Below are 56,311 nucleotides of genomic sequence, written 5' to 3'. Positions count from 1 at the left end.
TGGAACTGTGCGGGCGCGGGCGCAAGATGGATATAGAAGACATGGCCCGCAAGGTGCATTTTGACCATTTTCTCAAGCGCGATGTGAACGCGGGCTTTTCCGGCGGCGAAATCAAGCGCTCCGAACTGCTGCAACTCATGGCCCAGAAGCCAGACCTGCTGCTCTTTGACGAGCCAGAATCCGGCGTTGACCTTGAGAATATGGCGCTTGTGGGTAAAACAGTGCGCTACCTGCTTGACGGCACGCCCGACCGATGTTGCGCCACGCTGCGGCAGCGGGAGAAGGTGCGCTCCACCAGCGGTCTTATCATCACCCACACCGGTCATATCCTTGAATACGTCAATGCCCACCGGGGGCAGGTCATGTATCGGGGCAAGCTGTGCTGCGAAGCGCGGCCCCGCGAAATTCTGGATCACATCGCTACCCACGGTTATCAGGAATGTCTGCGCTGCCTCACCGGCGACATGCTTGGCAAAATTGCGGAGGCGCCCCTTAAATGAGTTCTGTCAATCTTTCCCGCTTTCAGTTCAGCGGCGGCGAAAACGCCGCACCCATTGAAAACCTCGCCGCCCTGCCCCGCGAGGATCAGGAACGTCTGGTGCTGGCTGGCATCGATGTGAACGACAGCTCCGCAAGCGGCGCGTTCATGCAGCTCAACCACGCTGGAGTGCACTGCGAAACGCGCCATGAAGGCCTCGACCTCATGGACATCCGCACGGCGCTGAAAAAGTTCGACGGCCTGCCCCAGTATTTCTGGAAGCTGCTGAATCCTGAAAAGGACGAATTCACGCGCATGGCGCAGGAGCACTGCAACGGCGGCTACTTTGTGCGGGCGCGCAAGGGCGTCAAAATCGCCCAGCCCGTGCAGTCCTGCATGTTCATCAAGGGGCACGGCGCGGGCCAGAGCATCCACAACATCGTGATTGTTGAAGAAGGCGCGGAGCTGCACATTCTTGGCGGCTGCGCCACTGCGCACGATGCCAACGATGCCGCCCACCTGGGCGTGACCGAATATTATGTGGAAAAAGGCGGCAAGCTGACCTTTACCATGATTCACAACTGGGGCAGCAGCACGACTGTACGCCCCCGTTCCGCCGGGATTGTGGAAGCCGGGGGCGAGTTTCAGAACAACTACATTCTGCTCAAGCCCGTGGGCGACCTGCAAATGTACCCCACCATGACCCTGGCTGGAGCCGGAGCCGTGGCCCGCTTCAACTCCGTTGTAGTGGCCCCCACCGGCTCCCATGTGGACTGCGGCAACCGCATTGACCTTGCGGCCCCCGATACGCGCGGCGAAATCATCTCGCGCGTTGTCACCACGGGCGGCACGGTCATCAACCGGGGCTTTATCGGCGCTTCCGCCGCACCCGCCAAGGGGCACCTCGAATGCAAGGGGCTGATTCTTGGCGGTGGGCGCATGCACGCCATCCCCGAGCTGGACAGCAACCAGGACGGCGTGGAGCTTTCGCACGAGGCAGCGGTGGGCAAGATCGCGCAGGAGGAAATTGAATACCTCATGGCGCGCGGTCTGGACGAAGACGAAGCCGCCGCCACCATTGTGCGGGGTTTTTTGAACGTGGACATCATGGGACTGCCCGCCCCGCTAAAAAAGGCCATGGACGAGCAGATTTCCTTGCTGGAAGCGGGCAACGCCATGTAGCAAGGGGCAGCTTTTGCGGCCCGCCCAACGCTGCCCGATACGCGCACTTGACCGAAGCCAGCCTTGCAGCTATATTTCCCCTCCTTGGGGCCTATAGCTCAGTTGGTAGAGCCTCCGGCTCATAACCGGCCCGTCCCAGGTTCAAGTCCTGGTGGGCCCACCAAGAACTGTTCAGACAAAGACCGCCGAAGTTGCACAACTTCGGCGGTCTTTGCGTTTATAAATAGTTGGTTCCGCAAAACTCGCTGACCACTACTTTGCCATAATTTTATTCCTCAAATTCCAGTGTGCAGTCGTGCCCAGAATTATTACTCGCTAGCGTAATTTCTATAATTCTATCCATAAGCGTCGGGCCCGTTTCATTCAGCGCAGCATGCATTTTTTTTCTTACAATATCTCGGTTTACAGGATGGCAAATATTTATGTTTTCTTCATAATATTTTGCAGTAGCTGGATAGCCAAAATCTAATCGACTTTTGGCAGCATTTTTCCAAAGAATCGCTATAGGCTCTCCCCGTTCGTGCCGACCAAATCCGCCGCGCAAGATATCGTTGTAAGCATCAAGATTATGACCTGTTTTGAACGTAAGATCCTTGGTGAATACGGCATCCACTTCACAAAAAAAGTCATCAAGCGTATCAAACCGTGCTCCATCAATTATAAATTTTTGCCGCATGGCCTCTCCCGTTCTTGGGTCGTTTTTCTATTCATTTTTATTTAAACTTTAATGCCTGAAAACATAGATCAAATCTCTTGTCAAACATAGAAGCAATAATGAAAAAAACCGCATAACTAGGGAACAACGCTTCTTATCCCATACCTAGGTTGAGGCGATATCTCAAAACTGATAAACAAGTATAAAATTTGGAGGTGTTATGAACAAGCTGCTTTCGTTCTGTATCGTAGCGTTACTATTCCTCTTTTCTGTAGGTTGCGCAAAAATGCCGCTTCGTGGTGATTATGTGGAGGAGAAGTCGCCTCCACAAATACAAGCCGATGAACAAAGCGCCGCTATTGTCTTCTTTCGCGAGTGGGCATTTACTGGTGGCGGAATGAGCTATTTCATAACTGAAGATACTAACAACATTGGACTTCTGAAAGCTGGCTCCTATTTCGCATACCGCGCAACCCCGGGTAAACATACATATTCGGCTGAAACAGAAGCAAGATCTTCTGTCACCTTGGATGTTCAACCGGGTCAGACTTATTACATCGAAGGTGGAATAGGCATCGGTTTTTGGGCAGGTCGCCCTCAGCTTTCAGAAGTTACCAAGCCGATATTTGATAAAGTAAAACCAGACTTGAAGTATATACGACTCGCAACACCAGAAGAAGCCGCCCAGTTCAAAGAAAAAGAACAGAAGCGCGATTCAGGAACGACCCTGTAGCCATCAGTTTTCACAATCTCCACCAGAATCAAACGGAATGCGTGTGAAACTGCTTTTTGAATAAAAATTGACTTCAGAATTTAGCTGGCACCGATCACCAAGAACTCTTCAAGCAAAAGCCCGCCGAAGTTGCAGAACTTCGGCGGGCTTTTGCTTTATAAACGGGCAGTTCCGGGGAACCCGTCAGATAACCTCTCGGTTATTTGGACGCGCTCTGGCCCGTGTACTTTCCTGCTACTTTTATCAGTTCGGCAAGCAGGCCAAGGGTCTGTTTGCCTTCCGCGCTGCCAAGCGCCCCAATAAGGCCAAAAACGCCCGTGGGCTTCACATTGGCCGTGTCTATCTCGCCCAGCATGCCGATCAGGTTCGTGATCTTGGCTTGCAGGCCGGGGTCGGCAAGGCGCTGCAACTGGCTGATCAAAAAGGCCAGGCCTTCGCCCGTTTTGGCAATGTCTTCCGGGCTCATGGAGCCAAGCAGGCTGCCGCCGGCGTTTTTAAGCGCAGACATCTTTTCAAACACGCCATCCTTTTCCCACTCGCCCATCTTTTCGATGATATGCGGAAAGGTCGGCGCAAACGCAGGGTGCATAATCTTCCACAGGTCGGTGGCGTTCTCGAGCTGGTCGAGCAGCCACGTAAGCCGGGGAACAGTCAGCAAGCCCTTGCGGCCCAGATCCAGAATATCGTCAAGCGTAACCCTGCCATTGAGGGTTTCCATCTCTTCAACAATAAGGCGGAAGGCATGGTTTCCAATGGGCGTCAGCTCGCTCAGCAGCATGTTGCTGCTTTCCTTGCTCGCTTGAAGGTCGCTGAGCCTGCCTTCGATGGCTTCCAGCCGCTCAAGAATTTTATCTTCAGGTGTCATATGATCCCTCCGGTCTACTTGCTTCTCAGCAAGGAGGTATCTTTCCCTGCAAGATACATATTGGGTTCAAACGGGAGTTCATGGCCTTTCAGCATGAGGTTGTAATACACCCACTTGAACATGAGCTTACCCCAATAGTTGATGTGGCTTTCGCCCAGCAGCTCAAAGGGGCCAACACCAGGCAGCGGGAACATGCCCGGCAGGGGTTCCACAGCGTAGCTGAAGTCGATGAGCGAGGCCTTTTCAAAACCAGTGACGATAAAGCAGTTGGTGTGGCCGTCAAACCTGTAATAGTTGTCGGTTCCTTCAATGTCGGCCATCAGGTTCTGGGCGATCACGTCCGCTTCAAAGTGGGCCACAGAGCCGGCTTTGGACGCGGGGACGTTTGTTGCGTCGCCGATGATATACATGTTCCCGAACTTCTTGGACTTCAGCAGCTCCTTATCCGTATCGATGAAGCCGGTCACGTCGGAGACTTCTGATTCGATGAGGAATTCCTGCCCAAGGTTCGGGGGAATGCTCACCAGCAGGTCGTAGGGGATTTCATCGCCCGTGACGGAAGCGATCACGGCGCGGTCGGCTTCCACGCTGTCCACAGTCCAGTTGGTGGTAACCTTGATGCCCTTCTGCTCGCACAGCGCACCAAGAATGTTGTTGGCAACCGGCTTGGTAAAAGCCCCCGTAAGCGGCGTGACAAGCTCAATTTCCACATCTTTGCGCACGCCCATCTTTTGCAGGTACCAGTCGGCCATGTACACAAATTCCAGAGGCGCAACCGGGCACTTGATGGGGGTTTCGCAAATGTGGAGAACAAGACGTCCCTTCTTGAAGTGCTTCAGCTTGTCGCCAAGTGCCGCAGCGCCGTCATGGGTGTAGAAGTTGTGGATCTTACCGCCCCAGTCGTCCAGAAGGCCGGGCACCTCATCGGGAGCGATTCTCGCGCCAGAGGCAACAACAATCCAGTCATAGGTGTGGGTGCTGTTTTTGCATTCGACCTTGCGCTGGATAGGATCCACAGCGGTGATCGTATCGATCACGAAATTAACTCCGCGAGCGATAAAATCCTTTTTGGGACGAACGCAACCCTGCGGCGTATCAACCCCGAACGGAATCAGAAGCCAGCCGGGCTGGTAGTGATGGACGGGATCCCGGTCAATCAGCGTTATTTCCCATTCTCTTTCACTCAAGAGCTTTCTCATTTTCGTGGCGATCATGGTTCCGCCAGCGCCAGCACCAAGAATAAGCAACTTTTTCATGCAGTTAACCCCAACGTAAAGTATATAGCAGTGCGCCATAAAAAGGTTTCCCTACTACGTGCAGCCACTGCCATCGCGGGCTGATATCATAGTAAGATGGTATCATTTGCTTAGTACCACAGCTAATTTTTAACTGCACTAATTATGTCAATAAAAATGGACATATATCATTTAATACCTACTAACTAAGTATTTTATTGCGCGCATGTGCGTACTTGCCTACGACCTGTGGCTGTGACTATTTTTCTGGAAAACTAGGAGGATGTATAAAACTCCCAACATGCGTGGGCGCCGCTGAGGGCTATTAAAAAACAAGCGTAAGGTGTAGGCTGATAAAGAACGATGTGTGTGTTTTATGTAAATAATGTCTTCGTAACCCTGGTTTATGGAAAAATCTCAATGCATACACACAATGACAACAGACTATTATTCATTACTGCGTTAACTATACTGCTCATATGGTCCTGTGCAAGGAATTCAACTCCACCTTCCGCACAGATGCAAAAAGATATAACTTCTATTGTAGCTACCAAAAAAATGTCACCAATGGAAAATTACATGCACAGTTTTATGGAGACTGTGCGTCAGTATTGGGCATTTTCATCACCAAAGGATGAACACATGTCTTGCACAATAGATGTGAATGTCTCGCCAGACGGAGAAATTGTAGCATACAAGCTCATAAAAAGCTTTGGAAACAAGTATTTTGACAACTCCGCCCAGAACGCCATCGTGCGAACCCAGAGAAGCGGCGTGCGGCTCCCGCCCCCTGAACCTCTCCCCAAGGGGCTGACCATTATTTTCAATCTGCCTGAACGCATCATGCGATGACTAGCAATACTTACTGAACACGAAGAAGGCCGCCTTTTGGGCGGCCTTCTTCAATTACGGGCATGTTTCAGCCAGATCAGCAAAAATTCCCGGGCAAGGCCGATCAGGCCGTTTCCCGCCCGACAAAATACTTGCGGCGAATATACAGAGCCACATTCACAAGGGCGATGAGCACCGGAACTTCCACCAAGGGGCCAATAACCGCCACAAAGGCCTCGCCGGAATTGAGGCCGAAAACGGCGATGGCCACGGCAATGGCAAGCTCAAAGTTGTTGGATGCGGCGGTAAACGACAACGTAGCCGACTGCTCGTAGTTGGCCCCTGCCCTCCATGAAAGATAGAATGAAAGCAGGAACATAATGAGAAAGTAAATCAGCAGGGGGACGGCAACCTTCACCACATCCATGGGCAGCTGCACAATGTACTCGCCCTTGAGAGAGAACATCACAACAATGGTGAACAGCAGCGCCCGCAACGTCCAGGGGCTGATGCGGGGAATAAAAACATTCTCGTACCAGTCCAGCCCCTTGACCTTGAGTCCGTAGAAGCGGGAAACAAGGCCCCCGATAAAGGGGATGCCGAGGTAAATAAACACGCTTTCGGCAATCTGCCCCATGCTCACGTCTACCACCGCGCCCGAAAGGCCAAGCCAGCCGGGCAGCACGGTGATGAACACATAGGCATAGACGGAAAAAAACAGCACCTGAAATATGGCGTTAAAGGCCACAAGCCCCGCGCAATATTCCCTGTCGCCCCCGGCAAGGTCATTCCACACGATGACCATGGCAATGCACCGGGCCAGGCCGATCAGTATGAGTCCCACCATGTAGCTGTTGTTGCCGGAAAGAAAGGCTATCGCCAGCAAGAACATAAGAATCGGGCCGATCACCCAGTTTTGCACCAGCGAAAGCAGCAAAACCTTTTTATCGCGAAACACCCGACCAAGCTGCTCGTATTTCACTTTCGCCAGCGGCGGATACATCATCAGGATAAGACCGATGGCAATGGGAATGTTGGTGGTGCCTACCTGAAAAAAGTTGATGACGTTCTTTACACCCGGCGCAGCCCAACCAAGCCCCACGCCAGCAAACATGGCGAGAAAAATCCACAGTGTCAGGAACCTGTCGAGAAATGAAAGTCGCTGCAAAGTTGACTGACTCATAATTTCTGTCCCTTAGTGCGCGGCTATGCCGTCAAGAGTGCTCTGCAAGGTGTCTGCGTCCATTGCTGGGTTGGCCTCCAGCTTCTGCGCCAGGGCTGTTACGCGCCTGCGCAGAACCTCCAGCGTTTCGGCAAAGGCGGCCTTGATTGTGGCTTCATCGCCCTGCACCTTGGCTGGATCGGGCATGCCCCAGTGGCTGCGCACTACAGATCCAAAATACACCGGGCAGGCTTCACCCGCCGCATCGGCGCACAGGGTTATGACCACCGAGGGCTTTTCCGGCAAATCATCCCATGACTTGCTTGCAAGGCCTTGGGCAGAAATTCCGGCCTCGGTCAGAGCCTCAAGAGCGCGGGGGTGCACATAGCCCGCAGGTTTGCTGCCCGCGCTCTGCGCTGTAACCCCAACCGGAGCCATAGACCGGAAAAGAGCCTCGGCAATAATCGAACGGCAGGAATTGCCCGTGCATAAAAAGAGGATGTTCATGGTTACCTCGGAGTGGGATTCAAAGAAGAGGTTCAAAACGTCGCCCGCAGCACTGGGGTTGCATTCATCCCGCCAGCGCATTCAAGGAACACATTTTTTCCACTGTCATTCATGGCTGATCTTCGGGTCAGAGGTTTTGTCCCCGCAACAGTCGGGCAGAAACACCGCATCCACACAACTCTCGCGGCGATACGTCCTGCACTGCTCGGGATGACCAGAGCAGCACTCGGCGGTCAGATAGGATATTGTTTCAAGCATCAAGGGAATGTTTGCCCGGTAGCGCGTGTTGCGCCCCTCGCGCTCCACGCTGGCAAGCCCGCAGTGAACAAGGGTTTTCAGATGAAAAGAAAGGTTGGTCTTGGGGATATCCGCCAGGCGTGAAAGCTCCCCCGCCACCAGACCGTCAGGGGCATGCTTGACCAGCAGACGAAAAATGCAGAGGCGCGCCTCGGACGTAAGGGCTTCAAACACCTGGGTAGCTTTTTTTGTTTCCATTGGACAATCATTCAACACCAATTGAACAATGTCAAGCATGCTGACAACGAAAACAACCATCGGCCTTAATACAAATTTTATACTCCCGCCCCAAGTTTAACACCCATTTTATGCGCTTTTTCATACCGTGTTCCCGTGGGCAAGGTTCAATCCCCACAGGAGAACGTTATGGAAAACATGGTTGGGCAATGCCTGCTGTACATCATATTGCTCGCATTGCTGGCGTGGCCGCTGGGCATTTACATGGGCAAGGTCATGGACGGCGAACCGTTCTGGCTGCAAAAAGTTCTGGCCCCTTGCGAGCGCGGCCTGTACCGCGTCATGGGCATCAACCCGGCGGAGCAGATGGGCTGGAAGCGCTACCTTGGCTGCGTGCTGGCTTTCAGCAGTGTGAGTATTGCGGTTCTTATGCTGCTGCTCATGGCGCAGGGCAGCCTGCCCCTGAATCCGCAGGGCATATCTGATACAAGTTGGGATCTGGCCCTGAACACAGCGGTGAGTTTTGTCACCAATACCAACTGGCAGGCATACTCGGGTGAAAACGCCATGAGCTATCTGGCCCAGATGGCAGGCCTTACAGTGCAGAACTTTGTTTCCGCCGCCGTGGGCATTGCGATTTTGTTCGCCTTGATTCGGGGGCTACGCGCGCGAAAAACAGAAGTATCCGGCGGGCCTGATACTTCCGCCACGCCAGCCGTTTCAGGTCTCGGCAACTTCTGGGCAGACGCCACCCGCGCCACCCTGTATATCCTTGTGCCGCTCTCGCTGGCGCTTTCGCTGCTGCTCATCTGGCAGGGCGTGCCGCAGAATTTTTCACCCTACAAAACCGTGGCACTGCTTGAGCCGCTTACAACTGAAGACGGGGCGACCGTTACGGAACAAATGGTTCCCATGGGGCCGCAAGCCTCGCAGGTTGCGCCCAAGCAGCTTGGCACCAATGGCGGCGGCTACAACGGCGTCAATTCCGCCCACCCGCACGAAAACCCCACCCCCCTCGCAAATATGCTGGAAATGCTGGCCCTGCTGCTCATTCCCGCTGGTCTGTGCTTCACCTTTGGCAGGCAGATCACCGACATGCGGCAGGGCGTAGCCATATTCATCACCATGACCCTGCTGCTGGCCGCCGCCATCGGCTTCACTGCCTGGGCAGAGCAGAGCGCCACCCCGCAACTGGCCCAGACTGGGCAGACAGACCTTGCGGCCCGCAGCGGCCTGCTGGCTCAGGCCGGAGGCAACATGGAAGGCAAGGAGGCGCGCTTTGGCATAACAGGCAGCGCCATCTGGGCCGCCGCTACAACTGCCGCTTCCAACGGCTCGGTCAATGCCATGCACGACAGCTTCTCGCCGTTGGGCGGGCTGGTTCCCATGGTGCTCATGCAGTTGGGCGAGGTGGTCTTTGGCGGTGTGGGCAGCGGCCTCTACGGCATGCTGGCCTTTGTTCTGCTGACCGTTTTCATGGCCGGCCTGATGGTGGGCCGCACCCCAGAATATCTGGGCAAAAAGGTGGAACCTTTTGAAATGAAAATGGCCGTTGTGGTCTGCCTGACCACGCCGGTCGTCATCCTGATCGGAGCTGGTCTGATGAGCATTGTTCCTCAGGTTGTGGACAGCCTGAACAACGCCCTGCCCCACGGCTTCAGCGAACTGCTCTATGCCGCCACCTCCGCCGGGGCCAACAACGGCTCGGCCTTTGCCGGGCTGAACGCCAACACGCCTTTTCTGAACGTGCTGCTGAGCGCACTTATGCTTGCCGGGCGCTTTGTGCCCGTGGCCGCCATCCTTGCCGCCGCATCCAGCATGGCTGGCAAAAAGACTGTGGCCGCAAGCTCCGGCACGCTCTCGACCAGCAACGGCATGTTTGTTTTTCTGCTCATATTTGTGGTGCTGCTGGTGGGCGCGCTGAGCTTCTTCCCCGCTCTGGCTCTTGGCCCCGTTGCCGAACATTTGCAAATGGCGCGTTAATCAGCGCGCTCAACAATAAAGGATACAGCCATGTCAGCCAAAACTGCACATGCCCCGCGCAACAGCCGGATGCTCCAGCGGGCCCTTGGCGATTCGTTCATCAAGCTGGCTCCGCACATTCAGGCGCGCAATTTTGTCATGTTCACCGTATATCTTTCCGCCATCATGACCACGGCCCTTGCGCTGGCAGGGACGTGGGGATTCATTCCCGCCGCCGCAGGCCAGAGCGCCTTTGCCTGCGCAATCGCCGCCATACTCTGGTTTACGGTGCTCTTTGCCAACTTTGCGGAAGCCCTCGCCGAAGGCCGGGGCAAGGCCCAGGCCGACAGCCTGCGCAAATCGCGCAAGAGTGTTGACGCCCGCAAGCTGCCGGACCCTGCGCAGCACGAAGCCTTTGTGATGACTTCGTCCACCGAGCTGAAACCCGGCGACTACGTGCTTGTGCTGGCAGGTGAGATGATCCCCGCTGACGGCGATGTGACCGAAGGGGCAGCCTCTGTGGACGAAAGCGCCATCACGGGCGAATCCGCCCCGGTCATACGGGAGAGCGGCGGCGACCGTAGCGCCGTTACCGGCGGCACAACCGTACTTTCCGACTGGCTGGTGCTGCGCGTTACCAGCGAGGTTGGCCGCAGCTTTCTGGACAAAATGATCGCCATGGTCGAAGGCGCAGCCCGCCAGAAAACACCCAACGAGATCGCCCTGAACATTCTGCTGGTGGCGCTTACGGTCATCTTTCTGCTGGTCACGGGTACGTTGTGGTGTTTTGCCCGATTTGCGGCAGATCAGAATCATGCGGCAAACCCGGCAGATGTCACCTCGCTGGTGGCGCTCTTTGTCTGCCTGGCCCCCACCACCATTGGCGCGCTGCTTTCATCCATAGGTATTGCGGGCATGAGCCGCCTCAATCAGGCCAACGTGCTTGCCATGAGTGGGCGCGCCATTGAGGCGGCTGGCGATGTGGACGTGCTTCTGCTCGACAAGACAGGCACCATAACTCTTGGCAATCGGCTGGCCGTCAGTTTTATACCTGTGGACGGGCGCACCGAGCTGGAGCTGGCGGAAGCCGCCTGCCTTGCCTCGCTTGCGGACGAAACTCCCGAGGGCCGCAGCATCGTACAACTGGCAAACAGCCTGTTTCCGCAGGAGGGCGCAACGCATCCTGAGGCAGACACGACGTTTGTTCCATTTTCCGCCCACACCCGCATGAGCGGCGTTGATGCGCGGGGTTCCTCCATACGTAAAGGCGCGGCGGATGCCGTGCGCGCTTTTGCGGAGCAGCTTGGCGGGCGTTTGAGCCCGCAGTGCGATGAAGCGGTGCAAAGCATTGCCCGTCAGGGCGGCACACCCCTTGTTGTTGCCCGCGATGCCGCAGTGCTTGGCGTGATCCACCTCAAGGATGTCATCAAGGACGGCGTGCGCGAAAAATTCGGAGAGCTGCGGCGCATGGGCATCAAGACCGTCATGATCACGGGCGACAATCCGCTCACTGCCGCCGCCATTGCCGCCGAGGCCGGGGTGGATGACTTTCTGGCCGAGGCCACGCCGGAGACCAAGCTGAACCTGATCAGGGACTATCAGGCCAAGGGACATCTGGTCGCCATGACGGGCGACGGCACCAACGACGCCCCGGCTCTGGCGCAGGCGGATGTGGCGGTTGCCATGAATACGGGCACGCAGGCCGCCAAGGAAGCGGGCAACATGGTTGATCTGGATTCCTCGCCTACCAAGTTGCTGGATATCGTGCGCATCGGCAAGCAGCTGCTCATGACGCGCGGCAGCCTCACCACCTTTTCCCTTGCCAACGACGCGGCAAAATACTTTGCCATCATTCCGGCCCTGTTCATGGGCCTGTACCCCGGCCTTGCCGCTCTCAACATCATGGGCCTGCACAGCCCGCAAAGCGCCATACTGGCGGCCACCATATACAATGCCCTCATCATTGTGGCCCTCATTCCGCTGGCCCTGCGCGGCGTGCCCTACAGGGAGGAAAGTTCGGAGCTGCTGTTGCGCCGCAACCTCTTTATTTACGGCCTCGGCGGCCTTGCGGCCCCCTTTGCCGCCATCAAACTTATTGACCTCTGCCTGGTCGGCCTTGGGCTGGCCTGAGGAGAAGCATCATGTCCATCACAGCATTGCTGCGCCGCTCTCTGATTTTTCTGTGCATCATGACGGCCCTCACCTGCGCCTATACAGGCGCGCTCACCCTTGCGGGCAAGGCGCTGTTTCCCTTTCAGGCCGAAGGCAGTATCATTACCGTCAAGGGCAGGCACTACAGCACGTTGCTGGGCCAGCCCTTCACAGCCGCCAACCATTTGTGGGGCCGCCCCGTGAGTGCAGACACCGCCACTTATACCGACAACGGCAAGCCCCTGCTCTACGCCGGTCCAAGCAACAAAAGCCCTGCCACTGCCGCATACGCTACAACGTTGCAGGAGCGCGCGGCACGCATCCGGCTGGCGCATCCAGAAAAATCCGGCCAGCCCATTCCTGTGGATATGCTTACGGAATCAGGCAGCGGGCTTGATCCGCATATTTCGCCAGCCGCCGCAGAATTTCAGGTGGAGCGGCTGGCCCGCGCCACAGGTTTTACGGCTGCGGAAGTGCGCCGCACCATCGCCATGTATACGCAAGGCCGCACTTTAGGTCTGCTGGGCGAGGCGCGGGTCAACGTGCTTGAAGTCAATCTGGCGCTGGAAGGCCTGCTGCCCAACGGGCGCGGTGTTTCAGGGACATCAACCGCCGCTCCCCGCTGAATGCCGCACGGCATACGAACCTGAGAACAACCATGACAGACAGCTATAAACGTCCATCCCCCGATGCCCTGCTTGCCCAGTTGCAACAGACAGCTCCGGGCGGCAAACCCCTCGCTGGCGCGGCGGGCGCGCCGTCACGCCCATCGCCCATAGGCTTGCTCAAGATATTTTTCGGCTATGCGGCGGGCGTGGGCAAAACATATTCCATGCTGCGGGCGGCCCACGCCGCTCAGGAGCAGGGGCACAGCATTGTTGTGGGCTATGTGGAACCGCACCCAAGGCCGGAAACAGCGGCCCTGCTGCCGGGTCTGGAGGCCTTGCCGCCCCTGCGGATAGAACACAGGGGCATCACGCTCAACGAACTGGATGTGGATGCCGTGCTGGCCCGCAAGCCGGAAATCGCCCTTGTGGACGAGCTGGCCCACTCCAATGCGCAGGGCTGCCGTAACCGCAAGCGCTTTCAGGATGTGGAGGAGCTGCTCCAGGCGGGCATATCCGTATGGACCACGGTTAACGTGCAACATCTGGAAAGCCTCAACGATGTGGTAGCCGCCATGACCGGCGTGGTGGTACGCGAGCGCATACCCGACAGCGTTTTTGACGGTGCAGATCAGGTGGAACTGGTCGATCTGGAGCCAGACGAGCTTGTATCCCGCCTTCACGAAGGCAAAATATACGCCGAGGCCCAGGCGCAACGGGCGCTGGGACACTTTTTTCTGCCCGCCAATCTCATCGCCCTGCGGGAAATTGCCCTGCGCCGCATGGCCGACCGCGTCAACCGGCGGGCATCCTCCGCTGGCGGAGGGCAGGAAACAGGGCGTCAGATCAAGGAGCACATTCTCATCTGCCTTTCAGGCGCGCCAAGCAATGCGCGGGTTATCCGCACCGCCGCCCGTATGGTGGAGGCCTTTCGCGCTGATTTCACCGCCCTTTTTGTGCAAAACACTGTGCCGCGCCGCAGTGACGCCAAAAGCCGCGATACCCTGCACGACAACCTGAAACTGGCGGAAGACCTGGGCGCGGTTATCGTGACCCTGCACGGCGAGGACGTTCCCGCCCAGATAGCGGAATACGCGCGCATGAGCGGGGTAAGCAAGATTGTGGTGGGGCGCTCCCCGGCTGGCGGATGGCTGTTCCGCAAAAGCAAAACGCTGGTGGAGCGCCTTGCCGAACTTGCGCCGGAGATGGAAACCTACATCATCCCCGATGCCGTGCCCGTGGGCAGAGCACCCGAACATGCCGGGCCTTTGTTTACGGCGCTCAAGGCCTTGCGGGGCACAGCACCCCGCTCGTGGCGGCAATGGTGCGCCACTGCTGCGATCATGGCCGTGTGCAGCGTCGCAGGCCTGCTCACGTTCTCGCTGGGCATGCCCAATGGCGGGATTGCGGGCTTGTATATGATGGGTGTGCTGGGCGTTTCCATCCTCAGCACCGGGCCGTGGTACGGTGTGGCGGCCTCCGTGGCCGGGGTGGCCCTTTTCGACTTTCTCTTTGTTGAGCCGCGTTTCAGCTTTACGGTTTATGATACCGACTATGTGGGCCTTTTTTGCGCAATGCTCCTGGTTTCCGCCGCCACCAGCGCCATCACAGGCCGCGCACGCATGCAGGCGCGGCAAAGCGCGGTGCGAGCGCTGCATACGGAGCTGCTGCTTGGCAACAGCCGCCGCCTGCAAAAGGCCAAGGACGAACCTGCCATCCTGCTGGAAACTGCCCGCCAGCTTGGCACCCTGCTGGGCTGCGAAACAACGCTCTATTCAGTGCGGCAAGGGCTGCTTGAAGCCCGGCCCGTTTTTCCATACCGGGCTGACAAAATGCAGGGTTATGGCAGCCCACGCGCTGCATCAGGGCACAGCAAGGACACGCCAAAGGACGAACTGGGCGTTGCCCAGTGGGTTGCCAAGAATAACCGCCCTGCCGGCGCGGGAACAGATTCCCTGCCTGGATCACGGCACAGCTTTATTCCCATCAGCAGCCAGTCTGCCGTTCTGGCCGTGGCCGAGCTGCATGTTCTGCCGGGCCGCACGACTCCGCTTGCCGATGCCAACAGCAAAAACCTTGTTCTGGCGCTGGCTGGGGAATGCGCGCTGGCGTTGGAAAAGGAACGACTCACGAAGGCCAACGCCAGTATTGCCGTGCGCGCGCAGCAGGAAAAACTGCGCGCCGATGTGCTGCGCTCCATATCGCACGATCTGCGCACGCCGCTCACAGGCATCTGCGGCAATGCCGCCATCCTCGCCGGGCAGGGCGGATCCGGCTCGCCAGAACGCAATGCGGCGATTGCCTCTTCCATTGAAGAGGAAGCCCGCTACCTTGTGGGCATGGTGGAAAACCTGCTGGCCCTCACCCGGCTTGAGCAACAGGATTTTACCCTTCGCCTTGAGCCGGAGCTGCTTGAAGATGTCATTGCCGAGGCTGTGCAGATCACCAGCCGCCGTGCAGCGCACCACGATCTGCGCGCGGAAATGCCTGAAGGCATGCTCATGGCCCGCATTGACGCCCAGCTCATGGTGCAGGTACTGGTCAATCTGCTGGACAATGCCGTCAAACACACGCCAGAGGGAACAGCCATCCGCATACGGGCAAGGGCTGACGGGCCGTGGGTCAGGCTGGAAGTTGCCGACAATGGCCCGGGAATTTCAGAAGCGGAACAGAACCGCATTTTTGACATGTTCCACTCCGCAGCCATAAAAAATGGTGATGGCCGCCGAGGCATGGGGCTTGGGCTGGCCCTGTGCCGCAGTATTGTTCAGGCCCACGGCGGGAGCATTGAGGTATTTTCCAACACCCCGCATGGCGCGGTTTTTTCCATGGCCTTGCCGCGCGAGATGGAAGATTTCACCCTACCGGCCTGACAGAAGGAATATCCATGCCGCAAAATCCGCCCTTAGCGACCACTCCGGCAGACCAGAACGCCAACGGAATTCCCGAGCGTATTCTTGTGGTGGAAGATGACAAGGTCATCCGCGCGCTTGTGACAACCACGCTTGAGAGCCACGGCATATCCTTTTTGACCGCCGCCACCGGGCGCGAGGCCCTTGCAGAGGCCTCGCGGGCCAATCCCGATGTCATACTGCTTGATCTGGGCCTGCCGGACATGGACGGCGTGGATATCATCCGGGCGGTGCGCCAATGGTCCATGCTGCCCATTATTGTGCTGAGCGCCCGCAGCGAAGATGACGACAAGGTAGCCGCGCTGGACGCAGGCGCGGATGACTACCTTACCAAACCTTTCAGCGTTGATGAATTGCTGGCCCGGCTGCGTGCCGCCCTGCGGCGCGTTCGGTATGAACGCGGGCACATGGGCCGCAGCGAAAGCAGCTTTGAGAATGGCGATCTGCGTATTGATTTTGCCGCAGGGTGCGTCAGCGTTGCCGGGCAACAGGTGCATCTTGCGCCCATGGAATACAAACTGCTGTGCCTGCTCGCAAACAATGTGGGCAAGGTGCTTACGCACAAAACAATCTTGCAGGCCGTGTGGGGCAGTGCCCTGCCGCAGTCGCTTCCTTCATTGCGCGTGTTTATGGCAACCTTGCGCAAAAAACTGGAGGCCGCCTCGCCGCAATGTGATTGCATCCGCACCCACGTGGGCATCGGCTACCGCATGAGCCGTTCTGATGGCTGACTCAGGCAGGCCGTCGTTCCTTAACCATTGACTCCAAGCCGCCCTTTTGTTTCGGGCACCAGCCCGGCAAACAAACCATCATCCTTCGGCTGCTTTTAAGACAAAAAGAAGGCCGCGATTTCTCGCGGCCTTCCATATCAAACGAATTTGGTCGACTACCAGCGACGGGGGGCGGGCTTTTTGGGCTCAGCCTTGTTGATGCGAAGGGCGCGGCCGTCAAATTCCTTGCCGTCAAGAGCGGCAATGGCGTTGATGGCGTCGGCGTCTTCCATTTCCACAAAGCCAAAGCCACGGGCGCGGCCGGTTTCGCGGTCGGAAACGAGCTTCACGGAAAGAACTTCGCCGTAGGGGCTGAACAGGGATTCAACGCCTTCCTGAGTGGCGGACCAGGGCAGATTGCCGACGTAGATAGAAGTAGCCATTAAGGACTCCAGAGATTACGGGAGGTAGACTTTCCGCTTGGAGCCTTACCCATGTAAAGCCTCTGCAAAAAAATTTACTATACCCAATCAGTGATTGCCCGAACATAGTTTGGGGCATTTTCAATGTCAACAGATATTATTTTTTTCAAGCAAAAAACTGGGCCTGCCCGCTGGCGACACCGCATTTCCCTACCTGTTCGCAGTGTTTTTTGCCAAACTTCAGCTTTCTCAATTTTGTTTGGCACGAAATGCGGGTATACTGTATTTTTTGGATAAGGAATACCCGCTAAAATTCGGTACCGCTATACCCATACAGCAATCCGATTTTTTCAGTGGAGCTTGGCAGGGAGTTTTTGCAGTGCATTGCCTGCCCGTCAGCCGACATGCGTCTGCAACAGCAGGCTGCCGATAATCCTTAACGCAAAGCTAACGCCCCCTCCGATATGTTTCAACATACATAATGGTAGCGGACAGGCCGCAACTACGCCGCAACCATTGCCTCCGCAGCCACAGCTGCGTATACGCCGATGCTGCCACATGGGCGTATCCCCTTCCCTCCTCCTGCGCGAAGCGCCCTGATAAACCGGGGCGCTTCCTGCGCATGGCAGTACAAAAGCTTTTTTATGAGCTTTTGTACTGCCAACCTCAGCCCTGCTCCACAAAAAAAGCCGACGCTCCAAAGAGAGTCGGCTTTTGCCATATGTACAATGGTTAAATACACTGCAAGCTGCAAGTGAACGGTTCACGCGCAGGAGGTATGCATTTTTCAGGTCAAACGCGGAGCGTATTGGCAAAAGCTGTAGCTGCCCGCTCCGCCGAGGCTTTGTCTAATTGATCCAGGAGCTCAGGGCATCAACGATCTTGCGGGCCTGATCCGCGCTGGAAATATTGAATTTGGACTGCTGGCGGTATTCGCCCCCCGCCTTTTTGTAGCGACGGATAACATACATGTCCGGGCCAAAACAGTCTTTTTCCGGCTGCCACTGCTGATAGCGAAAAAGGATGGTGGTCCATGCGCCCTTGCTCAGCACAACTTTGTCCAGTTCGTTAACGATAACCTGACCGTTTTCCTCAAACTGCACTGTGAGATCATCAATTGTTTCGTTCAAAAAAAGCCCCCCAAGTAGGCATTAGTAACGTAGTAACAGCAAGCAAGGGCCAAGCCTTACCTTCCGGGCCTTGCGGCCATCCAGCATCGGCGGGCAGTAACGCTTTTGGCAAAAAAATTACCCTGCGTGTTCGACCAGAATCCCCTTGACGCTTTCCGGCAGTTCCGGCTTCTTCAACACCATTTCAGCGGGGCCTGGGCCATAATTTTTGGCCATCTCGCCAGCAGAGGCAGAAAGAGCCATCAGTTCTTCCGCCGTGGTCAGAGAACTGCCGCTCACATATTTTCTTCCAACGATATCCAGCACAAGGTCATTGGGATTGACGGGTTTGACAACACTATTGTCCATATGCGCCTCCCTCACGTTAGAGCTTCAGCTTAGCTTTTTCCTCTGCCATCTGCAAGCACTGTCGCCTGTGCGCCTACTGACGCAACAAAACCAGCGTGTAACGTTCCACCGGGGCAAAATCATCCGTAAGCGCGGGGGTGTCAAAGAGGGCTGTACCCGTGTACCTGCTTGCCAGCATGTCGGCAAGGCGCAAGCCGCCTGAATGGGCATTTTCTGTGTCTGCTGCCGCCAGGGATGGCAGCGCGCCCGTCGGGGTGCCTGGCCGCTGCTCGGGAAAAGCGGCAACCATAAGGTTTTGCAGCTTGTCGGGTGCTTCGCCGCCAGCGCAGTACACCTGCACCTCGGCAAAAGACTGGCGCAATGCGTTGAAAATCCCCTGAAACAGGCGGGCATCCGGCCCTTCCACAGCGGAAATCACGTTCATGAGCACAACTCCGCCAGGAGCCACAGCTCGCCGCAAGCCAGCGGCTGCCTCGCGTGTTCCCATCTGGAAAGGCACGGCATAGTGCGAGTTGAAAACATCCACAAACACCAAGTCGTACTGATCACGCTGACGGTTCAGAAAAGCCCTGGCGTCCTCGTGCCGCACACTCAGACGGGGATCATCACGCAGAGAAAACCAGCGCCGGGCTGTTTCCGTCATGGCCGGATCAAGTTCCACCACGGTCACGCGCGCGGCCTCGGGCTTTGCCAGAGGGGAATTATCTGCAAGCAGCCATTTGGGAACAGAATACCCGCCGCCGCCCAGCATGAGCACCCGGTTCGCATGGGGCGTAAAATGCGGCCCCAACGCGTAAAACTGGGTGTACCGAAAATACAGTTCATTAGGGGCGTCCAGATACATGCCCGACTGGCTGTAACCGGGATCAGTAGCCATAAGGCGCACGGGCCTGCCGTTCTGCGCCCAGTCTACCCCTTCAAAAATGCGGATGCTGTTATAGGGGCTTTCCACAAGATGGCTCATGGCCCTGCCATCCTGCCAGCGGCCATAACTTGCCGCCACCACAGCCATAAGCCCGCAAACAGCCAGCAGCACAAGGCGCAAACGCATGTGCCCCCCGCCGTTGCACAGCGAAAGGCCCAGCATGGCCGCAGCCACACCCCATAAAATACTTGTGCTGCCCAAAAAGGAGATGAGGATAAAGCCGCCCAGAAAGGTTCCCACAATACTGCCCGCAGTGGAAAGGGCGTACAGCCTGCCCACGGTGGCCCCTGAGGAATCCACACTCTCGATGCGCAGGCGTATGGCATAGGGCGTCACCATGCCGAAAAAAAATGCGGGCAGAGCAAAAATGCACACCGCCGCCAGAACCGCCGCCGCATACAGGTTGCCCACGGCTGCCGTTACCCATTGGCCTATGACCTCATGGCACAAGGCCGTCAGACCGCTCCCAATGCCAGCCCCTGCCAGGGCCAGGCCCAACCCTCGCCGGGAAAGGGTTTTGTCGGCCAGCCGCCCCCCCGCCCATGCGCCCAGGGCAAGGCAGGCCAGTACCACGCCAATAAGGCTTGTCCACACGACGGCGGAGGTCCCCACATGCGGGGCCAACACCCTCGCGCCGACCATTTCAAGCACCATTACCAGCGCGCCGCTCATAAATACTGTCAGTTCGAGCATACTGCTCCTGTGGCAGGTTGTGCGGCGGATCAAAATTCAGAACCCGCCGCTGCTTTATTTCGACATGCCAGCCTAGTCCCGCCGCTGGCCAAAAAAATCGTGGAGCAAGGAGGCGCATTCCTCAGAAAGCACGCCGCCCATGTGCCATACCCGGTGATTGGCGCACTGGGCGTCAAAATATTCAGCGCGGGAAACAACGGCTCCGGCCAGAGGGTCGGCTGCGCCGTACACAAGCCCTGCAATGCGCGCATGGATTATGGCTGCTGCGCACATGGCGCAGGGTTCAAGCGTCACCACCAGCACACACTGGTTGAGCCTGTAGTTGCCAAGCGCAGCTCCGGCGGCACGCAGCGCCAGCACCTCGGCATGGGCGGTGGGATCATTGCCGCTGATGGGCGCATTGCCGCAACAGGCAAGGATGCGCCCATCCGGAGCCACCACCAGCGCCCCCACGGGCACCTCGCCTGCAGCGCCGCTGGCGCGGGCCTTTTCCAGAGCCAGCCGCATCAGCCCCTGCCAGGTATGACCCGGCGGGGGCGGCGTTAACGGCCCGGCAGGAGAAAAGGCCCGCACGTCAGAGCTATTCGTATTCATGCGGCGGCTAAATAATTACCCTGCATAGCTGGGCAACCACATCTTCGGGCGTGTCGCAAACCGTAATGAGCTTGTCGATTTCGCCTTCCTTGATGAAACCCCGCGCAACCATGGTCTTGCGCATCCATTCCAGCAGGCCGCTCCAGTAGCTTGAATCATACAAAATGATGGGGAAAGGCCGCGTGCGCCCGGTCTGGGCCAGCACAAAAGCCTCTGAGAGTTCATCGATGGTGCCCATGCCGCCGGGCATGACCACGTAGGCCATGGCATATTTGACAAACATGAACTTGCGGATGAAAAAGTAACGGAAATTGCAGCGTGTTTTTACATACTGGTTGCAACCCTGTTCGTGCGGCAACTGGATGTGCAGGCCAACAGACACGCCGTTGGCTTTAAAGGCTCCTTTGTTGGCGGCTTCCATAATGCCGGGGCCGCCGCCGCTGATGACGCCAAATCCCGCTTCCACCAGAAGGCGCGAAATTTTTTCAGCATCTTTATATTCCTGCGAATCCGGTTTGCACCGGGCAGTACCAAAAAGGGATATGCATTTGACCTTGAGCGCGTTGAGCGTATCAAGCGCCTCCACCATTTCCGCCATGATGCGGAAGGTACGCCAAGATTCTGTGGTGACGGAAGAGAGATCATCAATCATGTTCTGTTGCAGTTCAGGCATGAATGCTCCTTGTTCCTCTTGAAGTATGGGGGGAGGCCTGCGTGCAAAAGACGCCGCACGGGCCGACAACTTTCAGTATATGTGGGCCTTCGGCCAAAGGCAATGCGGGAACATTACCGACTGGCCCCTTGCTTGACGCTGGGCCGCGCTTGCGGCTATGGAAAAAAGTCTCCTTGCGTCTTTTCCGCCTTGTATCGCGGTCAGCAAAGAGCTTGCGGCCTCTCAAGCCGCCAACCCTCAGTGGAGGAACAAATGAAAGTACAATTTCTGGGTGCGGCGCAAACCGTGACCGGTTCATGTTATATGGTTGAGGCGGCTGGCAAGCGCTTTTGCATTGATTGCGGCATGCACCAGGGCAACAAGGCCATTGAAGCCCGCAACCGCGAAACTGAACTTTATCAGCCTACCGCCATTGACTTTATTCTTGTCACCCATGCTCACATCGACCACTCCGGCCTGCTGCCCAAGATGGTCAAGGAGGGCTTTGCCGGTCCCATTTTCTGCACCAAGGCCACCAGCGAACTGCTGGACCTCATGTTGCAGGACAGCGCCCACATCCAGGAAATGGAAGCCCTGTGGGAAGCGCGCAAATACCAGCGGCGCGGGCTTAAAAATCCCCCAACGGCCCTGTACAATGTTGAGGATGCCCAAAAAACGGTCACCCTTTTTCAGACTGTTGATTACCACAAGGTGTTTGAGCCCGCACCGGGCATCCGCGTAATCTACTATGACGCTGGTCATATTCTTGGTTCCGGCTCCTTGCGCCTTGAGGCTGATGAAGACGGCAAAACCACCAGCCTCATCTTTTCGGGCGACATTGGCCGCCCGCAGTCGCTCATTGTGCGCAGCCCTGAGACCCCGCCCAAGGCCGACTACGTGTTCATGGAATCCACTTACGGCGACCGTGACCACAAGGACGAAAACCTCAGCGTTGACGAACTGGGCGAAGCCATTGCCTACAGCTACGGCAAGAGCGAAAAGGTAATCATTCCGGCATTTGCCGTGGAGCGTACTCAGGAAGTGCTCTACTGCCTGCACATGCTCGCCAAGCAGAACAAACTGCCGGCGGATATGCCCGTATTTGTGGACAGTCCCCTGGCCATCCGCGCCACAGAAGTTTTTGAACGCAACCGCGAGCTTTTTGACGATGAAGCGCTCAAAATGCTCAACGGCGGGGATGATCCATTCTCGCTGCCCAACCTGCGCTACACGCTTTCCGCTGCGGAATCACAGGCCATCAATGACTACAAGGGCCCTGCCATTGTCATTTCGGCCAGCGGCATGTGCAACGCGGGCCGCGTACGCCATCACCTGCGCCACAATATCTGGAAGCCCGGTGCAAGCATTGTTTTTGTGGGCTATCAGGGCGTGGGCACACCGGGCCGAAAGCTGGTGGAAAAGGCCAAAAAGATCACGCTCTTTGGCGAAGATATTGATGTTGCCGCCCGCATTTTCACCATCAACGGATTTTCCGGCCACGCCGGGCAAAGCCAGCTGCTTGAATGGCTCAAGCCGCTGACCGGCAACGGCGCGCAGGTGGTGCTGACCCATGGTGAAACAAAGGCCCAGAACGTATTTGCCGGGCTTATTGAACAAAAATTCGCCAAGCGCCCCCTTATTGCCACCTACCTTGAAGAAATGGTGCTTGAAGGGCCGCAGCTCACCGAAACCGTGCAGCACGAAACCCAGGCCCATCCCCGCGTCAACTGGACATTCCTCACGGACGAAGTGGAACGCAAGTGGGGTATGTTCAAAGGCAAGATGGCCGATGTGGAAAACCGCCCATGGGTGGAACAAACCGAGCTGCAGGAGGCCATGGAAAAGATGGATTACGCCCTCACCCGCCTGCTCTCGCGCATGTAGGCCGTCATGCGGATTATTTCGGGGCGTCTTGGCGGACGCAATCTTAAGACTGTTGAAGGCGAGGGCTACCGCCCCGCCATGGGCAAAACACGCGAGGCGCTTTTTTCCATGCTCGCCGCGCGCGGCATGGACTGGTACAGCGCACGGGTGCTAGACCTCTTTGCGGGCAGCGGCAGCCTGACCTTTGAAGCCATCAGCCGGGGCGCAGAACACGCCCTGATGGTGGAAATGGCCCCCCAGGCCGTGCGCTGCCTCAAGGACAACATCGCCGCCCTGGGGGTGGAAAATGAGGCCCGCATTGTGAGCGATGATGTGCTACGTGTGCTCAAAACTCCCCCTGCGGAACCGTATTCGCTTATTTTTATGGATCCGCCCTACCGCAAAAATCTTGCCAACCCGGCCCTCAAGCTGCTGGCTACTCGCCGCTGGCTTGCACCGGGGGCTTTTGTAACGGCTGAAATTGAAAAAGACGCACGGGTAAACCTGCCCGCAGAATGGACTCTTGAGGCCGAACGCCTCTTCGGTCAGACACGCATATGCATCTGGACACTGCCATGAGAATAGCACTCTACCCCGGCACTTTCGATCCGCTGACCAACGGGCACCTGAGCCTTATCCGGCGCGGCTGCGAAGTCTTTGACCAAATTGTTGTGGCCGTGGCGGACAATACGCCCAAATTCCCCCTGTTCAGCCATGAAGAGCGGGTGGAAATGGCCCGGGAGGCGCTCAAGGATGAACCGCGCGCCGTGGTGGAGCCTTTCTCCGGCCTCACTGTGGAATACGCGGCCCAACGCGGGGCCTGCGCCCTGCTGCGTGGGCTGCGCGCGGCCTCGGACTTTGAGTACGAATTCCAGTTGGCGCTCATGAACCGCCGCCTGCAACGCCACATCCAGACGGTCTTTTTGATGACCGACTACCAGTGGCTGTTCATCAGCTCAACCATAGTCAAGGCTGCGGCCAGCCATGGCGCGGACATCAAGGGCCTCGTGCCTGAAAACGTGCGCACGGCCCTGATGGATAAGTACCACAAGGGCGAAGTGCGTCAGGGTACGCCCTGCCTTGCACCGCCTTTTGGCGGCTTCCGCGTCAAGTGATCATGCCTGAAACGACTTCTGCGCCGCTGCCGGTTATCTGCCTGGCCGGGCCTACCGGCTCGGGCAAAACGGCAGCGGCGCTTGCCCTGGCTGCTGCCCTTGACGGCGAGGTAGTCAACGCTGATTCGCGTCAGGTCTATGCCGATTTTCCCTTGATTACGGCCCAACCCTCGCCAGAAGAACGCGCCTCGTGCCCGCACCACCTGTATGGTTTCTTGCCCACTGAGAACAAGATCAGCGCTGGCCGATGGGCAGAAGCCGCAGTGGACAAGGTGCGCGACATCCTTGCGCGTGGCAAAACGCCTCTGCTGGTGGGAGGCACGGGCTTATACTTTCAGGCTTTGCTGCGGGGCATGGCGGAAATTCCGCCCGTTGACCCGCAACTCACCGCTGCGATCACCGCCCGCGTGGACGCCCAGGGCGCGCCCGCCCTGCATGCCGAACTGACGCAAGCCGACCCCGCCTATGCCGCCAAAATCCACCCCAACGACCGACAGCGCATCATCCGCGCGCTGGAGGTCTGCCAAAGCACGGGGCGTCCCTTTACGTGGTGGCACAGTAATTCCATGAGTACGCCGCTCTGCGTCGGCCCCCTGCTGACGCTGGACGCGTCCCTGGTATGGCTTGAGCCACGACTGGCCCGCCGCCTTGACCTCATGTTTGCGGGCGGCGCGCTGGACGAGGCCCGCGCGGCCATGAGCCATTGCGCCGACCCTGCCGCGCCGGGCTGGTCGGGCATTGGCTGCGCCGAAGCGCTGGCGCACTTGCAGGGACGCCTTTCTCTTGAGGACTGCCGCTCCCTCTGGCTGCGCAACACGAGGGCCTACGCCAAGCGCCAGCTTACATGGTTTCGCGCACGGCCCGAGGCCCAATGGCTGCCCCCGGACGATCCCGCCGCAGTTGTGGAGGCCGCCTGCCGCTTCTGGCAGAAGGCGCGCAGCAGCTAAGAATTGTTGCTGCTGGAATGTATCGCGGTTTCAGACCATTACAAAGGGAGTACCCGCCGCCATGCTCATGCCCGACATTTCCATTGCCCCGGAATTACGTTCGATCTGGCCGGATACCGCCCTCGGCTGTGTTTTCTGGTCTGCTCCTGTTCGAACCGAGGAACCGCAGTTGTGGCAATTCTTCAACCGGAATATTTTGCCCGGTTTGCGCCAACGTCTTGAAAACACGGAACTTGCCGACATGCCGCAGATAGGCCCCTCGCGTCAGGCCTTCAAGGCTTTTGGGCGCGATCCGGGCCGGGTACGTATTTCTTCCGAGGCCCTCTACCGCCGCGTGCGGCAGGGCAAGGATCTGTACCGCATAAACTCCGCAGTGGATGCCAACAATCTGGTTTCGCTTGAAACGGGCTTTTCGCTTGGCACCTACGATCTTGCCCGCCTGAGCGGCAATATTGTGTTGCGCGCGGGACGAGAAGGCGAAGCCTATGCGGGCATTGGCAAGGACGAGCTCGACCTCTACCGCATGCCTCTTCTGGCAGATGATCAGGGCGCGTTCGGCTGCCCTTGCAGCGATTCCCGCCGGGCCATGATTGCCGAGGACGGGCCGGACACATCTTCGCCCCGGCGTCTGCTCACAGTTATTTATGGCTTTTCCGGGGCCGGACACGTCTCTGATGCGCTGAACATCGCGCAGAAACATCTTGAAGTATTTGCGGGCGCACAGATGTTCGCCTCTTCCGTGCTCTGCTGAACGCCCGTGCTCGACCCACATCACACGATACGAATGTTTTTTCGCAAAGAATCTGTGTTTCCCGTAAGTTGCGTGAACAATCAGTAAAGCGCTCTTTTTAGCGAAAAATATCCCAAGCTCCCTGTTCCCAAGGCATAAGAAGCAATTACAACAACGGCCCCTCCTTGACGTGTCTTGCAGGCTGGGATACCGTTGCAATATCTGCGTGTTCACCCCCGTAGGGATCGGGGGTACGGAGGAACCCGCTGCAATGTATGCGGCGGGCGTTGGGGTAATGTCTGATTGCAAAAGGACAAGCACATGAGGAACGGCACATCACTGCTTTTGCTGGCGGCTCTGGCCCTGGCGGGCGCGGCGTGTCTGACGGCGCTCGGAGCTGGATCGGCCACGGCCGCAGCTTTGGAGCCGACAGACAGCGGCGCGCCGTCGGCCATTGTCATGTTTCCGGTAAGCGCCAAGCCCAATCCCAAGGGCGCGGCCATGAAACCTGCGGTTTTCAATCACCTCGCTCACGAGAAAAAGATTGCCAACTGCGAAACATGCCACCACACCGGCGATCCTGTGGCCTGTAGCACCTGCCACACTACGGAAGGCAAGGCGGAAGGCAATTTCGTGACGCTTGACCGCGCCATGCATGCCACCAATATCGCCAAACGCGCCAAGGGCAACACCCCTGTGAGCTGCGTGAGCTGTCATGAACAGCAAACCAAAGAACGGCGCGAATGCGCGGGCTGCCACGCCATCGTGACGCCCAAGCGCGACCAGGCATGGTGCGCCACCTGCCACAATGTTACGTCTTCCATGACGCCGGAGCAGATGCAGCAGGGCATCAAGGGCAAGCTGCCCCCGGACCAGAACGAAGCCCTGGCCGCTGAAACTGTGCTGAATCACAAGACCGTGCAGCCCCTTACCGCCATGCAGGGCCCCTACAAGGTGAGCATTGATGCGCTGGCCGACAAGTACGAGCCCAGCAACTTCACGCACCGCCGCCATGTGGCCTCCCTTATGGAACGCATCAAGGGCGACAAGCTGGCCGAAGCTTTCCACAACAAGCCCGAGACTCTGTGCGCCACGTGCCACCACAGAAGCCCGCTTTCGGCTACGCCTCCCAAGTGCGGCAGTTGTCACACCAAGGAAATCGACCCCACCAATCCCAACCGTCCCAGCCTCAAGGCTGCCTATCACCTCCAGTGCATGGGTTGCCACCAGGGTATGAACGTGGGTCGTCCTAAGAACACAGACTGCACCACTTGTCATAAGGCCCGCCCGTAGGGCGCCTAACTGCACGGAGAAACGCATATGAATCGCAGAAAATTCCTGGCCATCATGGGAAGCGCGGGCGTGATTTCGGCATTGGGCACTGCCAAGGTGGCCAATGCCGGGGTACACACCTTCCCCTACTATGCAGACAGCTACGGCGTGCTGCATGACACCACGCGCTGCATCGGCTGCCGCCGTTGCGAAGAAGCCTGCAACGCGGTGAACCACCTGCCCAAGCCCAAAAAACCCTTCACCGACCTTTCGGTGACTGCCACCAAGCGCCGCACTTCGGCCTATGAGTGGACAGTGGTTAACAAGTACAACGTCAACGGCAAGGACGTGTTCCGCAAGTTGCAGTGCTTCCACTGCAACGACCCGGCCTGCGCCTCCGCCTGTTTTGCCAAATGCTTCCAGAAGCAGCCTGACGGCAGCGTGACCTACGAAGGTTCGCAGTGTGTGGGCTGCCGGTACTGCATGGTTGCCTGCCCCTTCTATGTGCCGGGCTTCCAGTACGACGAGGCGTTCGATCCCCTGGTGCAGAAGTGCACCTTCTGCGAACCCCGCCTCAAGGAAGGCAAGCTGCCCGGTTGCGTGGAAGCCTGCCCCATGGACGCCCTGACCTTTGGCCGCCGCAGCGACCTGATCAGGATTGCCCGCTCGCGCATCACTGAAAATCCCGGCAAGTACGTGAACTACGTTTACGGCGAACACGATGCCGGCGGTACCGCATGGATGGTGCTTTCCCCTGCCGTGGCTGCTCCTGCCGCCGCCAAGGACGCCAAGGCCCATGATGCCCACGCCGACACCAGCGAACTCAAGCAGCTTGGGCTCGACAAGCACCTGGGCACGCAGCCCATGGGCGAGTTGACCTATGGCGCTCTGGGTACCGTGCCCATGATCGTTGCCTTCTGGCCTGTGCTGTTTGGCGGTGCTTACGCCATGACCAAACGCCGCGAAGCCATCTTCAAGGCGGAGAAGGACGCACACGTCAAGGAGACCAAGGACGATCTGGCCGCAGCCGTTGACGCAGCAGTGCGCAAGATTGAGGAAACCCAGGGTCCGGGCGCTGCCGACACAGCCCGCCGCGCAATGACCGACGCCTTGAAGGCTCGGGAAGCGGAGTGCTGCAAGGAGCACGGGGAGGATAAGTAAATGGCACACCACAGCATAGTTATTCCCACCAGGGACAAGCTGTTCAATATCAGCGAATTCCTGACGCCCACCCCCGGCAACATTATTTCTGCCATCATTCTGGCCGTGGGCTTTGTCATCACCGTTATCCGCTTTACCGTGGGCATCGGTTCCGTCACCAACCTCAGCGATGTGCAGCCCTGGGGCATGTGGATCGGCTTTGACCTTCTGTGCGGCGTGTGCCTTGCAGCGGGCGGCTACTTTACCACTGTCGCCTGCTACATCATGGGCATGAAGCACTTCCACTCTGCGGTGCGTCCGGCCATCACCACAGCCTTTTTGGGCTACGCCTTCGTGGTTATCGCCCTGCTGTACGATCTGGGCCATCCGCTGCGTCTGCCCTTCATGTTCTTCTTCCCCGGCACCACGTCCGTTCTGTTTGAAGTGGGCCTGTGCGTGGCGACCTACGTTTCAGTGCTGCTCATCGAATTCTCGGTGGCCCCGCTGGAATGGATGTCCTGCCGCTACCCCTGGCTCATCAAGGTTCGCAAAATCGTGGTCAAGTGCACCATTCCGTTGACCATCTTCGGTGTGACCCTGTCCACCCTGCACCAGTCCTCGCTGGGTTCGCTCTACCTGATCTCCCCCGGCAAGGTCTTCCCCCTGTGGTACTCGCCCTTCATGCCCATGTTCTTCTTTGTGAGCTCCATGGCCGCCGGCGCGTCCATGGTTATCTTTGAAGGCATGCTGGCCCACCGTGGTGTGCACCACTACATGGACAAAACCCACCTGCGCGAAGCTGACGACGTGACCTTCAGCTTTGCCCGCGCGGCTTCGTTCATTCTCTTTGCCTACTTCATGCTCAAGCTTATCGACATGCTTGTGCAAGCCAACTTCCCTTACCTCTTCACGGGTTACGGGGCCTGGTGGCTGGTGGAAATGCTGGGCTTTGTGCTGATGCCCGCCCTGATCTACGCCAAGGGCGCGCGTGACCGCAATCTGACCCTGTGCCGCATTGGCGCGACCAACACGGTGCTGGGCATCGTGCTGAACCGCTTCAACGTTTCCATGATCGCCTTCAACTACAACTTGCCGTCGGCGGAACGCTACTTCCCCAGCATCTGGGAAATCTGCATCTCCATGTTTGTGGTGACCATGATCGTCACGGTCTACCGCTTCATCGTTTACAACATGCCGGTGCTGTACGAACACCCAGACTTCAAGGGCGAGCACTAAGCCGCGCGTAGGAGGAGAATCCCATGGAATTCAATACTTTCTATCAGTATTTTCTCTTCACGAAGAGCTGGGCTTATGTGATGATGTTCGTGGTACTGCCCCTTTACGTGCTGTACTGGAACTTCGTCCTGTTCCCCGAAAAGAAAGAACGTAACAACAACTCCAAGCACTAGCCTGCTCGGGGCACGGAATCACAAGGGCGGAACCGCAAGGCTCCGCCCTTGTTTTTTGCTCTGCTGGTTGCGGCAATTTCTGCCTGAAAAATCCATACACTCTCTATTAATTGATATTTTCACACCTGAAACGAAGTTTTGCTTTTGTGCTTGCGCATACGTAAACCAACTGCTAGACTAAGCTGATACAAATTTGAATATCTTGGCGGTAAACTTTCCGTATAAAGGAAAACCACCCTTTTTTCTGCATCCATACGTTTTTTAGAACAGGACAATACAATGCGTTTCTGCGTTTTTTTTGCAAAAAACATTTCTAGCGAAGTGGCAAAGCTTCGCGGCTTTTTTGCAACCTGATAACGCCCGCATAACTACAATTCACGAAAAAGAGGGCGTACCGGTTACGCCCTCTTTTTTTATGCAATGTGCGCGGCCTTGCGCAGCACACTGGAGGAAAACATGAAAGAATATCCTAATATTACCGTTACGAGCAAGGATGCAGCGAGGCTGGAAACCCTGTTGGAGACCTTGCCCGCTGATGGCTTCCCCGGCCGCAAGGATCTGGAAGAAGAGCTCTACCGCGCAAACGTTGTGGCCCCCGAAGAAGTGCCGCCCTCAGTGGTGACCATGAACTCCACCGTGCGTTTTGTCATGCTGCCTTCCGGTACCGAGCGCCGCCTGAAGCTGGTATACCCCGGCAAATCAGACGCCAGCGAAGACTCCATTTCCATTCTGGCTCCTGTGGGCAGTGCGCTGCTGGGGCTTTCCGAAGGCGATGACATCCGCTGGCCCAACCCCAACGGCGGGACCCTGCACCTTGTGGTACAGGAAGTGGAAGACCAGCCGGAACGCGCCGGGCACTATGACCTGTAAGCTCCTTCCAACAGCCGTTGCCGATTCCAGCGGGAACGGAACAACCTTATTCCCCACCTATGCGAGGAGGTATCATGGTGGATGTGATCGCCAAGGCGACTAACGAACTGAATCCGACAGACATACTGTTTCAGACTCCCTACTGGGCGCAGGTCAAATCGCATATGGGCATGGCCCCCCTGGCTTTTGACATTCATTCAACAAAAACGGTTCTTCGTCGTTTGATGTGGAATTCATGAAGCCACTACGACCTGAATCGGGGCCGCAATCAGGTAGACCATGGTGATGAAGTTCTCCACGTTCCGGTATCCTCGGGCCCTGGCCCTTGCCGCCTGGAACAGGCCATTGAAGCCTTCGAGCCTCGCATTGGTGTGCAAGGAATGCCAACGATGAAGGATTCGCGGCAAATGCCTCTCAAAGCTGGCCAATGCTCCGCGCACGGGTTCCAATAGCGGGCAGTCGGCCGCGTACTCGGCGGCATGCTTGAGAAAATGGGTTATGCGCCACTTGGCGGCCTGCTTCGATTCGGCCCGTCGAACCCAGCGCAGAAGTTCTTTGACACGGTAGGCCTTGGCGGTAGCGAAGCCCTGCTCGACGAGTTCCAGGAGAGCACTCTCCTGATTCTGCGTGCGTATTGTCTCGGCGCCCTTGAGTACGGCCCAACGGGTGTGGTCCGGCAGCTTTGACTGCCTGGCCTCAAGCTTTCTGACGTCATCGACGGCCTTGGTGAAGAGTTGGACGACATGAAACCAGTCGACTGTCACCGAGGCAGACTTGAACTTCTGTTCGACGGCGGAGAGGAACGCAGGCGACATGTCGCAAACTACCTCGACGATGTTTTCAGGACAGCCTTCATGGGCTTCAATGAACGCGCAGAACTGAGTCAGGCATTCCTTGCCCTTACCTGGAGTCGCGAAGATCACGGGCCTGTCGGAACGATCCAGGTCAATGAAGACGGTGATGTAATTGTGCCCACGCTTGGACGCGGTCTCATCCAGACCGATGGCCTTGATGTCTTTCAAGTTCAGCGCATTGATGGCTTTGGCCACATAGTGATGGACGATGCGCCACAGGCGGGTATCCGTGACCTCGACATGACGCGCTACGGCATTGACCGGCATCTCTCGAACGAGGCTCATGACAACCTGCTCAAAAAGCAGGGTAAACCGGCTGCCTTCCCTGGCCCATGGGGCTTCGACGCGTCGGATTCCATGTTCCGGGCAATTGATCCTCGGCAGTCGGGCTGTGAGGTAACAGTGATGCTGGAAGAAGTTGAGATGCCGCCACGTGAATTCCTTGAAGTCGTGAGCCTTGCACGCGGCTCCGCACTCGGGACACGGATACAGCGCTCCGCGGTCGGCACCGATCTCCAGGTGGAGCTTGGTTGGCGTATGGTCGGTATCAAGACGTTGGCTCATAACTTTCCAGGGCGGCGTGAGGCCGAGGCCCAAGGCAAAGATTTCTTCAGCTTGCATGGCAGTCCTCCTAAAGGAGGGCTATCCAAACTGATTGAGGTCGGTCAATTCCACATCAAACGACGAAGAACCACAAAAACCTGGGGCGATGTGCTGGTGCTCATAAAAAACCATTGCGGCCACAAGATGGCTCTTGTGCCGCAGGGGCCGGAGTATGCGCCTTCTGAGGATTCATACGGGCAATATCTGGAAGACCTCTCCGTTGCCCTGGCAGACCGGCTTGAACCGGATGTGACCTTTATCCGCTACGACCTGCCGTGGAAATCCCTGTATGCGGACGAAATGCAGGAGCGGGGATGGTGCGCCTTTCCTGAAGCGCGCATACGCGAAATGCGTATGAACATGGGCACCAGATTCTGGAACTTCAAAAAGGCTTCCGCAGACATGACTGTGGCCAGTTCGCTGGTAGTGGATCTTGACGGCAGCGAAGACGACATCCTTGGCAGAATGAAGCCCAAAACCCGCTACAACATCGGTCTGGCCCGGCGCAAGGGCGTGACTGTTGAGAAAGCAGATAGCAGCAACCTTGCTGATTTTTATGGCCTGTACGAACAGACCGCCAGAAGAAACGGCTTTGCCCCATGCAGCAGCAAACAGTTCTCGGCCATGTTCCGATGCAATTTCGGCGCAAAGGATGAAGCAGATATTGTATTTTTGCTGGCCCGGCATGGGGGTGATATCCTTTCCGGCGCTATCATCGGCATTTCAGGGCAACACGCCAACTTTCTGTACGGGGCCTCGGGCAATATCAAGCGCAACTATATGGCGTCCAGCCTCATGCACTGGACAGGCATGCGCATTGCGCGGCAGCTTGGCTGCCGCAGTTACGAAATGGGCGCGGTCTCGCCCACGCCTGACGCCACCCACCCTTTCAACGGACTGCACCAGTTCAAGGTCGGCTTTGGCGGCCATATCGAGCTACGGAGCGGCTCGTGGGACTACCCCCTGAATCAGGGGGCATACCGCGCCATACAGAATGCCGAGGCCATGTACAGAGAACTTGGTGCATGAAGGGAACAGTTGCGTGCATCACGGGCATAAGGGCACGCAATACCTACGGCAGAGGCAGGGGCTGCGCAACGGGCAGGCAGCCATAGATGCTGCACTGTGAACAACACTTTCCGTTGCGTACCCTGCCGCCACTTCGCCCAGGCACCTTGCGTGAAGCTTGCCGCGCTGATAAGCTGAAAATCTGCGGAACAGTCGCGGCCTTGCAGCCGGGCATTCAGTGATTATCTGCCTTTCAAGAGGTACCAAATATGTGTCTTGCCATACCAGCCAGAATTGAAGAACTCCAGGGAGAGGGCATGGCCCGCGTGCGCGTGGGCGAAAGCTCCACCTTTCTCACCGCCTCTATCATGCTGCTGCCCGAAGAACCCAAGGTCGGCGATTATGTGATCGTACACGCCGGTTTTGCCCTGCACACCATGACGCCGCAAGAAGCTGAAGACAGCCTGTCGGCCCTGCGCGAACTGGCCCAGGCCATGGATGGCGCTCCGGCAAACTTCTGACGGCCTAGCCCGCGTAACTGTGCGGTCATTGCTGAGGAACAGGAAATCCCGGGCGTTTCACTATTGCGCGCAACGCGTCTGAAACGCCCTTTTTGTTGGTGCTCCACGAGTATGAGCCAGCTTTTTCGCTCATGAAGAGGCGCATTTTGCAAGGCGGGTTGCCATGCAGCTACACAGCATCAGTGCGATCTGCCAAACATTTTCATGCTCAGCCTGCGCACATACAGGCCACGCCAGCAGGCACGCAGTGCCCTGCTCTTCTTGACTTTGCCCCGCTCTTTGCCCACAGTAGAGCGATTTTTTCACCGTACTACATTGCCAAGTCCTTGAGTTGAACTGTGCCGGGAGCCAGCATGAGCGATTATAAGAAAACATTGAACTTGCCTCAGACCGCCTTTCCCATGAAAGCCAACCTGGCCCAGCGTGAGCCGGAAACCCTGAAGAAATGGGATGCCATTAACAGCTACGAAGCAATGGTTGAAGCTTCCGGCAGCAAGGGAACCTACGTGCTGCACGATGGCCCTCCCTATGCCAACGGCCACATCCACATGGGCACGGCCCTGAACAAGATTCTCAAGGACATTATTGTTAAATCGCGCAACATGGCGGGTTTTGCCTCGCGTTATGTGCCGGGCTGGGACTGTCACGGCCTACCCATTGAGCACAAGGTTGAGCAGGAACTGAAAGAAAAGAAAAAGACCCTGCCCGCCCATGTGGTGCGCAAGCTCTGCCGCGACTACGCCTCCAAGTGGATTGACGTGCAGCGCAAGGAATTTCGTCGGCTCGGCGTGCTTGGCAACTGGGAAGATCCCTACATGAGCATGCGCCCCGCCTATGAGGCCGCTACCGCTCGCGAGCTTGCCAACTTTGTGGAAACGGGCGGCGTCATGCGCTCCAAAAAGCCCATCTACTGGTGCTGCTCGTGCCATACGGCCCTCGCAGAGGCAGAGGTGGAGTACTACGACCACACGTCCCCTTCCATCTTTGTGCGCTTCCCCTTGCAGGACGATGGCCTGAAAAAGGTTTTCTCCGCTGCGGATCCCGCCCATGCTTATGTGGTCATCTGGACCACCACCCCCTGGACTCTGCCGGACAACATGGCCGTGTGCCTGCACCCCGAGTTCACCTATGTTCTGGTGGAAGTGGACGGCGCGCAATACGTGCTGGCCGAAGAGCTGCTCGCCTCCTGCGCGGAGCAGTTCGGCTGGAGCGAACCCAAAATCCTTGGCCGCGCCAGCGGCGAACAGCTTGAAGGCCTCAAGGCCCGCCACCCCTTCTATGACCGCGTGTCGCCCATCATCCTGGGCCAGCACGTCACCCTTGAAGCTGGCACGGGCTGCGTTCACACAGCTCCCGGCCATGGCCGCGAAGACTACGAAGTGGGCCTCAAATACGGCCTCGAAATCTATTCGCCCATGGATGATGCCGGGCGCTTTTTGCCCACCGTGCAGTTTTTTGCCGGGTTGAATGTTTTTGAAGCCAACCCCAAGGTCATTGAAAAGCTTGAAGAAGTCGGCGCATTGCTGCGTCAGGCCAAGATCAAGCACTCCTATCCGCACTGCTGGCGCTGCAAGCAGCCGGTTATTTTCCGCGCTACCACCCAGTGGTTCATCAGCATGGAAAAGAACGACCTTCGCGGCCGCGCGCTCAAGGCCATTGACGAGCAGGTGCGCTGGATCCCCGCCTGGGGCCGCGAACGCATCCACAACATGATCGAATTCCGGCCTGACTGGTGCATCTCGCGCCAGCGCCAGTGGGGCGTGCCCATCATGGCTCTGCTCTGCGAAGACTGCGGCGAAGCCTGGAACGACCCCAACTGGATGCGCGACATCTGCGACCGCTTTGCCAAGCACCCCACCGGTTGCGACTACTGGTACGAAGCCGAGCTTTCAGAAATCGTGCCGGAAGGCCTTGCCTGCCCGCACTGCGGCGGCAACCACTGGAAGCGCGAAACAGACATCCTTGATGTGTGGTTTGACTCCGGCACCAGCTTTGCCGCAGTGCTGGAACAGCGGCCCGAGCTTGCCTACCCCGCCGACCTGTATCTGGAAGGTTCGGATCAGCACCGGGGCTGGTTCCACAGCTCCCTGCTGGTAAGCGAAGGCACGCGCCAGCGCGCGCCCTACAAGGCTGTGCTCACACATGGCTATGTGGTGGACGGCGAAGGACGCAAGATGTCCAAGTCCATCGGCAACGTCATTGCACCGCAAGAACTCATTGAAAAGTTCGGTGCAGAAATCGTGCGCCTGTGGGTTTCTTCAGTGGAATACCGTGAGGACATCCGCATTTCCGACGAAATTCTTGGCCGCCTTGTGGATGCCTACCGCCGCATCCGCAACACCTGCCGCTTCATCCTTGGCAACCTTGAAGGCCTCGGCAAGGATGACCTGCTGCCGCTGAACGAGTTGATGCCTCTTGACCGCTTTGCCATTGACGCTGCGGCCCGGGTTCATGACCGTGTGCAGCAGGCCTATATGGATTTTGACTTCCACAAGGTCTACCACACCCTTCACAACTACTGCGTGACCGACCTTTCGTCCATGTATCTGGACGTGCTGAAAGACCGCCTCTACGCTTCCGGCCCCGCCAGCGCGGAACGCCGCTCGGCCCAGACCGCCCTGTGGCACATTCTTGGCCTGTTGCTGCGCGACATGGCCCCGGTGCTTTCCTTCACTGCGGAAGAAATCTTTGCGCATCTGCCCGAAGGCCTGCGCGGTGCGGAACCCACGGTATTTGCCCTGCAGCCCATTGATTCTGCCCCCCTTCTGCTTGACGAAGGCACGCGCGACGACTGGAACGTGCTCACCGCCGTGCGCGGGGCCGTGACCAAGGCCATTGAACCCATGCGGCGCGACGGTGTTATCGGCCACTCGCTCGACACCCGCGTGACTCTCTTTGTGGCAGACGAACTGCGTCAGCGCCTTGAAGGCCTGAACACAGACCTGCGCGCCTTCTGCATTGTTTCGCAAATCGCCCTGCAACCCCTTGAAAGCGCACCGCAAGGCGCGTACTGCGATGAAGAAATCGCCGGGCTTGCCATTGGCGTGGAAAAGGCTCACGGCGAAAAGTGCGAACGTTGCTGGATTTACAGCACGGAACTTGGCACCGATGCGGAGCATCCCACGCTCTGCCCCCGCTGCACCGCCGTTATCAAGGCCATGGAAGCGTAACAGGAATGCCAAGGCGTTATCGCATACTCGGCATTGCGGCCATTGTCGCCCTTGTTCTTGATCAGGCGAGCAAGTGGGCTGTCATGCAGTTCATACCCGAGCACAGACCCATCACGGTCATTGCCGGGCTGTTTGATCTGGTCAACATCCGCAATCGCGGCGCGGCCTTTGGTTTTTTGAACCGGTCCGACATTGAGTGGCAGTTCTGGCTTTTTCTCGCTGCCACGGTTGTGGCCGTTTGGGCCATTGTCATGCTGGTGCGCAGCTCGGATGAAGATCCCTGGCTGTTCGCGGCCCTTGGGCTTGTGATGGGGGGCGCGCTTGGCAATCTGGTTGACCGTGTGCGCTTTCGCGCCGTGGTGGACTTTCTGGATGTCTATTGGGGCGACTGGCACTGGCCAGCCTTCAATATAGCCGACTCGGCCATATTTGTGGGCGCGGTGCTGGCCTGCCTGATTCTCTGGCGCAAGCCCCAGGCTGTCGCCAGCGACAAAGGCGGCAAACCAACCCCCGGCAAGGGAGGAACCGCATGATTTTTCATTGGTGGCATGTGCTTGTGGTAATGTTCCCCATGATCCCGACATTGTGGAGCATTCTGCACATATGGGGACATGAGTTTGAAACCCCGCAACAGCGCGCCCTGTGGCTTGTGCTGGTAGTTTTTCTGCCATGTGTGGGGGGAATCATCTATATTTTCACCGGACGAAAAAAAGTTCTGGGAAAAGTGCAAAATTGAAAGAGGGTACTATGCGCACACTCCGTACTATGTACATCCTGACTCTGGCTTGCGCGGCGCTGCCTTTGAGCGGCTGCATGGGCGGCAGCACCAGCAGCGGCAATGGCAGCATCTCACTGGAACAGCAGGTGCAGCAGCAAGACGTTCAGTTGCGTCAGTTGCAGCCTGCTCAGGCTGATGCCTGGAGCCAGATTCAAACGCTGCGGCAGGAAGTCAACACACTCAAGGGCCAGCTTGATGACCTGCAGAACGCAGGCGGCGCCAAAGCCCTGGTGGGCCGTGTGAGAGCGCACGATGAAGCTCTGCGTCAGGTGGAGCGCAGCATGGCGCTGAACCTGAACCTCGGTGACCCCATGACCAGCGGCGGTAGTTCTGCCCCCTCTGTGCAGGCGGCTCCTCAGGCAGCTCCTCAGTTTGCCCCCCAGGCGGCGCCTGCTTTCAGCCAGCCTGGCTATGGCCAGCCTTCCTACGGGCAGGCAGCGGCAGGCGGCATGGCTGCTGGTTCCGTAGGCTACGCAGCGGCCTCCGCCGCTGGCGATCAGGGCGCGGCAGCAGCCCAGCCTCAGACCGTCATCAATCCCAGTTCCAGCACTTGGGGCCAACCCAGCCCCCAGCCCGAGCCGCAGGTTCAGGCTCCCAAAAAGGACATTTCGCTGGCGCTGTTTGATGCTGGCGTTAACGCCTACCAATCCCGCAAGTACGATGAAGCGCAGCGTTCTTTCAATGACTTTTTGAAAAACTACAAAGACCACAGCCAGGCTCCCGAGGCCCAGTATTATCTGGCCGAGTGCTACTTCCAGCGCAACCAGTTTGCCGATGCGGCCCTGGCGTATGATGCTGTTATCAAAAAGTATCCTTCTTCTTCCAGCGCGCCCGGCGCGTACCTCAAGCAGGGTATCAGCTTCAGCAAGCTCAATCAGTCTGCTGCTGCCAAAGCCCGTCTGGAAGAGCTGATCAAGAAATATCCCAACTCGCCAGAAGCTGCGCGGGCCAAGACGTTTCTGAAAACCAACAAGTAAGTATCCCGGCTCCGCCGCGCCCTCGCGCGGCGGAGTTTTTACTGCATTTGACCTTTGACCATTCACTGCAAAGGTTCTAAACGCATAAATTAAACCGCGCCGCGCGCAAAGGGGACGGGCATGAGCAACGAAAAGCCCGAAGCCGCAGTTTACAAGCAGATCAGTACGGAAATGCGCCAGGGTCTGAGAGAGATTTTTGAGCGCATCTCCACTGCCTCCAAAGGCCAGCCCCTGCCCCCCCCAAATCCAGATGCGCTATTTCTGGAAGCATCAAGCCAGCTTGATGAAGTGCTGAAAGACACAGAAAGCGCCACCATGACCATCATGGAAATCGTGGAGCGGCATCTGGATCTTCAGGAACAGAATGCGGCGCATCTGGCAGGATTGCTTAGCGGCGGTGCGGATGCGGCCCCCATTACCGAGCTGGAAGCAAACAACAAGCTTCTTGGGGATGACCTCACTTCAGTGCTGACCGCCCTGAGCTTTCAGGACATTACAGGTCAGCGCATCAAAAAGGTCGTGTCTGCCCTGAACCAGATTGAGGCAATGGTGGTGGAACTCTATGTTTCCACGGGCCTTATTCTGGACGCGGCGGAAAAAGACCCCAGCAAGAACGTTCAGGAATTGCAGAATGAAGCACGTCAGGCGGTCAAGGAATTCAATCAGGGGCGTAGTGAACTTAAAGGGCCTGACAAGGCTGGCGCTTCACAGGGCGCTATTGACGACATGCTTTCCCAATTGGGCCTCTAGACGGATATCTTGCTAAACACTTTCGGCTATTGAATGAGGGCGTCGCAAAACGCCCTTTTTTTGCGTCCAGCGCCGCGTTGCAGCCTTTTGCTGTTTCTTCAGGCGCATAGGGTTCAGCCGTAAGTGAACATACTTAACGCACATAGGCACATAGCATCGCTGACAAAGATTCATCTGGGAGAGGAGCCTTACTTGGCAGAGCTGCCACTGCACCCAGGCTAACTACCTGGGTTGGTTTGTTTTGCAACGCATAAAGGCCCCTTGCGGGGCCTTTATGCGGTACAGAAAACCTGTGGCGGGAGTGAGCTTACTTCTGCTTGGCGGCTTCGCGAGCGCTGGCAGCCATGTGGCAGGGACGGCAGCCCTTGAACTTGGCGCCGTACTTGGCGGGATTTTCCTGAGCCTTCTGCGAGTGGCAGCCGTAGCAGGAACGGTCGCCATTCTTGGAGTGGAAGGCCATGAACATGCTCATGGGGTCACGTTCGCGCGCACCAGGGGTGGCGTGGCATTCGGTACAGGCTACGTAGCGGCTGTCGCTGCCCACTTCGTGGTGGCAGTGCATGCAGTTGATGCCTTTGTGCGCCGTGTGGGGGAACATGACGCTCATACGCGGAGATGTTCCACCAGGAATTTCAATAGGCTTTTTAATGGCCTGCGACATTTCCTTGATATCACGCGCCTGCGCTTCGCCAACCCACGCGAGGCTCAACGCAAGCAGCAACAAGGTCACATATTTCATCAGCTATTCCTCCTACTGGGTTCGTAAAGCGCAGGAGCAAGCCCCGGCGCACCACAGGCGGCTGAAAAACCGCCGTCAACACCACTCTCCGCAGCGGTTGTTCTACCCTAATAATGCCTGCATGTGCAATAATTAAACACTGCTACATCAGGTGCATTTAAACGGTTCAACAAACCGACTCAGCAATCCCTGACAGTCAGACTGCCAGCAATAAATTTTGGTTCTTCGTCGTTTGATGTGGAATTCATGAAGCCACTACGACCTGAATCGGGGCCGCAATCAGGTAGACCATGGTGATGAAGTTCTCCACGTTCCGGTATCCTCGGGCCCTGGCCCTTGCCGCCTGGAACAGGCCATTGAAGCCTTCGAGCCTCGCATTGGTGTGCAAGGAATGCCAACGATGAAGGATTCGCGGCAAATGCCTCTCAAAGCTGGCCAATGCTCCGCGCACGGGTTCCAATAGCGGGCAGTCGGCCGCGTACTCGGCGGCATGCTTGAGAAAATGGGTTATGCGCCACTTGGCGGCCTGCTTCGATTCGGCCCGTCGAACCCAGCGCAGAAGTTCTTTGACACGGTAGGCCTTGGCGGTAGCGAAGCCCTGCTCGACGAGTTCCAGGAGAGCACTCTCCTGATTCTGCGTGCGTATTGTCTCGGCGCCCTTGAGTACGGCCCAACGGGTGTGGTCCGGCAGCTTTGACTGCCTGGCCTCAAGCTTTCTGACGTCATCGACGGCCTTGGTGAAGAGTTGGACGACATGAAACCAGTCGACTGTCACCGAGGCAGACTTGAACTTCTGTTCGACGGCGGAGAGGAACGCAGGCGACATGTCGCAAACTACCTCGACGATGTTTTCAGGACAGCCTTCATGGGCTTCAATGAACGCGCAGAACTGAGTCAGGCATTCCTTGCCCTTACCTGGAGTCGCGAAGATCACGGGCCTGTCGGAACGATCCAGGTCAATGAAGACGGTGATGTAATTGTGCCCACGCTTGGACGCGGTCTCATCCAGACCGATGGCCTTGATGTCTTTCAAGTTCAGCGCATTGATGGCTTTGGCCACATAGTGATGGACGATGCGCCACAGGCGGGTATCCGTGACCTCGACATGACGCGCTACGGCATTGACCGGCATCTCTCGAACGAGGCTCATGACAACCTGCTCAAAAAGCAGGGTAAACCGGCTGCCTTCCCTGGCCCATGGGGCTTCGACGCGTCGGATTCCATGTTCCGGGCAATTGATCCTCGGCAGTCGGGCTGTGAGGTAACAGTGATGCTGGAAGAAGTTGAGATGCCGCCACGTGAATTCCTTGAAGTCGTGAGCCTTGCACGCGGCTCCGCACTCGGGACACGGATACAGCGCTCCGCGGTCGGCACCGATCTCCAGGTGGAGCTTGGTTGGCGTATGGTCGGTATCAAGACGTTGGCTCATAACTTTCCAGGGCGGCGTGAGGCCGAGGCCCAAGGCAAAGATTTCTTCAGCTTGCATGGCAGTCCTCCTAAAGGAGGGCTATCCAAACTGATTGAGGTCGGTCAATTCCACATCAAACGACGAAGAACCTAAATTTTGTGGCAAAGGCAGCTTCAAAAAACGGCTTTTGTACGTGCCGCAAGCTGCCGCTAAAACATGTTCCAGAATGAGGGTCTGACTGGTTTCAGCTTTTTACGTGCCGCCACCATATCCAGATGCATCATGCCAAGCGCCAGCGCATCCAGATTGGGAACAAACTCGCGCTCGCGCAGATCCACTGCCGGGCAGTACGACTTGCACTTGGTGCACCAATCCAGCCGCTCACCGTGAGCAGTGCCGCTTTCTCGCAGCAATTCCATCACCCCGCTGCCTTCCTCGCCGCATGCAGGGCATGCGCCACGGCGGAATTTCCAGTCCGCGCCGCACACGCCGCAGTGCAGGTGCTTTTTACCGCCGCCGCCCGCGAGAAAAGCATTTTTTTCATCAATGCTGGGTTTATCCATCCATCCAATGGTGGGCAGTGCGCCGCACACAGGGCAATAGCCCTGCCGCCACACATCGCCGGCTTCCCAAGGGGTGTCACCCTCTGCGGCCACGGCCTGGGCGGTCATGCCTCGCAAAATCGGCGCAACGATGAACCCGGTCACAAAGTCCAGCACCAAGGGGTCAAGGCCCATTTTTTCAGCCAAAGCCGCCAGGGCATCCCTGTCGCCCGAGGCAGCGGCGCAAACCAGCTCTTCTGCTCGCTGGGCTTCAGCTCCATCAGATTTCAGAAAAAAATCCGTGAGCTTGGCCTTGTGGGGAACGACGGCGTCCATGCGGCACAGCATGGGCAGCAGCTTTTCTGCGCAAATACGCACCGCTGGGGCCACGCCCGCAAAGGGAGCTCCGGCAAGCATTGAAACACCCTGTTCCATCCGCTGCGGCTCAGCCTGCGGCAGTGACAAGCCCTCTTTTTTAAGGCATTCGGCCACGGCATCACCAAGCTCTTCCTGGGCGGTGAGCAGCGGTTCAAACGACCGCAGCACAGGGGCCAATACCGGACGCCACGAGATAACTTCTTCAAGGGTTTGGGCAACGGTTTGCCTTTTAACAGCCATTGATACTCCGTATGCCGAGGGTACTCCCGGCTGATTTCCCAAACGATGCAACACTGAGGATGTCTGCCCTCAATGTTTTCAGAATGCTCATTCCGGCATTTCGCAGTGCAGGTGCAAGCGGTGCTGTCATTTCCGAGTACCGATCTGGTACCGGGCTGACAGACCTTTACCTTGCCTTGGCAAACACGAGTTCAAGGAGCCCCCGCGCAATTCAAGGAGAGCCTGCGCCAACCGGTTGAGGCAAAAACCAGGGGCCGCTCCAGCAACATTCACGCCGCAACAAGGCAAACGTGCTTACTGGTATTATACCCTGATGGTGAACCAAAGCGAAGGATTTGCCAAGCCCCCGCAGTGCTTTTCTACCCCCGCAGCCATACGACTGCGGGGGTAGAGGGGATAAGGCCTTACATGAAGGCCGCGTGTTCGTAGTAGTGTTCTTTTTCTTCGGCCAGCAGGTAGATGACGCTCACATCTTCTACATCAGCCAGAAAAGCCTTGGGGAAGGTCTTTTTGACTATTTCAAGCCGCTTTTTGGCCATGGGCAGGATTTCCTCCCTTTCGCCAAAAGCCATTGTGCCCGTGGGGCACGTCTTGACGCAAATGGGCAGCATGCCCGCAGTGACGCGGTCAATGCACATGTCGCACTTGGTCAGGCACTTGGTCTTGGGATCCAGCCGGGGGATGTTGTAGGGGCAGGCGTCAATAACGGCCTGCGCATCCTCGGGGCTCAGCTTGGCGCTTTTGTCCGTGGCTATCACCATACCCGTTTTGGGATCCTTGATGATGGCGCCGGGCACGGCCATGTCGGCCACTTCCTTGCAAATGGGCGTAAGGCAGTGGCGGCACTGGTCGGGAAAGAAGTTCCACACGACGGTGCCGTCAGGCTTCATACGCTCGCGAAAACGAACAATCTTGAGGTTGTTGGGGTTCAGATCCGGCGGATTCTGATGAGTGCCGCGCTGCTTGGTCTCATTGGCAGGCAGGTCATGCCATTCCTTACAGGCCAACTGGCAGCCCCGGCATGCCGTGCACCGAGTGGTGTCGATCAAAAAAGTCTTCGGCATAGCAATGCTCCTTGGCGGGCGCGCTCCATCAAGGAGCACGCCCGGCTCGTTAGCCTATTTCGGTCAGCTTGTCGGCCTTACGCAGATTGACGCAGCAGGCCTTGGATTCAGGAATGGTGGTGTTGGGGTCATACGCACCAACGGTCAGCCGGTTGGTGGAGTCGCCGCACTTGGGCGTTGTCCAGCCAAAGGCAAAGGGCATACCCACAAGGTGGATCGTTCTGCCCATAACCGTAAAGGGACGAATGCGCACCGTCACCATGGCGATGGCCTCGCAGGTACCGCGAATGCTTTCAAGAAGGACGCCATCGCCGTTCTTGATGCCCTTTTCCTTGGCCAGCTCTGGACTCATTTCCACATAGAGCTGAGGCTCGGTTTCAAGCAGGTTGGGCACATTGCGCGTTTCGCCGCCGCCGCACCAGTGTTCGGTGAGGCTGTAGGTGGTCAGCACATAGGGGTAGTTGGGGTCAGCGGGCGCGGCGATCTTGTCCATATCGGAGGTATGGAACTTGTACACCGGGCTGCTCAACTGCCTTGAGAACGGATGGCTGGCCAGAGGCGTTTCCGCAGGTTCGTAGTGTTCGGGGAAGGGGCCGTCAGCTGGGCCAGCGGCGAAGAACTGGGAGTGACCGTCCTTCACCATGATGAAGGGCAGCTTGCCGCCCTCATTGGCCATGGGCGGCCAGGGGCCGTCGGGGACGTCGCCCACCCACTTGGTGCCGTCCCATTCAATAACCGCACGCTTGGGATTGAACGGCTTGCCGTTCACATCCACAGAAGCGCGGTTATACAGAATGCGGCGGTTCACCGGCCAGCACCACGACCAGTTGGGGAACAGGCCGATATTGGCCTGCATGGGCGTCTGACTGGTATTACGGCGTTTGGACTTGTTGCCATCTTCTTCTGTCCAGCTGCCTGTGTAAATCCAGTTGAGCGACGAGGTCGTACCGTCGTCCTTCAGCGCCGCGAAGGCAGGCACAAGCTGACCGCGCTTGTACTGCTTGTCGCCCACCTTGGTATCGGCCCAGAAGAAACCGTTGATGCGGCGCGCCCAGTCAGAAGCGTCGTACTTGTCCGGCCAATTCATCTTGAGGATGGGCTCGGGCAAGACGCCGCCTTCGGCCTTGTAGAGATCGCGTATCTGGTTGAACAGGGGCACAACAATGTCTGCAAAGTTGCGTGCTTCGCCGCCGGGCTTAACGCCCTGATCGAACCACTGCAACCAGCGGCCGCTGTTGCTGATAGTGCCTTCCTTTTCAATGCGGTGAGCCGAGGGCAAAAGGAACACTTCGGTCTTGCAGGCCTTGGGGTCCACACCGGGACGCTTCCAGTTGTCCGTGGTTTCCGAATTGTGCAGCTCAGAACACACGAGCCAGTCCAGCTTGTCCAGAGCGGCCCGCATCTTGTTGGTGTTGGGGAAGCTGTTCATGGGGTTCACGCCAAAGATGAAACCGCCGCGCATTTTGCCCTGATAGACTTTATCCATGGCAAACATGTATGAGCAGTCTTCGTTCGGCTCCAGCTTGGCCAGCAGGTCATAGCAGAAGTCGTTTTCAGGCGTGGCTTCATCACCAAACCAGCCCTTGAGCAGGCTGGCGATATACTTGGGCCTGTTGCTCCACCAGTTGGCGCTGTTGGGCAGCTTGGTGACAGGGGTGTTGGCCTTGTTGTAGTCGGTCAGGGTCTGCCACGGGGCGCGAGGGGTGCCGTGGTAGCCGGGCAGGTTGTTGTACAGCAGGGCATGGTCGGTGGAACCCTGCACATTGGGCTCGCCGCGCAGGGCGTTGATGCCGCCGCCAGCCACGCCGATATTGCCCAGCAAAAGCTGGATCAGCGAGGAAAGACGAATGTTCTGCACGCCCACGGTGTGCTGTGTCCAGCCCAGAGCGTACATGATGGTGCCAGCCTTGTCGGGGCCGCCAGTGGCGCAGAAGGCCTTGTAGACCTTGAGCAGATTTTCCTGCGAAACGCCCGTAACGTCAGAAACGTTTTTAAGCGTGTAGCGGGAATAGTGCTGGCGCATCATGTTGATGACGCAGCGCTCGTTCTGGAAGGTGGGATCGACCACAGGCTTGCCGTCAGGCCCCATTTCCAGCGCCCATGTCTTTTTGTCGTATGTGCGCGTGACCGGATCATAGCCGCTGAAAAGGCCGTCGTTGAAAGCATAATCCTTGCCCACCACAAAGGCGGCATGGGTGTACTTTTCAACATATTCCTTGAAGTACAGCTTGTTTTCCAGAATGTAGTTGACCATGCCGCCCAGGAAGGGAATATCCGTTCCCGAGCGCAGAGGCACGTGGAAGTCGCAACGGGCGGACGTGCGCGAGAACTTGGGGTCAACGTGCATAAGCACGGCCCCGTTGTCCTTGGCCCGCATGACCCACTTAAAGGCGACAGGATGATGTTCAGCGGCATTGCTGCCGATAATAAGCACTGCATCGCTATTCTTGATATCGATCCAGTGGTTCGTCATAGCACCGCGTCCGAACGACTCTGCCAGAGCCGCAACAGTGGGGCTGTGTCAGACCCGTGCCTGGTGGTCCATATGGACAACACCCAGGCCGCGTATTGCTTGGTGAATGACAGCGCATTCTTCGTTGGAGGCGTGCGAGGTACCCATCCAGAAGATGGAATCAAGACGGTTGACCGTCTGCCCCTTGGCATTCTTGAGAATAAAATCCTTGTCGCGGGTGTCTTTAACCCGGCGGGCGATCTGGGCCAAAGTCCAGTCCCAGTCTTTTTCCACCCAGTGATCACTGTTGGGCGCGCGGTAAAGCGGCTTCTTCAGGCGGTGGTCATTGGTGTACATGCTGAAGAGCGCCGCGCCCTTGGCGCAGAGCGCACCTTCGTTAACGGGAAAGTCCGGGTCGCCCTCTGTGGAAACGAGCTTGCCGTCACGCACATAGGCTATGACCTGACAGCAGACCGAACAGAAGGGGCAGACGCTGATGACTTCCTTGGCGCCTTCTATCTTGAGTTTTACGGCGTAAGCCTGGGCCTCGCCCAGGTCGAAGCCCAGCTGCCCCAATGTGAGGCAGAGAACTCCTGCACCGACGCCCTTGAGGAAGCTCCTCCGGGTGCTTTTCATGATGACACTCCTTTTTTAGGCCAATCACGCAACGCAAGGTCAGAACTCCTGCGTTGAACAAGACGCCTCTGAACTGCGTCAATTAACAAGATGGAGATTTGTTTTCACCATAGTTGAAAAAACGTGATATCGCAAGATACTTACATTTTTTTAAAGAGAACCGACCCTATTTGTGACCATTTTCCCAATGATATAATTTTGCATGCCATTTCATGGAGATGGAACACTATAATTGATAGAATTGCACACACAAACAGCATAAACTGGGCGATATTTTTTCTCTTGCTACCCCTGAAATAATTATACTTTTTTCTTAAAAAATTACGTCCACTCCTCGCTTATTGGTGATTCTATCGCACTAAAAAAGGCCCCGAAAAAAATTTCGGAGCCTCCGCAAAAAGGCGTGTCCGCCTTTGCACAAGATTCAGAATTATTTACCGAACCAGCACTTGGGATAGGTGCAGGTGTGGCATGCCAGGCAGTAACCGCCCTCACCCATGCGGGCAGCCTCGGCGCGGGTCAGGCCACGGCCTGCCAGCATGCGCGGCAACGCCAGATCAAGGAAGGTTGTTTTAAAATACAGAGCGCAGGCGGGCACGCCCAGCACCTGCATATCACCCTGCGGGCCGGGGATGCGGCCCATGAGGCTCATGGTGCCGGGCAGGATGGGCACGCCGTGCAGCACGTCTGTCAGGCCTGCTTCCACAAGTGCCTGACGGGTCACATCGTCCGGGTCAACGGAAAGCCCGCCCGTGGTGATCAGCAGATCCGCCCCGGCCTCGCGCATGGCGGCCACGGAGGCCTGCATCATGGCTTTGTCGTCCGGTACGATGTCGGTACGCACCACGGTGCAGTCCAGCATGCTGACCTTGGCGGTGATGACAGGGATGAACTTGTCTTCAATAATCCCCTGAAAAACTTCGGTTCCGGTCACAAGGATGCCCACGCGGGCCTTGCGCAGAGGCAACACGCGGAACAAAGGCCCGCCTTCCAGCGCTTCCAGCGCCTGGCCAAGCCGCTCGCGCGTAATGTGGAGCGGGATGGCGCGGGTGCCGCAAAGCGGGCCGCCCTGCTTGACCAGGGTTCCATCCTGACGTGATGCCACCATGACCTCAGGTACCAGATTGAACCGCGTCATGCGCTCCACATCCACGCAGAAAAGTCCGTTACAGGCGGCCTTGAAGTCAATTTTGCCTTCATGGGGCGGCAGTTCGTAGGTAACGCCTTCGCCAGCCATGCGGCGCGCAAAAATTTCCGCCACTTCATTTTCATGCACCAAGGCACGGGGATCATCAGGGGATACCTGCGCGCTGGCTGGGGCATCATCTGTAATGGCCACATGGAAGCGGCCCATCTGCTGCAAGCGGCAGATATCGCCCACAGAAATGCGCTGCCCGGCCTTGAATTCCGGCCCTTTGAACTGGCCGGGATCAATACGGGTCATGTCGTGGGCCACGGTTTTGCCCACGGCTTCTTCCACAGGCACAACACGAACGCCCGTTGCGGCCTTGTGGCGCTCTGCGGCAAGGGCCTGACAGTCTTCCTTAAGCTCGCGCCGCGCCAGCACATAAGGGGCCTCGCCCTGACAGCCACGGCACACGGGACCGTCTTCCACCGGGTAGGCCTCGCCGCACACGGGGCAGCACAGAATGCGCGTCATGTGCTTGTGGCCCATAAACCGCCGCTTAACGGTGATGGGCTCCACCTTGCAGATGCTGTCGCCTGCGGCTTCAATTTCTGATTCCAGCAGGGCGATATCCTGATCTTTTTTGGCCTTTTCCTTAAAGAACCAGGCCTTGAGTTCGGGATAGGCAGCCATCTTCACCGGATCCAGGCTCACGCGCACGCCCTCGCCAGTGTGCTTGTCAAACAGCGATACAGCGTAGCGGCCCAGATTGTGAATCTTCATCCAGTTGTTGCCTATGCTGCACAGGGTGAGCAACTGCACCGCGTCAGGCAGGCACTTGCCCGATTCCACCACGGCCTCAAACAGCGTGCCCTCGGGCAGATGGCGCTTGGCAAGCTCCACCATATAGCCGCCCACAAGCAGGCCCGGTGCGGCATAGCCGTGAAAATTCTCAGCAAGGCGATGAAATTCCTTAAACGTATAAGCCCCAATATCCATGTTCACTCCAAATCACCGCAGCGGGCCGAATAAAGCCATTGCTCCGGCAGTGTTTTCACGCGCGTTTTCTCCGCTCGCCCGGGCAGACGCGCAACCGCGCCGGGTAGCAAATATTGGTTGGCGGTAGATCAGCTTCCGCCGGATAATCACGATTACTTAGATGACCGTGAACTGGTAGAGAGAGACTAATGGGAAGCGCTCAGAATATCCAGCGCCCTTTGCAGGTCATCGGGGCGGTTCAGATTGAAAAACGGACGGGCTTCTTCCGGGCCATAGGGCAAACGGCACTGCCGCTCCAGCGGCACAACCCTGTTGAGCCTGCCGCCGTGAAAGGCCAGCGAATCTTCAAACCAGGGCAGCGCCGCTGTTTCGTATACCGCAGAAAGAGCCTCGGGTCTGCCGCTGACCGCATCCATATAGAGCGTGGCAAGGGTATCTGCCGGGGCAGCATTGCGGGCGGCAAGCAAGTTGCGCAAGGTGGGCGCATCCATAAAAGGCATGTCGCAAGAAAGCACCAGCACGGCAGAAAATCCCTGCGCCTGCGCCGTGCGCAGGGCCGCGACCACCCCCGCTACGGGGCCGCAGTCATTTTTTTCATCAAAAATACACTGATACCCGGCTCGGGAAAGCCCCGGCCTGCACGACACCCAGCACTGCGGCAGCAAGGCGGTCAGCAGCGTGTGCGTACGGGCCAGCAGATCGGGATTGTCCGAACCGTAGACCCGCAGCAGCGCCTTGTCGCGGCCCATACGAAAGGAAAGCCCCCCCGCCAGCACCACGCCCGCCACGCGCCCCCGCAATGTATCCATCATGCCTCCTGCCCGACCTGTTGTTCCGCCCTATGATGCTGCGTGGTTGTGTTCTGCGCACGAAGGACAATTCTTTGGGGGGCTGAAACCTTGGCCTTTTTGCACCCCGCGCTCCCCTATGATAGGGTTTGGCGATGATGCACCAACAGCCCCCTGTACCGCAAGCATGCATGAGCGAGTCGGAAATCGTTGATTTCCGCTCTGCACCAGTGCAGCGCAGGGCCGCCAGCCTTGCCGCGCACTGTGCATCTGAAATGGAACTCATTGAAAAAACTTTTATCTTTGTACGCGACAGCATTGCTCACTCGGTGGACTGCGGCGGCACTGCCGTTACGTGCAGCGCATCGGAAGTACTGCAAGTGGGCCAGGGCCTGTGTTATGCCAAGGCGCATCTTCTGGCGGCATTGCTGCGCGCCAACGGCATCGCCGCAGGATTTTGCTACCAGTTGCTGGGCTTTGAAGATGAGCACGATCCCCACCGGGTACTGCACGGCCTCAACGCCGTATGGATCAGCGAGCGGCAGATCTGGCGGCGGTTGGACGCGCGGGGCAACAAGCCCGGCGTTGACGCGCAGTTCTTGCCAAACGGCCCGGAGCAACTGGCTTTTACCGTGCATCCGCAGTGCGGCGAGGAGGACTATCCCCATATTTTTGCGGAGCCGGACCCCGGCGTGATTCTGGCCCTGCGCGGTTACAGCACTATGGCCCAACTGCTGCCCCGCCTGCCGCAGCAGCTTGCCCGCCCTGTTTGATCCCGCCCCAGTGCATGCTGCCTCCCTGTGTGCAGCGTCCCGGCATCCCTGTTCCATACTGCAACTACGTCAGCGGCTTGCGGCCAATCAGCCCCCGAGGCACGTTGTGCCGCAGGCCAGCATCTGCTATGCTCTGCCCCGCCGCAGGTCAAAGGCCTCGGCGCGAAAGCCTTCCCGGCAACGGCCCGCCACGCGGGCAACACAGCCGCAACGGAGAACGCATGGGTCAGGACATTTTCGACCTTATTATAGTGCTTATACTGGTATTTTTTGGCACACGGGGCTTTATCCACGGTTTTGTGGGCGAAGTAGCCGGGCTTATTTCGCTGCTGGGCGGCTTCTGGGCCGCGCACCATTACCACCCGCTGCTTGCGCCGCGCCTCACGCTTATCACCGATCCCTCATGGCGCATCATTGCGGCATACGTGCTCATTTTTCTGGGTGTCATCATTTCAGTGGCCATCCTTGCGCGCATCCTGCAAAAAATACTTTCTTTCTCTTTTGTTTCGTGGGCAGACAAACTGGCTGGCGGCATGCTTGGTCTTGCCAAGGGCGTCCTGCTCTGCTCTCTGGCCCTGCTGTTTCTGCAAAAATTTTTCGCGGGCGCGCCCTTTATGCAGCACTCGCGCGCACTGCCCTACTTCAACGCGCTCATGACCCAGGTACACGGCTGGCTGCCGCCTGACCTCACCGCCCGCCTGGGCATTTAACTGCCAGAATTACCAAGGAAACACGCCATCATGGAAAAGACCGCCCTCGAAGAATTGCAGCTCATCATCGACAAGCTCACCGCTCCCGACGGCTGCCCCTGGGACAAGGAGCAGACCCCTGAAAGCCTTGCCGAATACGTCATTGAAGAAAGCCATGAGCTTGTGAGCGCCATCCGCTCCGGCAATGTGGCCGACATCCGCGAAGAACTGGGCGATGTGGCCTTTTTGCTGCTCTTTGTGGCGCGCCTGTATGAAAAGCAGGGGCAGTTCAACCTCGACGATGCCCTCAACAACAACAGGGCCAAGATGATCCGCCGCCACCCCCACGTGTTCAGCAACACGGTTTTTGACAGCCTTGAAGAACAGCTCAAAGCCTGGGAAAAAATCAAGCGCGCCGAGCATACTGATGACGAAGGCAAGCCCAAGGGCCTGTTTGACAGCCTGCCCGAAAGCCTGCCCCCGCTTGCCAAGGCCTACCGCATCAACTCCAAGGCGGCCCGCGTGGGCTTTACCTGGCAGGAAGATGAAGAGGTGGAGCAGCAGGTGGAAGCCGAGTGGCTGGAGTGGCTGGACGCCTCCGCTGGCGGCGATCATGATGCCCAGAAGCACGAACTGGGCGATTTGCTGTTCAGCATTGCAGAGCTTGGCCGCCGCAAGGGCATCAAGGCCAGCGAAGCTCTGGACTACGCCAACCGACGCTTCCTCAAACGCTTTGCCCGCATGGAAGAAATCGCCCGCGAGAAGAATCTTGATTTTTCGGCCCTGACCCTTGATGAAAAGGACGAGCTGTGGAACACAGCCAAGGCCGAGGAAACTGCGGCAAAGGCCTGACGGTCGCAACTATGCGTGCCCAGCCATTGCGAAAAACCCTGAGGCGGCCTGCTCCGCTGACCGCCGGAATTGCGACCCGATTGCCCCTGCTGGCCCTGCTTGTGGCGGCTCTGGTGGTCGGCCTATGCCTCGCGGCCTGCACAAAGCACAGCGGCACGGCAACCTCCCTGCGCCGCGAGCAACCAACTGGGAACGCATCCCTGCTGCCACGCGCCGATCCGGGGTATCTGCAATGGATTGAGCGCCAGTCCATGCTCGGCTCCACCCAGGAACTGACAGGGCAGGTTTCCGGCACGGATCTTATCTGGCGCAACAGCGCCTCGGCACGGCGTGTGCCCCTGCTGCTCACCGCTGCGCCCAACTGGTTTGACGTGAACCCGCACAGCCTTGGCGCGGGGCAGCCAGCCCTACGGGCGCTGGCCCAACCCGGCGTGGACGCCTTTTGGGCGCAAGCGGGCTTTGGCGGACTTTTCCTGGCTCCTTTGGGCGAAAAAGGCGACATCTGGAGCGCCCATGCTGCTTCCGCGCTGCCTGACGCCGCATCTGAGGCGGGCGACAACGTCACCGCCCTGCGGCCAGACCCATCACTGGGCACCGGCGAGGATTTTTCGAGGCTGACTACAAAGCTTGATCAGGCGCAGATGCAGATGGGCGGAGAACTCCCCCCAGCCGCTACGGGGCTGGGGCCGGATTTTATCCTTCAGGCACGCCGGGCCTCGCGCTTTGACGGCCTGTATGCCATGATGTCTGTGCCGCAGAAAGACTGGGATATTTTGCCCGCCACCGCTGGCGAATGGGACTGCCTGCCCCTGCGCCAGACCGCTGTGGCGGAATTGCGCAAACGTGGAGTCGTTCCTGATCAGTTGCGGCGCGACACCCTTGACTGGGCAACCCATGGAGGGTGGGCCGTCACCGGCGAAGTGCGCGGCGCGGATGGCCAGGTGCGGCGCTGGGTTTACCGCTACAGCGGCAACGCCCTGCGCCCCGTACTGCTGTGGCAGGATCCTTCCGGTCAAGCTCGGCGGGTATTTTCCGCAGCGGTTATCCAGCACACGGGCTTGCAGCAGCAAACGCTTGCGGGCATCAGGCTGGAGGCCCTCATGGGGCTGGACGCGCAAGTTGAAGGCCAGAGCGGGGGCAGAACAGACCCTTCGACGCTGGTTCCGGGCCTTGAAGCTTTGGAATCCCTGGCGGGCGAGGTGCACCGCTATGGCGGATGGGCCGTGCAGGATGATGTGCTGCCCCCATCACTGACCAAAGCGGTGCTTGCCACAGCCGTGGATTTCAGCCGCGACAGCATCACCCCGGCTGCCGCCGCATATGCCCTGCTGAGCGGCGATGCCGCGCCCCTGAGCGCATTGCTCAAGGCATCGCTTACGGTAGGCGTTGACCACAGCCGCCTTGCGCGTGGACTGCGGGACAGGCAATATGTTGACTGGCGTCCCCTGCTGGATCTGCCGGACGGTCAGACCTTTGTGCGCCGCGCGCAGTCCCTTGCCAAGGGCGCACCAGAAGCCACGGGCTTGCCCGTCACCCAGGCGGAACTGGTCGCTCGCGCCCTTGGGCTTGACGCTGCCAGCGCAGTGCGCCCTGAGCATGCGCAAACCATGGAATCCGCCTGCCTGCTCCTGCTGGGCTGGCGCATTGGCTTACCGGGCCTGACATTTTTAAACCCGCAGGATCTTACGGGCGCGATGGGATTGCCGCAGGGTTCTGGCAAGGGTGCGTCCAGCGCTGGCAGCGTGCCCCTGTGGGGAGCCACAAACCTGCCCGGCGGGCAAAGCCCCGCCACATTGGCCTTTGGCCCGCTGGACATGCAGTGGAGCCGGGAAACAAGTTTTGCCAGACAGATTGCCCACCTGTTGCAAGCCAGACGCGCCACGGGACTTGCCTCTGGCCGCCTTGTGCAGGTGGTGAACGGCCCTGCAGGCTGCGTTGCGACCCTGAGCGCCCTGCCGGGCGGCGGCTACTGGCTGCTGGCTGCCAATTTTTCAGACAGAAAACAACACCTTGCCTGCCCTCTGCCCGCTGGCGCGCAAGGCCCCGCGCGTGATGTGCTGAGCGGCCAGAGCCTGCCCACGGGGCGCGCCGTAGAAATTGACCTCGAAGCCCGTCAGGCGCGACATATCCTGCTTGGCGAGCCGAAAACGCATGAAGGAGCGATGCCATGACCCAGACCAGCGCCCAGAATCCCGAAGACCAGGCTGTCTGTCAGTCCGGGGGCCAGCAGACAAATGCGGAAGGGGCACACGCCCAATCCGAAGCGCAAGCTGCCAAGGCAGTTTCCCAGCCAGCTGCACCGGCTCCCGAACCTGCTGGCGCGGCGCAGGCCGCTGCGAGCGCAGCAGCAACAGCGCCTCAGTCCGAGGGCGGAGCCCCCAGGGCTTCCCGCCCAGTGACGATCTCGGCCAAGGGATTCAGGGGAATGTTCGGCAACTCCGGCAAGGAAGGCAAACCAGCTGCCTCCGCAAAACCGACAGAACCCGCTCCTCAGTCAGCCGCTCCCGGTTTTGCCGACAATATTTTTGATGCCGCCAGCGTTGTTGGGCCGCTTGCCCTCTTGCTCATCATGCTGGCCCAGGCCTGGCCCGCCCTTATGGGGCACAGCCTGTACTGTCCGCGCGAGGCCGCAGGCATTCTGGCCTTTACCCAAACCGCACAGAGCGGCATGTGGCTTGCCCCGGCGGGCGACGGTCTTTCGCAATGGCCCGTGTTTTTCTGGTTTTTGCGGGGCATTGAAGCCCTGCTCACCAAGACCGCGCCGCAGTTTGCCCATCTGCTCTTTCCCCTGGCCGCGATGACCGGAACCCTGATCTGCCTTGTGGCTGTATGGGTTCTTGGCCGCGTTGCAGGGCTGGATCGCCGGGCAGCTCTGGCTGGTGGCATGTTGCTGCTCTGCGCTCCCATTTTTGCGCCGCTCTCCACCTTTACCGGGCCGGAAGCTTTGGCTGCAGCAGTGACCTTGCTTTCCCTTGCCTGTCTTTGCCAGGGCTGGCAGCAGCCGGGCACGACTATCACCCTGCCTCTGGGCTTTACATTGGCCGCATTGGCTGGCCTGACGGGCGGCCTTTTCTATCTGTTGCTGCCAGTGCTTGCCAGCCTGGCCTTTCTGCTCTGGCGTTGCGGATTCCGCCGCGCGCAAAAAGCGGACGGCCTCGTGGGTTTTGTGCTCATGCTGGGCATGATCGGTTGCTGGCTCGCTGTTGTCATGCTCTGGCATCAGCCGGAGGGATACCTCAAGAACCTTGGCACCCAGCTTGTGACCTGGCCCATCACCAAGGCCACATGGTGGAAGCCTCTGGCCTTTGCGGCTCTGGGCCTGCTGCCTTGGCTGGCTGTTATCTGCGGCGTTTCCTGGGCGCGCGTGCTGCGCACCGCACCTGCTGATCTGGCCGCCTCCCGCAAGGAAAAGGCCGGAATGGCCTTTTTGTGGATAGCCCTTGTGTTCGCCTGCCTGCTGAGTATTTTTGCTGCCGACATGGTGGGCGCTGCCGTGTGCACGGCCTGCCTTGCAGCCCTCCTGCTGGGCAAGGCCCTGCTGCGCCTGCCTGTCGCCGGAGCCAAGCTGTTCTACATCATCGCGGCCCTGTGCCTGCTGCACGCCAGCATGGCCCTGGTAGCCGCAGGTTTTGGCTACACGCTTGACTGGCTTGGCAAGTTTTTCCACTTTACGCTTACAGAAAGCCAGCGTACCGCCGTGCTTGGCCTCAAGGCCCTGCCCGTGCTGGGCGGCATCGGCATTGTGGCGGCAATACTGCTTGCCCGTCTGGTGCGCCGTGGCGCACACGGCGGCACCAGCGGTTCGCTCGTGATGTGCGCGGTCATAGCGGTTGTTCTGGCCCAGCCCGCATCCCTCATGCTCATGCCGCAACTGGAAAAAACGCCTGAAGCGCAGATAAAGAGCCTGAGCGCCATCCTGACGCCCGCTCCTGCTGCCCCGGCGGTTCTGGCTCCTGCGGCGACTCCGGCCCCCGCGCCTGAAGCTCCCGTAGCAGCGCCGGCCGAGACCCCCAAACTTGAACCCGCCGCCCCGGCGACCGCGCCTGAATCCGTGCCCGCTGTTCCCGCTGAAAAGCCCGCCCCTGTGCAGGAACCTGCGGCTGCCCCTGCCGCCGCTCAGCCTGCGGGAGCGCCAGCTCCCCAAACAACGGCACCTGCGGCCCCGGCAGCTCCGGCTGAAGTTCCCGCAGCAGCGCCTGCGACCACTCCTGCCGATGCAGCCAAGGAACTTGCCAAGGAAGTGGTCAAGGAAGCCGCCCCCGCTGCACCTGCGGAACCGACCCCTGCGGCGCAACCAGAACAGCCCAAGGGCGCAGCAACTCAGACTCCTGCAAACTAGCTCAACTGCATCAGGTCGGCGCAGATCGCGCTCACAATACCAAGGCCCCTCCC

General features: G+C 58.2%; 52 protein-coding genes and 1 tRNA gene (1 of these 53 only partly in view). 33 read left to right on the top strand and 20 right to left on the bottom strand.

From position 1 onward, the window contains the following. The 3 genes from ACUZ79_RS05100 to ACUZ79_RS05090 form a co-directional block, all read left to right on the top strand. Nucleotides 1-500: the 3' portion of an ABC transporter ATP-binding protein gene (locus tag ACUZ79_RS05100; RefSeq protein WP_449250898.1), read on the top strand. It extends 295 nt beyond the left edge of the window; 500 of the gene's 795 nt are visible here — the last part of the coding sequence; the start codon falls outside the window, past its left edge; its stop codon occupies nucleotides 498-500. Next, nucleotides 497-1,660 (top strand): SufB/SufD family protein, encoded by a 1,164-nt coding sequence (locus ACUZ79_RS05095; RefSeq protein ID WP_449250897.1) that lies wholly within the window; start codon nucleotides 497-499, stop codon nucleotides 1,658-1,660. The genes ACUZ79_RS05100 and ACUZ79_RS05095 overlap by 4 nt, the downstream gene beginning before the upstream one ends. A gap of 87 nt (nucleotides 1,661-1,747) precedes the next feature. Beyond that, nucleotides 1,748-1,823, top strand: a tRNA-Ile gene (locus ACUZ79_RS05090). Nucleotides 1,824-1,928: 105 nt separating this feature from the next. Here the strand turns inward: ACUZ79_RS05090 and ACUZ79_RS05085 are convergent. Beyond that, nucleotides 1,929-2,336: a barstar family protein gene (locus tag ACUZ79_RS05085; protein ID WP_324836455.1), complete on the bottom strand. Its 408-nt coding sequence runs from the start codon at nucleotides 2,334-2,336 to the stop codon at nucleotides 1,929-1,931. Between the two features lie 199 nt (nucleotides 2,337-2,535). On the opposite strand from ACUZ79_RS05085, the gene ACUZ79_RS05080 reads away from it, so the two are divergent. Further along, entirely contained in the window at nucleotides 2,536-3,048 is a 513-nt protein-coding gene (locus ACUZ79_RS05080; protein WP_449250896.1) for a DUF2846 domain-containing protein, read from the top strand. A gap of 199 nt (nucleotides 3,049-3,247) precedes the next feature. Here the strand turns inward: ACUZ79_RS05080 and ACUZ79_RS05075 are convergent, their stop codons facing one another. Further along, nucleotides 3,248-3,913 carry a DUF1641 domain-containing protein gene (locus ACUZ79_RS05075; RefSeq protein ID WP_449250895.1) on the bottom strand — a complete coding sequence of 222 codons (666 nt, stop codon included), beginning with the start codon at nucleotides 3,911-3,913 and terminating at the stop codon, nucleotides 3,248-3,250. Between the two features lie 14 nt (nucleotides 3,914-3,927). After that, complete coding sequence (gene sqr, locus ACUZ79_RS05070; RefSeq protein ID WP_449250894.1) at nucleotides 3,928-5,169, bottom strand: type III sulfide quinone reductase, selenoprotein subtype; 1,242 nt, start codon at nucleotides 5,167-5,169, stop codon at nucleotides 3,928-3,930. Nucleotides 5,170-5,511: 342 nt separating this feature from the next. Between sqr and ACUZ79_RS05065 the strand changes: the two genes are divergently transcribed. After that, nucleotides 5,512-6,000 carry an energy transducer TonB gene (locus ACUZ79_RS05065; RefSeq protein ID WP_449250893.1) on the top strand — a complete coding sequence of 163 codons (489 nt, stop codon included), beginning with the start codon at nucleotides 5,512-5,514 and terminating at the stop codon, nucleotides 5,998-6,000. Nucleotides 6,001-6,103: 103 nt separating this feature from the next. On the opposite strand, the gene arsB is transcribed toward ACUZ79_RS05065, so the two are convergent. Genes arsB through ACUZ79_RS05050 form a run of 3 tightly spaced genes read right to left on the bottom strand, consistent with a single transcriptional unit; the run spans nucleotide 6,104 to nucleotide 8,143 of the window. Beyond that, nucleotides 6,104-7,162, bottom strand: a complete 1,059-nt coding sequence (arsB, locus tag ACUZ79_RS05060) for an ACR3 family arsenite efflux transporter (RefSeq protein ID WP_449250892.1) — start codon at nucleotides 7,160-7,162, stop codon at nucleotides 6,104-6,106. Between the two features lie 12 nt (nucleotides 7,163-7,174). Next, nucleotides 7,175-7,729 carry an arsenate reductase ArsC gene (locus ACUZ79_RS05055; RefSeq protein WP_449250891.1) on the bottom strand — a complete coding sequence of 185 codons (555 nt, stop codon included), beginning with the start codon at nucleotides 7,727-7,729 and terminating at the stop codon, nucleotides 7,175-7,177. Nucleotides 7,730-7,753: 24 nt separating this feature from the next. After that, nucleotides 7,754-8,143, bottom strand: coding sequence for an ArsR/SmtB family transcription factor (locus ACUZ79_RS05050; RefSeq protein ID WP_449250890.1), 390 nt, complete (start codon nucleotides 8,141-8,143; stop codon nucleotides 7,754-7,756). Between the two features lie 168 nt (nucleotides 8,144-8,311). On the opposite strand from ACUZ79_RS05050, the gene kdpA reads away from it, so the two are divergent. From kdpA to ACUZ79_RS05025, 5 genes are read left to right on the top strand one after another with little or no spacing between them, the layout of a single operon-like run. Continuing rightward, complete coding sequence (gene kdpA / locus ACUZ79_RS05045) at nucleotides 8,312-10,105, top strand: potassium-transporting ATPase subunit KdpA (protein ID WP_449250889.1); 1,794 nt, start codon at nucleotides 8,312-8,314, stop codon at nucleotides 10,103-10,105. 30 nt (nucleotides 10,106-10,135) lie between these two features. Next, on the top strand, nucleotides 10,136-12,214 hold the full coding sequence (gene kdpB / locus ACUZ79_RS05040) for a potassium-transporting ATPase subunit KdpB (RefSeq protein ID WP_449250888.1): 2,079 nt from the start codon (nucleotides 10,136-10,138) through the stop codon (nucleotides 12,212-12,214). Nucleotides 12,215-12,225: 11 nt separating this feature from the next. After that, nucleotides 12,226-12,861, top strand: a complete 636-nt coding sequence (locus tag ACUZ79_RS05035) for a potassium-transporting ATPase subunit C (RefSeq protein WP_233483754.1) — start codon at nucleotides 12,226-12,228, stop codon at nucleotides 12,859-12,861. Nucleotides 12,862-12,893: 32 nt separating this feature from the next. Beyond that, the gene (locus ACUZ79_RS05030; protein WP_449250887.1) at nucleotides 12,894-15,713 is read left to right on the top strand and encodes an ATP-binding protein; all 2,820 of its coding nucleotides are present in this window, start codon (nucleotides 12,894-12,896) and stop codon (nucleotides 15,711-15,713) included. A gap of 14 nt (nucleotides 15,714-15,727) precedes the next feature. Next, the gene (locus tag ACUZ79_RS05025; RefSeq protein WP_240823891.1) at nucleotides 15,728-16,483 is read left to right on the top strand and encodes a response regulator; all 756 of its coding nucleotides are present in this window, start codon (nucleotides 15,728-15,730) and stop codon (nucleotides 16,481-16,483) included. A gap of 155 nt (nucleotides 16,484-16,638) precedes the next feature. On the opposite strand, the gene ACUZ79_RS05020 is transcribed toward ACUZ79_RS05025, so the two are convergent. From ACUZ79_RS05020 to ACUZ79_RS04995, 6 genes are all read right to left on the bottom strand, one after another. Then, a complete protein-coding gene (locus ACUZ79_RS05020) occupies nucleotides 16,639-16,905 on the bottom strand; it encodes an RNA recognition motif domain-containing protein (RefSeq protein ID WP_192112410.1) in 267 nt (88 codons plus the stop codon). An 827-nt stretch (nucleotides 16,906-17,732) separates the two neighbouring features. Next, nucleotides 17,733-18,014, bottom strand: a complete 282-nt coding sequence (locus tag ACUZ79_RS05015; RefSeq protein WP_027180673.1) for a hypothetical protein — start codon at nucleotides 18,012-18,014, stop codon at nucleotides 17,733-17,735. Between the two features lie 117 nt (nucleotides 18,015-18,131). Continuing rightward, on the bottom strand, nucleotides 18,132-18,362 hold the full coding sequence (locus ACUZ79_RS05010) for a hypothetical protein (protein WP_240823889.1): 231 nt from the start codon (nucleotides 18,360-18,362) through the stop codon (nucleotides 18,132-18,134). Between the two features lie 73 nt (nucleotides 18,363-18,435). Further along, nucleotides 18,436-19,980 (bottom strand): fused MFS/spermidine synthase, encoded by a 1,545-nt coding sequence (locus tag ACUZ79_RS05005; protein WP_449250886.1) that lies wholly within the window; start codon nucleotides 19,978-19,980, stop codon nucleotides 18,436-18,438. A gap of 72 nt (nucleotides 19,981-20,052) precedes the next feature. Beyond that, nucleotides 20,053-20,574 (bottom strand): tRNA adenosine(34) deaminase TadA, encoded by a 522-nt coding sequence (gene tadA, locus ACUZ79_RS05000; protein WP_449250885.1) that lies wholly within the window; start codon nucleotides 20,572-20,574, stop codon nucleotides 20,053-20,055. 7 nt (nucleotides 20,575-20,581) lie between these two features. Beyond that, nucleotides 20,582-21,247, bottom strand: coding sequence for an LOG family protein (locus ACUZ79_RS04995; protein WP_449250884.1), 666 nt, complete (start codon nucleotides 21,245-21,247; stop codon nucleotides 20,582-20,584). Nucleotides 21,248-21,499: 252 nt separating this feature from the next. Between ACUZ79_RS04995 and ACUZ79_RS04990 the strand changes: the two genes are divergently transcribed. The 11 genes from ACUZ79_RS04990 to ACUZ79_RS04940 all read left to right on the top strand — a co-directional run bounded on the left by ACUZ79_RS04990 (nucleotide 21,500) and on the right by ACUZ79_RS04940 (nucleotide 30,811). Next, on the top strand, nucleotides 21,500-23,110 hold the full coding sequence (locus ACUZ79_RS04990) for an MBL fold metallo-hydrolase RNA specificity domain-containing protein (protein WP_240823885.1): 1,611 nt from the start codon (nucleotides 21,500-21,502) through the stop codon (nucleotides 23,108-23,110). Nucleotides 23,111-23,116: 6 nt separating this feature from the next. Then, nucleotides 23,117-23,668, top strand: a complete 552-nt coding sequence (gene rsmD / locus ACUZ79_RS04985) for a 16S rRNA (guanine(966)-N(2))-methyltransferase RsmD (protein ID WP_240823884.1) — start codon at nucleotides 23,117-23,119, stop codon at nucleotides 23,666-23,668. Next, nucleotides 23,647-24,204, top strand: a complete 558-nt coding sequence (gene coaD / locus ACUZ79_RS04980; protein WP_411329692.1) for a pantetheine-phosphate adenylyltransferase — start codon at nucleotides 23,647-23,649, stop codon at nucleotides 24,202-24,204. Before rsmD ends, coaD begins: the two co-directional genes overlap by 22 nt. A gap of 2 nt (nucleotides 24,205-24,206) precedes the next feature. Further along, on the top strand, nucleotides 24,207-25,151 hold the full coding sequence (miaA, locus tag ACUZ79_RS04975) for a tRNA (adenosine(37)-N6)-dimethylallyltransferase MiaA (RefSeq protein ID WP_449250883.1): 945 nt from the start codon (nucleotides 24,207-24,209) through the stop codon (nucleotides 25,149-25,151). Nucleotides 25,152-25,212: 61 nt separating this feature from the next. Then, complete coding sequence (locus tag ACUZ79_RS04970) at nucleotides 25,213-25,902, top strand: B3/B4 domain-containing protein (protein ID WP_449250882.1); 690 nt, start codon at nucleotides 25,213-25,215, stop codon at nucleotides 25,900-25,902. A 300-nt stretch (nucleotides 25,903-26,202) separates the two neighbouring features. Then, complete coding sequence (locus tag ACUZ79_RS04965; RefSeq protein WP_449250881.1) at nucleotides 26,203-27,174, top strand: nine-heme cytochrome c; 972 nt, start codon at nucleotides 26,203-26,205, stop codon at nucleotides 27,172-27,174. 27 nt (nucleotides 27,175-27,201) lie between these two features. Beyond that, complete coding sequence (gene hmcB, locus ACUZ79_RS04960) at nucleotides 27,202-28,314, top strand: sulfate respiration complex iron-sulfur protein HmcB (RefSeq protein ID WP_240823880.1); 1,113 nt, start codon at nucleotides 27,202-27,204, stop codon at nucleotides 28,312-28,314. Continuing rightward, entirely contained in the window at nucleotides 28,315-29,529 is a 1,215-nt protein-coding gene (hmcC, locus tag ACUZ79_RS04955) for a sulfate respiration complex protein HmcC (protein WP_240823879.1), read from the top strand. A 23-nt stretch (nucleotides 29,530-29,552) separates the two neighbouring features. Beyond that, entirely contained in the window at nucleotides 29,553-29,702 is a 150-nt protein-coding gene (locus ACUZ79_RS04950; RefSeq protein WP_022657922.1) for a hypothetical protein, read from the top strand. A 456-nt stretch (nucleotides 29,703-30,158) separates the two neighbouring features. Then, complete coding sequence (rnk, locus tag ACUZ79_RS04945; protein WP_449250880.1) at nucleotides 30,159-30,572, top strand: nucleoside diphosphate kinase regulator; 414 nt, start codon at nucleotides 30,159-30,161, stop codon at nucleotides 30,570-30,572. Between the two features lie 74 nt (nucleotides 30,573-30,646). After that, on the top strand, nucleotides 30,647-30,811 hold the full coding sequence (locus ACUZ79_RS04940; RefSeq protein ID WP_449250879.1) for a hypothetical protein: 165 nt from the start codon (nucleotides 30,647-30,649) through the stop codon (nucleotides 30,809-30,811). Here ACUZ79_RS04940 and ACUZ79_RS04935 read toward each other — a convergent pair. Next, nucleotides 30,806-32,047: an ISL3 family transposase gene (locus ACUZ79_RS04935; RefSeq protein ID WP_449250523.1), complete on the bottom strand. Its 1,242-nt coding sequence runs from the start codon at nucleotides 32,045-32,047 to the stop codon at nucleotides 30,806-30,808. The genes ACUZ79_RS04940 and ACUZ79_RS04935 overlap by 6 nt on opposite strands. A 90-nt stretch (nucleotides 32,048-32,137) precedes the next feature. On the opposite strand from ACUZ79_RS04935, the gene ACUZ79_RS04930 reads away from it, so the two are divergent. The 7 genes from ACUZ79_RS04930 (at nucleotide 32,138) to ACUZ79_RS04900 (ending at nucleotide 39,233) form a co-directional block, all read left to right on the top strand. After that, entirely contained in the window at nucleotides 32,138-33,058 is a 921-nt protein-coding gene (locus tag ACUZ79_RS04930; RefSeq protein WP_449250878.1) for a lipid II:glycine glycyltransferase FemX, read from the top strand. A 248-nt stretch (nucleotides 33,059-33,306) separates the two neighbouring features. Continuing rightward, entirely contained in the window at nucleotides 33,307-33,558 is a 252-nt protein-coding gene (locus ACUZ79_RS04925; protein WP_022657919.1) for a HypC/HybG/HupF family hydrogenase formation chaperone, read from the top strand. Nucleotides 33,559-33,911: 353 nt separating this feature from the next. Beyond that, nucleotides 33,912-36,728 carry an isoleucine--tRNA ligase gene (ileS, locus tag ACUZ79_RS04920; RefSeq protein WP_449250877.1) on the top strand — a complete coding sequence of 939 codons (2,817 nt, stop codon included), beginning with the start codon at nucleotides 33,912-33,914 and terminating at the stop codon, nucleotides 36,726-36,728. A 5-nt stretch (nucleotides 36,729-36,733) separates the two neighbouring features. Beyond that, a complete protein-coding gene (gene lspA / locus ACUZ79_RS04915) occupies nucleotides 36,734-37,261 on the top strand; it encodes a signal peptidase II (RefSeq protein ID WP_240823875.1) in 528 nt (175 codons plus the stop codon). Beyond that, the gene (locus ACUZ79_RS04910) at nucleotides 37,258-37,464 is read left to right on the top strand and encodes a PLDc N-terminal domain-containing protein (RefSeq protein ID WP_022657916.1); all 207 of its coding nucleotides are present in this window, start codon (nucleotides 37,258-37,260) and stop codon (nucleotides 37,462-37,464) included. The genes lspA and ACUZ79_RS04910 overlap by 4 nt, the downstream gene beginning before the upstream one ends. An 11-nt stretch (nucleotides 37,465-37,475) precedes the next feature. Then, nucleotides 37,476-38,483, top strand: coding sequence for a tol-pal system protein YbgF (gene ybgF, locus ACUZ79_RS04905; protein ID WP_449250876.1), 1,008 nt, complete (start codon nucleotides 37,476-37,478; stop codon nucleotides 38,481-38,483). 120 nt (nucleotides 38,484-38,603) lie between these two features. Beyond that, a complete protein-coding gene (locus ACUZ79_RS04900) occupies nucleotides 38,604-39,233 on the top strand; it encodes a protein phosphatase CheZ (RefSeq protein ID WP_240823873.1) in 630 nt (209 codons plus the stop codon). A 307-nt stretch (nucleotides 39,234-39,540) separates the two neighbouring features. Here ACUZ79_RS04900 and ACUZ79_RS04895 read toward each other — a convergent pair whose 3' ends face one another. From ACUZ79_RS04895 to mobA, 7 genes are all read right to left on the bottom strand, one after another. After that, the gene (locus tag ACUZ79_RS04895; protein ID WP_240823872.1) at nucleotides 39,541-39,972 is read right to left on the bottom strand and encodes a cytochrome c3 family protein; all 432 of its coding nucleotides are present in this window, start codon (nucleotides 39,970-39,972) and stop codon (nucleotides 39,541-39,543) included. 244 nt (nucleotides 39,973-40,216) lie between these two features. Beyond that, the gene (locus tag ACUZ79_RS04890) at nucleotides 40,217-41,458 is read right to left on the bottom strand and encodes an ISL3 family transposase (RefSeq protein ID WP_449250523.1); all 1,242 of its coding nucleotides are present in this window, start codon (nucleotides 41,456-41,458) and stop codon (nucleotides 40,217-40,219) included. Between the two features lie 131 nt (nucleotides 41,459-41,589). Next, nucleotides 41,590-42,540 (bottom strand): formate dehydrogenase accessory protein FdhE, encoded by a 951-nt coding sequence (locus ACUZ79_RS04885; RefSeq protein ID WP_449250875.1) that lies wholly within the window; start codon nucleotides 42,538-42,540, stop codon nucleotides 41,590-41,592. 404 nt (nucleotides 42,541-42,944) lie between these two features. Further along, nucleotides 42,945-43,604: a 4Fe-4S dicluster domain-containing protein gene (locus ACUZ79_RS04880; protein ID WP_449250874.1), complete on the bottom strand. Its 660-nt coding sequence runs from the start codon at nucleotides 43,602-43,604 to the stop codon at nucleotides 42,945-42,947. Between the two features lie 49 nt (nucleotides 43,605-43,653). Next, complete coding sequence (gene fdnG, locus ACUZ79_RS04875; RefSeq protein WP_449250873.1) at nucleotides 43,654-46,692, bottom strand: formate dehydrogenase-N subunit alpha; 3,039 nt, start codon at nucleotides 46,690-46,692, stop codon at nucleotides 43,654-43,656. Nucleotides 46,693-47,122: 430 nt separating this feature from the next. Next, a complete protein-coding gene (locus tag ACUZ79_RS04870; protein ID WP_449250872.1) occupies nucleotides 47,123-48,817 on the bottom strand; it encodes an FmdE family protein in 1,695 nt (564 codons plus the stop codon). 185 nt (nucleotides 48,818-49,002) lie between these two features. Beyond that, nucleotides 49,003-49,626: a molybdenum cofactor guanylyltransferase gene (gene mobA, locus ACUZ79_RS04865; protein ID WP_449250871.1), complete on the bottom strand. Its 624-nt coding sequence runs from the start codon at nucleotides 49,624-49,626 to the stop codon at nucleotides 49,003-49,005. 170 nt (nucleotides 49,627-49,796) lie between these two features. On the opposite strand from mobA, the gene ACUZ79_RS04860 reads away from it, so the two are divergent. The 5 genes from ACUZ79_RS04860 to ACUZ79_RS04840 all read left to right on the top strand — a co-directional run bounded on the left by ACUZ79_RS04860 (nucleotide 49,797) and on the right by ACUZ79_RS04840 (nucleotide 56,258). Further along, the gene (locus ACUZ79_RS04860) at nucleotides 49,797-50,378 is read left to right on the top strand and encodes a transglutaminase domain-containing protein (RefSeq protein ID WP_449250870.1); all 582 of its coding nucleotides are present in this window, start codon (nucleotides 49,797-49,799) and stop codon (nucleotides 50,376-50,378) included. A gap of 221 nt (nucleotides 50,379-50,599) precedes the next feature. Further along, nucleotides 50,600-51,088, top strand: a complete 489-nt coding sequence (locus tag ACUZ79_RS04855; protein ID WP_240823865.1) for a CvpA family protein — start codon at nucleotides 50,600-50,602, stop codon at nucleotides 51,086-51,088. A 30-nt stretch (nucleotides 51,089-51,118) separates the two neighbouring features. Then, entirely contained in the window at nucleotides 51,119-51,919 is an 801-nt protein-coding gene (gene mazG, locus ACUZ79_RS04850; protein ID WP_449250869.1) for a nucleoside triphosphate pyrophosphohydrolase, read from the top strand. A gap of 11 nt (nucleotides 51,920-51,930) precedes the next feature. After that, on the top strand, nucleotides 51,931-54,090 hold the full coding sequence (locus ACUZ79_RS04845; RefSeq protein ID WP_449250868.1) for a hypothetical protein: 2,160 nt from the start codon (nucleotides 51,931-51,933) through the stop codon (nucleotides 54,088-54,090). Then, entirely contained in the window at nucleotides 54,087-56,258 is a 2,172-nt protein-coding gene (locus tag ACUZ79_RS04840) for an ArnT family glycosyltransferase (RefSeq protein ID WP_449250867.1), read from the top strand. Before ACUZ79_RS04845 ends, ACUZ79_RS04840 begins: the two co-directional genes overlap by 4 nt. Nucleotides 56,259-56,311 lie beyond the last annotated feature (53 nt).

This window comes from Desulfovibrio faecalis, from assembly GCF_053570625.1.
Note: the sequence above shows the minus strand (reverse complement) of the source record. Positions and strands in the feature narration are given on the sequence as shown.

Excerpts from the sequence above, each read along its gene's own strand:
- ACUZ79_RS05095 (WP_449250897.1), top strand. The coding sequence starts at position 497 with ATGAGTTCTGTCAATCTTTCCCGCTTTCAGTTCAGCGGCGGCGAAAAC.
- ACUZ79_RS05085 (WP_324836455.1), bottom strand. The coding sequence starts at position 2,336 with ATGCGGCAAAAATTTATAATTGATGGAGCACGGTTTGATACGCTTGAT.
- ACUZ79_RS05080 (WP_449250896.1), top strand. The coding sequence starts at position 2,536 with ATGAACAAGCTGCTTTCGTTCTGTATCGTAGCGTTACTATTCCTCTTT.
- ACUZ79_RS05075 (WP_449250895.1), bottom strand. The coding sequence starts at position 3,913 with ATGACACCTGAAGATAAAATTCTTGAGCGGCTGGAAGCCATCGAAGGC.
- sqr (WP_449250894.1), bottom strand. The coding sequence starts at position 5,169 with ATGAAAAAGTTGCTTATTCTTGGTGCTGGCGCTGGCGGAACCATGATC.
- ACUZ79_RS05065 (WP_449250893.1), top strand. The coding sequence starts at position 5,512 with ATGTGTGTGTTTTATGTAAATAATGTCTTCGTAACCCTGGTTTATGGA.
- arsB (WP_449250892.1), bottom strand. The coding sequence starts at position 7,162 with ATGAGTCAGTCAACTTTGCAGCGACTTTCATTTCTCGACAGGTTCCTG.
- ACUZ79_RS05055 (WP_449250891.1), bottom strand. The coding sequence starts at position 7,729 with ATGCGCTGGCGGGATGAATGCAACCCCAGTGCTGCGGGCGACGTTTTG.
- ACUZ79_RS05050 (WP_449250890.1), bottom strand. The coding sequence starts at position 8,143 with ATGGAAACAAAAAAAGCTACCCAGGTGTTTGAAGCCCTTACGTCCGAG.
- kdpA (WP_449250889.1), top strand. The coding sequence starts at position 8,312 with ATGGAAAACATGGTTGGGCAATGCCTGCTGTACATCATATTGCTCGCA.
- kdpB (WP_449250888.1), top strand. The coding sequence starts at position 10,136 with ATGTCAGCCAAAACTGCACATGCCCCGCGCAACAGCCGGATGCTCCAG.
- ACUZ79_RS05035 (WP_233483754.1), top strand. The coding sequence starts at position 12,226 with ATGTCCATCACAGCATTGCTGCGCCGCTCTCTGATTTTTCTGTGCATC.
- ACUZ79_RS05030 (WP_449250887.1), top strand. The coding sequence starts at position 12,894 with ATGACAGACAGCTATAAACGTCCATCCCCCGATGCCCTGCTTGCCCAG.
- ACUZ79_RS05025 (WP_240823891.1), top strand. The coding sequence starts at position 15,728 with ATGCCGCAAAATCCGCCCTTAGCGACCACTCCGGCAGACCAGAACGCC.
- ACUZ79_RS05020 (WP_192112410.1), bottom strand. The coding sequence starts at position 16,905 with ATGGCTACTTCTATCTACGTCGGCAATCTGCCCTGGTCCGCCACTCAG.
- ACUZ79_RS05010 (WP_240823889.1), bottom strand. The coding sequence starts at position 18,362 with ATGGACAATAGTGTTGTCAAACCCGTCAATCCCAATGACCTTGTGCTG.
- ACUZ79_RS05005 (WP_449250886.1), bottom strand. The coding sequence starts at position 19,980 with ATGCTCGAACTGACAGTATTTATGAGCGGCGCGCTGGTAATGGTGCTT.
- tadA (WP_449250885.1), bottom strand. The coding sequence starts at position 20,574 with ATGAATACGAATAGCTCTGACGTGCGGGCCTTTTCTCCTGCCGGGCCG.
- ACUZ79_RS04995 (WP_449250884.1), bottom strand. The coding sequence starts at position 21,247 with ATGCCTGAACTGCAACAGAACATGATTGATGATCTCTCTTCCGTCACC.
- ACUZ79_RS04990 (WP_240823885.1), top strand. The coding sequence starts at position 21,500 with ATGAAAGTACAATTTCTGGGTGCGGCGCAAACCGTGACCGGTTCATGT.
- rsmD (WP_240823884.1), top strand. The coding sequence starts at position 23,117 with ATGCGGATTATTTCGGGGCGTCTTGGCGGACGCAATCTTAAGACTGTT.
- coaD (WP_411329692.1), top strand. The coding sequence starts at position 23,647 with ATGCATCTGGACACTGCCATGAGAATAGCACTCTACCCCGGCACTTTC.
- miaA (WP_449250883.1), top strand. The coding sequence starts at position 24,207 with ATGCCTGAAACGACTTCTGCGCCGCTGCCGGTTATCTGCCTGGCCGGG.
- ACUZ79_RS04970 (WP_449250882.1), top strand. The coding sequence starts at position 25,213 with ATGCTCATGCCCGACATTTCCATTGCCCCGGAATTACGTTCGATCTGG.
- ACUZ79_RS04965 (WP_449250881.1), top strand. The coding sequence starts at position 26,203 with ATGAGGAACGGCACATCACTGCTTTTGCTGGCGGCTCTGGCCCTGGCG.
- hmcB (WP_240823880.1), top strand. The coding sequence starts at position 27,202 with ATGAATCGCAGAAAATTCCTGGCCATCATGGGAAGCGCGGGCGTGATT.
- hmcC (WP_240823879.1), top strand. The coding sequence starts at position 28,315 with ATGGCACACCACAGCATAGTTATTCCCACCAGGGACAAGCTGTTCAAT.
- ACUZ79_RS04950 (WP_022657922.1), top strand. The coding sequence starts at position 29,553 with ATGGAATTCAATACTTTCTATCAGTATTTTCTCTTCACGAAGAGCTGG.
- rnk (WP_449250880.1), top strand. The coding sequence starts at position 30,159 with ATGAAAGAATATCCTAATATTACCGTTACGAGCAAGGATGCAGCGAGG.
- ACUZ79_RS04940 (WP_449250879.1), top strand. The coding sequence starts at position 30,647 with ATGGTGGATGTGATCGCCAAGGCGACTAACGAACTGAATCCGACAGAC.
- ACUZ79_RS04935 (WP_449250523.1), bottom strand. The coding sequence starts at position 32,047 with ATGCAAGCTGAAGAAATCTTTGCCTTGGGCCTCGGCCTCACGCCGCCC.
- ACUZ79_RS04925 (WP_022657919.1), top strand. The coding sequence starts at position 33,307 with ATGTGTCTTGCCATACCAGCCAGAATTGAAGAACTCCAGGGAGAGGGC.
- ileS (WP_449250877.1), top strand. The coding sequence starts at position 33,912 with ATGAGCGATTATAAGAAAACATTGAACTTGCCTCAGACCGCCTTTCCC.
- lspA (WP_240823875.1), top strand. The coding sequence starts at position 36,734 with ATGCCAAGGCGTTATCGCATACTCGGCATTGCGGCCATTGTCGCCCTT.
- ACUZ79_RS04910 (WP_022657916.1), top strand. The coding sequence starts at position 37,258 with ATGATTTTTCATTGGTGGCATGTGCTTGTGGTAATGTTCCCCATGATC.
- ybgF (WP_449250876.1), top strand. The coding sequence starts at position 37,476 with ATGCGCACACTCCGTACTATGTACATCCTGACTCTGGCTTGCGCGGCG.
- ACUZ79_RS04900 (WP_240823873.1), top strand. The coding sequence starts at position 38,604 with ATGAGCAACGAAAAGCCCGAAGCCGCAGTTTACAAGCAGATCAGTACG.
- ACUZ79_RS04895 (WP_240823872.1), bottom strand. The coding sequence starts at position 39,972 with ATGAAATATGTGACCTTGTTGCTGCTTGCGTTGAGCCTCGCGTGGGTT.
- ACUZ79_RS04890 (WP_449250523.1), bottom strand. The coding sequence starts at position 41,458 with ATGCAAGCTGAAGAAATCTTTGCCTTGGGCCTCGGCCTCACGCCGCCC.
- ACUZ79_RS04885 (WP_449250875.1), bottom strand. The coding sequence starts at position 42,540 with ATGGCTGTTAAAAGGCAAACCGTTGCCCAAACCCTTGAAGAAGTTATC.
- ACUZ79_RS04880 (WP_449250874.1), bottom strand. The coding sequence starts at position 43,604 with ATGCCGAAGACTTTTTTGATCGACACCACTCGGTGCACGGCATGCCGG.
- ACUZ79_RS04870 (WP_449250872.1), bottom strand. The coding sequence starts at position 48,817 with ATGGATATTGGGGCTTATACGTTTAAGGAATTTCATCGCCTTGCTGAG.
- mobA (WP_449250871.1), bottom strand. The coding sequence starts at position 49,626 with ATGGATACATTGCGGGGGCGCGTGGCGGGCGTGGTGCTGGCGGGGGGG.
- ACUZ79_RS04860 (WP_449250870.1), top strand. The coding sequence starts at position 49,797 with ATGAGCGAGTCGGAAATCGTTGATTTCCGCTCTGCACCAGTGCAGCGC.
- ACUZ79_RS04855 (WP_240823865.1), top strand. The coding sequence starts at position 50,600 with ATGGGTCAGGACATTTTCGACCTTATTATAGTGCTTATACTGGTATTT.
- mazG (WP_449250869.1), top strand. The coding sequence starts at position 51,119 with ATGGAAAAGACCGCCCTCGAAGAATTGCAGCTCATCATCGACAAGCTC.
- ACUZ79_RS04845 (WP_449250868.1), top strand. The coding sequence starts at position 51,931 with ATGCGTGCCCAGCCATTGCGAAAAACCCTGAGGCGGCCTGCTCCGCTG.
- ACUZ79_RS04840 (WP_449250867.1), top strand. The coding sequence starts at position 54,087 with ATGACCCAGACCAGCGCCCAGAATCCCGAAGACCAGGCTGTCTGTCAG.